This window comes from Nocardiopsis endophytica, from assembly GCF_027706725.1.
GTDB lineage: Bacteria > Actinomycetota > Actinomycetes > Streptosporangiales > Streptosporangiaceae > Nocardiopsis_A > Nocardiopsis_A endophytica.
In genome coordinates, this window is sequence record NZ_JAQFWQ010000017.1 from 1 (window position 1) to 57,671 (window position 57,671).

Annotated in this window: 40 protein-coding genes (1 of these 40 running past the window's edge); 19 read left to right on the forward strand and 21 right to left on the reverse strand. The window is 71.5% G+C overall.

The genetic code is table 11. From position 1 onward, the window contains the following. Positions 1-431: 431 nt before the first annotated feature. From rpsN to O4J56_RS08260, 3 genes are all read right to left on the reverse strand, one after another. The gene (gene rpsN / locus O4J56_RS08250; protein ID WP_270684855.1) at positions 432-737 is read right to left on the reverse strand and encodes a 30S ribosomal protein S14; all 306 of its coding nucleotides are present in this window, start codon (positions 735-737) and stop codon (positions 432-434) included. Positions 738-740: 3 nt separating this feature from the next. Continuing rightward, the gene (gene rpmB / locus O4J56_RS08255) at positions 741-977 is read right to left on the reverse strand and encodes a 50S ribosomal protein L28 (RefSeq protein ID WP_270684856.1); all 237 of its coding nucleotides are present in this window, start codon (positions 975-977) and stop codon (positions 741-743) included. Positions 978-1,055: 78 nt separating this feature from the next. Beyond that, complete coding sequence (locus O4J56_RS08260; RefSeq protein ID WP_270684857.1) at positions 1,056-2,015, reverse strand: threonine ammonia-lyase; 960 nt, start codon at positions 2,013-2,015, stop codon at positions 1,056-1,058. Positions 2,016-2,112: 97 nt separating this feature from the next. Between O4J56_RS08260 and O4J56_RS08265 the strand changes: the two genes are divergently transcribed. Continuing rightward, positions 2,113-2,706 carry a flavin reductase family protein gene (locus tag O4J56_RS08265; protein ID WP_270684858.1) on the forward strand — a complete coding sequence of 198 codons (594 nt, stop codon included), beginning with the start codon at positions 2,113-2,115 and terminating at the stop codon, positions 2,704-2,706. A 123-nt stretch (positions 2,707-2,829) separates the two neighbouring features. Next, positions 2,830-4,785, forward strand: coding sequence for an ABC transporter ATP-binding protein (locus O4J56_RS08270; protein WP_270684860.1), 1,956 nt, complete (start codon positions 2,830-2,832; stop codon positions 4,783-4,785). A 166-nt stretch (positions 4,786-4,951) separates the two neighbouring features. Here the strand turns inward: O4J56_RS08270 and amaB are convergent, their stop codons facing one another. Beyond that, positions 4,952-6,502: an L-piperidine-6-carboxylate dehydrogenase gene (amaB, locus tag O4J56_RS08275; RefSeq protein WP_270684862.1), complete on the reverse strand. Its 1,551-nt coding sequence runs from the start codon at positions 6,500-6,502 to the stop codon at positions 4,952-4,954. 193 nt (positions 6,503-6,695) lie between these two features. Between amaB and O4J56_RS08280 the strand changes: the two genes are divergently transcribed. Then, on the forward strand, positions 6,696-7,847 hold the full coding sequence (locus tag O4J56_RS08280) for a C15 family peptidase (RefSeq protein WP_270684863.1): 1,152 nt from the start codon (positions 6,696-6,698) through the stop codon (positions 7,845-7,847). A gap of 18 nt (positions 7,848-7,865) precedes the next feature. Here the strand turns inward: O4J56_RS08280 and O4J56_RS08285 are convergent, their stop codons facing one another. From O4J56_RS08285 to O4J56_RS08295, 3 genes are all read right to left on the reverse strand, one after another. Continuing rightward, a complete protein-coding gene (locus O4J56_RS08285) occupies positions 7,866-8,552 on the reverse strand; it encodes a response regulator (RefSeq protein ID WP_270684864.1) in 687 nt (228 codons plus the stop codon). Further along, positions 8,549-9,787: a sensor histidine kinase gene (locus O4J56_RS08290; protein ID WP_270684865.1), complete on the reverse strand. Its 1,239-nt coding sequence runs from the start codon at positions 9,785-9,787 to the stop codon at positions 8,549-8,551. Before O4J56_RS08290 ends, O4J56_RS08285 begins: the two co-directional genes overlap by 4 nt. Positions 9,788-9,869: 82 nt before the next feature. After that, positions 9,870-10,223 (reverse strand): hypothetical protein, encoded by a 354-nt coding sequence (locus O4J56_RS08295; protein WP_270684866.1) that lies wholly within the window; start codon positions 10,221-10,223, stop codon positions 9,870-9,872. Between the two features lie 347 nt (positions 10,224-10,570). Here O4J56_RS08295 and O4J56_RS08300 point away from each other — a divergent pair, with 347 nt between their 5' ends. Further along, a complete protein-coding gene (locus tag O4J56_RS08300; RefSeq protein WP_270684868.1) occupies positions 10,571-12,157 on the forward strand; it encodes a polysaccharide deacetylase family protein in 1,587 nt (528 codons plus the stop codon). A 24-nt stretch (positions 12,158-12,181) separates the two neighbouring features. Here the strand turns inward: O4J56_RS08300 and O4J56_RS08305 are convergent, their stop codons facing one another. Beyond that, positions 12,182-13,501: a DUF4041 domain-containing protein gene (locus tag O4J56_RS08305; RefSeq protein ID WP_270684869.1), complete on the reverse strand. Its 1,320-nt coding sequence runs from the start codon at positions 13,499-13,501 to the stop codon at positions 12,182-12,184. A 435-nt stretch (positions 13,502-13,936) separates the two neighbouring features. Then, complete coding sequence (locus O4J56_RS08310) at positions 13,937-14,638, reverse strand: GntR family transcriptional regulator (protein ID WP_270684871.1); 702 nt, start codon at positions 14,636-14,638, stop codon at positions 13,937-13,939. A gap of 232 nt (positions 14,639-14,870) precedes the next feature. Here O4J56_RS08310 and O4J56_RS08315 point away from each other — a divergent pair, with 232 nt between their 5' ends. The 5 genes from O4J56_RS08315 to fdhD all read left to right on the forward strand — a co-directional run bounded on the left by O4J56_RS08315 (position 14,871) and on the right by fdhD (position 22,256). Further along, on the forward strand, positions 14,871-15,884 hold the full coding sequence (locus tag O4J56_RS08315; protein ID WP_270684872.1) for a 2-dehydropantoate 2-reductase: 1,014 nt from the start codon (positions 14,871-14,873) through the stop codon (positions 15,882-15,884). Positions 15,885-16,033: 149 nt separating this feature from the next. Further along, positions 16,034-17,992, forward strand: a complete 1,959-nt coding sequence (locus tag O4J56_RS08320; protein ID WP_270684874.1) for a molybdopterin oxidoreductase family protein — start codon at positions 16,034-16,036, stop codon at positions 17,990-17,992. A gap of 321 nt (positions 17,993-18,313) precedes the next feature. Next, complete coding sequence (locus O4J56_RS08325; RefSeq protein ID WP_270684875.1) at positions 18,314-20,320, forward strand: NAD(P)H-dependent oxidoreductase subunit E; 2,007 nt, start codon at positions 18,314-18,316, stop codon at positions 20,318-20,320. After that, positions 20,317-21,339: a 2Fe-2S iron-sulfur cluster-binding protein gene (locus O4J56_RS08330; protein ID WP_270684877.1), complete on the forward strand. Its 1,023-nt coding sequence runs from the start codon at positions 20,317-20,319 to the stop codon at positions 21,337-21,339. Before O4J56_RS08325 ends, O4J56_RS08330 begins: the two co-directional genes overlap by 4 nt. Before the next feature lie 56 nt (positions 21,340-21,395). Next, complete coding sequence (gene fdhD, locus O4J56_RS08335; protein WP_270684878.1) at positions 21,396-22,256, forward strand: formate dehydrogenase accessory sulfurtransferase FdhD; 861 nt, start codon at positions 21,396-21,398, stop codon at positions 22,254-22,256. Between the two features lie 95 nt (positions 22,257-22,351). Here the strand turns inward: fdhD and O4J56_RS08340 are convergent, their stop codons facing one another. The 9 genes from O4J56_RS08340 to O4J56_RS08380 form a co-directional block, all read right to left on the reverse strand. Continuing rightward, positions 22,352-22,786, reverse strand: coding sequence for an SRPBCC family protein (locus O4J56_RS08340; protein ID WP_270684879.1), 435 nt, complete (start codon positions 22,784-22,786; stop codon positions 22,352-22,354). Between the two features lie 87 nt (positions 22,787-22,873). Beyond that, positions 22,874-23,719: an NAD-dependent protein deacetylase gene (locus O4J56_RS08345; RefSeq protein ID WP_270684882.1), complete on the reverse strand. Its 846-nt coding sequence runs from the start codon at positions 23,717-23,719 to the stop codon at positions 22,874-22,876. A 55-nt stretch (positions 23,720-23,774) separates the two neighbouring features. After that, the gene (locus tag O4J56_RS08350) at positions 23,775-25,313 is read right to left on the reverse strand and encodes an FG-GAP repeat domain-containing protein (RefSeq protein ID WP_270684884.1); all 1,539 of its coding nucleotides are present in this window, start codon (positions 25,311-25,313) and stop codon (positions 23,775-23,777) included. 40 nt (positions 25,314-25,353) lie between these two features. Then, on the reverse strand, positions 25,354-26,766 hold the full coding sequence (locus O4J56_RS08355) for a VCBS repeat-containing protein (RefSeq protein WP_270684886.1): 1,413 nt from the start codon (positions 26,764-26,766) through the stop codon (positions 25,354-25,356). A gap of 84 nt (positions 26,767-26,850) precedes the next feature. Next, positions 26,851-27,267 carry a YchJ family protein gene (locus tag O4J56_RS08360; RefSeq protein WP_270684887.1) on the reverse strand — a complete coding sequence of 139 codons (417 nt, stop codon included), beginning with the start codon at positions 27,265-27,267 and terminating at the stop codon, positions 26,851-26,853. A gap of 57 nt (positions 27,268-27,324) precedes the next feature. Then, positions 27,325-29,454, reverse strand: coding sequence for a choline BCCT transporter BetT (gene betT / locus O4J56_RS08365; RefSeq protein ID WP_270684938.1), 2,130 nt, complete (start codon positions 29,452-29,454; stop codon positions 27,325-27,327). 250 nt (positions 29,455-29,704) lie between these two features. Beyond that, positions 29,705-33,466 (reverse strand): caspase, EACC1-associated type, encoded by a 3,762-nt coding sequence (locus tag O4J56_RS08370; RefSeq protein ID WP_270684889.1) that lies wholly within the window; start codon positions 33,464-33,466, stop codon positions 29,705-29,707. Next, on the reverse strand, positions 33,463-33,954 hold the full coding sequence (locus O4J56_RS08375; protein ID WP_270684890.1) for a hypothetical protein: 492 nt from the start codon (positions 33,952-33,954) through the stop codon (positions 33,463-33,465). The genes O4J56_RS08370 and O4J56_RS08375 overlap by 4 nt, the downstream gene beginning before the upstream one ends. A 175-nt stretch (positions 33,955-34,129) precedes the next feature. Beyond that, positions 34,130-35,725 (reverse strand): 3'-5' exonuclease, encoded by a 1,596-nt coding sequence (locus O4J56_RS08380; protein WP_270684891.1) that lies wholly within the window; start codon positions 35,723-35,725, stop codon positions 34,130-34,132. A 387-nt stretch (positions 35,726-36,112) separates the two neighbouring features. Between O4J56_RS08380 and O4J56_RS08385 the strand changes: the two genes are divergently transcribed. Further along, positions 36,113-39,481, forward strand: a complete 3,369-nt coding sequence (locus tag O4J56_RS08385; protein WP_270684893.1) for a type ISP restriction/modification enzyme — start codon at positions 36,113-36,115, stop codon at positions 39,479-39,481. A 40-nt stretch (positions 39,482-39,521) separates the two neighbouring features. Here O4J56_RS08385 and O4J56_RS08390 read toward each other — a convergent pair whose 3' ends face one another. From O4J56_RS08390 to O4J56_RS08400, 3 genes are all read right to left on the reverse strand, one after another. Continuing rightward, positions 39,522-40,559 carry a ParA family protein gene (locus tag O4J56_RS08390; RefSeq protein WP_270684895.1) on the reverse strand — a complete coding sequence of 346 codons (1,038 nt, stop codon included), beginning with the start codon at positions 40,557-40,559 and terminating at the stop codon, positions 39,522-39,524. Positions 40,560-40,677: 118 nt separating this feature from the next. After that, a complete protein-coding gene (locus tag O4J56_RS08395; RefSeq protein WP_270684897.1) occupies positions 40,678-40,926 on the reverse strand; it encodes a hypothetical protein in 249 nt (82 codons plus the stop codon). Continuing rightward, positions 40,923-41,312 (reverse strand): hypothetical protein, encoded by a 390-nt coding sequence (locus tag O4J56_RS08400; RefSeq protein WP_270684899.1) that lies wholly within the window; start codon positions 41,310-41,312, stop codon positions 40,923-40,925. Before O4J56_RS08400 ends, O4J56_RS08395 begins: the two co-directional genes overlap by 4 nt. 239 nt (positions 41,313-41,551) lie before the next feature. On the opposite strand from O4J56_RS08400, the gene O4J56_RS08405 reads away from it, so the two are divergent. The 9 genes from O4J56_RS08405 to O4J56_RS08445 all read left to right on the forward strand — a co-directional run. After that, the gene (locus tag O4J56_RS08405; protein ID WP_270684901.1) at positions 41,552-42,400 is read left to right on the forward strand and encodes a helix-turn-helix domain-containing protein; all 849 of its coding nucleotides are present in this window, start codon (positions 41,552-41,554) and stop codon (positions 42,398-42,400) included. Positions 42,401-42,408: 8 nt separating this feature from the next. After that, positions 42,409-42,600 carry a DUF397 domain-containing protein gene (locus tag O4J56_RS08410; RefSeq protein ID WP_270684903.1) on the forward strand — a complete coding sequence of 64 codons (192 nt, stop codon included), beginning with the start codon at positions 42,409-42,411 and terminating at the stop codon, positions 42,598-42,600. 59 nt (positions 42,601-42,659) lie between these two features. Further along, positions 42,660-42,845, forward strand: a complete 186-nt coding sequence (locus tag O4J56_RS08415; protein WP_270684905.1) for a DUF397 domain-containing protein — start codon at positions 42,660-42,662, stop codon at positions 42,843-42,845. A gap of 374 nt (positions 42,846-43,219) precedes the next feature. Beyond that, complete coding sequence (gene drmD, locus O4J56_RS08420; RefSeq protein ID WP_270684907.1) at positions 43,220-46,414, forward strand: DISARM system SNF2-like helicase DrmD; 3,195 nt, start codon at positions 43,220-43,222, stop codon at positions 46,412-46,414. Continuing rightward, a complete protein-coding gene (locus tag O4J56_RS08425; RefSeq protein ID WP_270684908.1) occupies positions 46,411-50,595 on the forward strand; it encodes an Eco57I restriction-modification methylase domain-containing protein in 4,185 nt (1,394 codons plus the stop codon). Before drmD ends, O4J56_RS08425 begins: the two co-directional genes overlap by 4 nt. Next, positions 50,595-54,593 (forward strand): DISARM system helicase DrmA, encoded by a 3,999-nt coding sequence (drmA, locus tag O4J56_RS08430; RefSeq protein WP_270684909.1) that lies wholly within the window; start codon positions 50,595-50,597, stop codon positions 54,591-54,593. The genes O4J56_RS08425 and drmA overlap by 1 nt, the downstream gene beginning before the upstream one ends. After that, on the forward strand, positions 54,590-56,506 hold the full coding sequence (drmB, locus tag O4J56_RS08435) for a DUF1998 domain-containing protein (protein ID WP_270684911.1): 1,917 nt from the start codon (positions 54,590-54,592) through the stop codon (positions 56,504-56,506). Before drmA ends, drmB begins: the two co-directional genes overlap by 4 nt. An 11-nt stretch (positions 56,507-56,517) precedes the next feature. Further along, complete coding sequence (gene drmC, locus O4J56_RS08440; protein WP_270684912.1) at positions 56,518-57,306, forward strand: DISARM system phospholipase D-like protein DrmC; 789 nt, start codon at positions 56,518-56,520, stop codon at positions 57,304-57,306. After that, positions 57,303-57,671, forward strand: the start of a protein-coding gene (locus O4J56_RS08445; RefSeq protein WP_270684913.1) for an N-6 DNA methylase. The gene runs 1,440 nt beyond the window's last position; 369 of the gene's 1,809 nt are visible here — the first part of the coding sequence; its start codon is at positions 57,303-57,305; its stop codon lies beyond the right edge, outside the window. The genes drmC and O4J56_RS08445 overlap by 4 nt, the downstream gene beginning before the upstream one ends.

Below are 57,671 nucleotides of genomic sequence, written 5' to 3' on the forward strand. Positions count from 1 at the left end.
CCGAGATCAACACCAGTGCACCCCGCACCGCTGCCCCCTCGTTGATCTCGGGAGAAGCGACGCTACAACCGGCCTGGTAGGGGCGATTTCCCCGAGATCAACGAGGAGCGGCACCAGGGGTGCGGGCGCCATGGGCGCGGGCGAGCACCTGCCCTCCCCGTCGCGTCGCCCACCCGCACCGCGAGGGGCCTCGCGCCCGGCAGGCAGGGCCCGGGAACCGCCCCGCTGTCGCCGTCGCCGCCATCCACGGCGGCCACGCACACGCCCTACGGCCGACAGCGCTGCCGGAAGGGCCACCGGCCTCCGTCGCCGCGCTCCTCCGACCGCGCCCGGGACGGCCCGGTCGGCACCTGCACCCCTGAGGCACCGACCGGGCGCGCCCCTTGCCCGCCGAGGGCAGGGGCGGGGGCGGCTTCACCCGGGGCCGGGGCTCACCAGCTCGACTTGGTGATGCCCGGCAGCTCCCCTCGGTGGGCCATCTCACGGAAGCGGATCCGGGAGAGCCCGGCCTTGCGGATGTAGCCCCGGGGCCGACCGTCCACCGCGTCGCGGTTGCGCACGCGCGTGCGGCTGGCGTCGCGCGGCTGGCGCGCCAGCGCGCGCACGGCCTCGGCGCGCTCCTCGGGCCCGGTGTCCGGGTGGGCGATGATCCTCTTCAGCTCGGCCCGGCGCTCGGCGTACAGCGCCACGATCTCCTTGCGGCGCTCGTTCTTGGCGAGCTTGCTCTTCTTGGCCACGGCTCAGACCCTCTCTCCGCGCGCGCGGATCTCCGCGACCACCCGCTCGATGCCCCGGCGGTCGACGACCTTCATCCCCTTGGTGCTCACCCGAAGGCGCACCCAGCGGCGCTCCGACTCCAGCCAGTACCGCTTGGTCTGCAGGTTGACGTCGAACCGGCGGCGGGTCCGCCGGTGGGAGTGGGAGACGTTGTTGCCGAACGCGGGCCTCTTGCCCGTCACCTGGCACACGCGTGACATGGACAGCACGTCCTCTCGGGTCGTTCCGGACCCGCCCACCCTACATCAGAATGATAACCGTTTTCATTTCCGGCCCCGTCACTCCCCGTCCAGGGCCCGGCGCAGCAGCACGGGATCCACGGTCCCGCCCGAGACGACCGCCACCACCGCCTCCCCGCGCACGTGCCCCGCCAGGTGGGCCGCGACCGCGAGCGCCCCGCTGGGCTCGGCCACCACGCGCGCCTCCCGCGCGATCACCCCCATCGCGTGCACGATCTCCTCCTCGGTGACCGTCACCACGCCGTCAAGGCGCTCCTTCATGTGGGCGAAGGTCAGCTCCGAGGGCCCCACCCGGACCCCGTCGGCCACCGTCCTCCCGGTGCGCTCGGGGCTCCAGGACACCAGGCGCCCCTCCCCCAGCCCCTCGGCGGTCTCGGCGGCCAGCTCGGGCTCCACCCCGACCACCCGCACGTCCGGCCGCAGCCCCTTGACCGCGGTCGCCGTCCCGGAGGCCAGGCCGCCCCCGCCCACCGGCACCACCACCGTGTCGGCGCCGCCCAGGTCTTCCACGACCTCCAGCCCCACCGTCCCCTGCCCGGCGATCACCTCCCGGTCGTCGAAGGGCGGCACCAGCACCATGCCGCGCCGCAGGGCGATGTCGCCCGCGGCCTCGGCCCGCCGCGCCGGCGGGACCGGCACGATCTCGGCCCCCAGGCGCCGCATCCCGTCCAGCTTCACCTTCGGCGCCCCCTCGGGCACTACGACGACACAGGGGACCTCCTCGGACCGCGCGGCGAAGGCCAGCGCCTGCCCATGGTTGCCCGACGAATGGGTGACCACCCCGGCCGCCCTGCGCCGCGCCGGCAGCGCGCGCACGGCGTTCACGGCCCCGCGGATCTTGAAGGCCCCGATGGGCTGGAGGTTCTCCGGCTTGAGCCACAGCCGCCCCTCGGCCCAAGGGCAGGACAGGAGCGGCGTGCGAACCGCCCTGCGCCGGATCCGCCCCGACGCCGCCTGCACGTCCGCCAGTGTGATCAGCTCGATGCCACTGCGTTCCATGCCCGTTCCCATTCCCCCCGCGGGCACCGCGGACCCCCTCCCCCTCCCCGGGATCCCGCCGCACACGCCCCCGCTCGCGCCGCCGATAATGAAGGGGATGCGTACCGAGTTCACCGCCGAGGACCTCCCCGGGCGGGCCTTCTACAAGATGCTCACGGCCGTCGTCGTCCCGCGCCCCATCGCCTGGGTCGCGACGGTCTCCGCCACGGGGAGCGACAACCTCGCCCCGCACTCCTTCTTCACCGTCTCCTGCGCCGAGCCGCCGATCGTGCAGTTCACCTCGGTCGGCCGCAAGGACAGCCTGCGCAACATCGAGGAGACCGGCGAGTTCACCGTCAACCTCGCCGCCGAGCCGCTGATGGAGCAGGTCAACGCCACCTCCGCCCCGCTGGAGCGCGGTGACAGCGAGTTCGACGCGGCCGGGCTGGCGCGCGAGCCCGGGGCCGTCGTGAAGGCCCCCCGGGTGGCCGCGAGCCCGGTGGCCCTGGAGTGCCGCCTGCACTCCACGCTGCTGCTCGGCGACTCCACGGTGGTGTTCGGGCGGGTCGTCCACGTGGCCGTGGACGCCTCCGTCCTCGACGGCTCCCACCCGGAGGTGACACGCCTGCGCCCGCTGTCCCGCCTCGGCCGCAACGAATGGGGGACACTCGGCGGGGTCGTGGCCCTGGACCGGCCCACCGGACGCCCGTAGCCGCGGGCGCGCCCCTGGACGCGGGCCGCCGTCCGCCTTGACCTCGAGTTAACTCAAGGTCTTAATGTGCTCGTGCCAAGCGCGCCCCAGGGCGCCGACCCACGAGAGGCCGGTGAGCCGGACATGAGCATGGAGATGACCGCGTGGCACTCGCTGTACATGGCGATGCACGCGGAACAGGACAAGCGCCCGTTCTCCAAGGAGACGCTGAAGCGCATCGGCCGGTTCGCGGCCCCGCACCGCACACGGCTCGGCGCCTTCCTGGTGCTGAGCGTCGTGCTGGCCGTCCTGGCCGTGGCGACCCCCGTGCTGGCGGGCCGCGTGGTCAACGCCATCATCGACGGCCGGGACCTGGGCCTGGTCGCGGGGCTCGCCGCGCTCATCGCGCTCATCGCCGTGGGCGAGGCGGGCTTCGGCCTGCTGAACCGCTGGCTGTCGGCGGGCCTGGGCGAGAGCCTGATCCTGGACCTGCGCACCGCGGTCTACGACCACGTGCAGCGCATGCCGGTCGCCTTCTTCACCCGCACCCGCACCGGCGCCCTCGTCAGCAGGCTGAACAACGACGTCATCGGCGCCCAGCGCGCGTTCAGCGACATCCTGTCCGGCGTCGTCAGCAACATCGTGACACTGCTGCTGACCCTGGTCGTGATGGTCAACATCTCCTGGCAGATCACCCTGCTGTCACTGGTGCTGCTCCCGCTCTTCCTGATCCCCGCCCGGCGCATGGGCTCCCGTCTGGCCCGCCTGGAGCGCGAGTCGGCCCACCACGACGCCGCCATGGGCACCCAGATGACCGAGCGCTTCTCCGCCCCGGGCGCCACCCTGGTCAAGCTGTTCGGGCGCCCTGAGCAGGAGTCGGCCGAATTCGCCACGCGCGCGCGGCGGGTGCGCGACATCGGTGTGCGCACGGCGATGGTGCAGGAGGTCTTCTTCACCGCACTGACCCTGGTCTCGGCGCTGGCCCTGGCCCTGGTCTACGGCCTGGGCGGCTACTACGTCTTCACCGGCGGCCTGGACTCGGGCTCGGTGGTCTCCATGGCCCTGCTGCTCACCCGCCTGTACGCGCCGCTGACCGCCCTGGCCAGCGCCCGCGTGGAGATCATGAGCGCGCTGGTCAGCTTCAGCCGCGTCTTCGAGGTGCTCGACCTGGAGCCGCTGGTCAAGGAGCGCCCCGACGCGCGGCCGGTCCCCGACGGCCCCGCCGACGTGGAGTTCGACGGGGTCGAGTTCGGCTACCCCAAGGCGTCGGCGTTCTCCCTGGCCTCCCTGGAGGAAGTCGCCGACCTGGACGACCGCGACGAGGGGCAGGTGCTGCACGGGGTCTCCTTCCGCGCGGCGCCCGGCGAGACCGTGGCCCTGGTGGGCTCCTCGGGCGCCGGCAAGTCCACCATCGCCCAGCTCATCCCGCGCCTGTACGACACGGACGCCGGGGCGGTGCGCGTCGGCGGGACCGACGTGCGCGACCTGACCGCCGAGTCGCTGCGCCGCTCGGTCGGCATGGTCACCCAGGACGGGCACCTGTTCCACGACACCGTGCGCGCCAACCTGCGCTTCGCCGCCCCCGAGGCCTCCGACGGGCAGCTGTGGGACGCGCTGCGCCGGGCGCGGCTGGACGGGCTGGTGGCGGGGCTGCCGGACGGCCTGGACACCATCGTCGGCGAGCGCGGCTACCGCTTCTCCGGCGGCGAGCGGCAGCGGCTGACCATCGCCCGGCTGCTGCTGGCCTCCCCGCGCGTGGTGATCCTGGACGAGGCCACCTCCAGCCTGGACGCCACCTCCGAGGCGGCGGTGCAGGAGGCCCTGGCCGAGGCGCTGCACGGGCGCACGGCGGTGGTCATCGCGCACCGGCTGTCCACGATCCAGGCGGCCGACCGGATCCTGGTGGTCGAGGAGGGGCGCATCGCCGAGCAGGGCACCCACGAGGAGCTGCTGGCGGCGGGCGGCCGGTACAGCGAACTGCACCGCACCCAGTTCGCGGCCGCGGAGGGGGCCGCCGAGGGGGCCGCTCCGGGCACCGCGGCCGCCCGGGGGGCGAACGGCGCGGGCACGCCGTCCCGCGGCGCGCTCGACCCGGCCTGACTCGCCTGAAGTGCCCTGCTCCGCCGACGCTGCCGCCCGGGCGGCGGCGCTTCCGCCGAGACCGACGCGGGTACGGCCCCTTCAGGCCGTACCCGCGTCCTCGTCCGCTCCTGCCCGCTCCTCAGGCCCCGCCCCTGTCAGGACGGCGCCGGCGCCGGGGCATCCGTCAGAGGAACTCCACCCCCTGGGCCAGCGGCAGCCCACCGCCGTAGTTCACCGTGTTGGTGGCCCGGCGCATGTACGCCTTCCACGAGTCCGAGCCCGACTCACGGCCGCCGCCGGTCTCCTTCTCCCCGCCGAACGCGCCGCCGATCTCGGCGCCCGAGGTGCCGATGTTGACGTTGACGATGCCGCAGTCCGACCCGGCCGCCGACACGAACCGCTCCGCCTCGGCCTGGTCCCGGGTGAACAGCGCCGACGACAGCCCCTGCGGCACCCCGTTGTGCAGCTCCACCGCCTCCTCGAAGGTGCGGTAGGTCATCACGTACAGGATCGGGGCGAAGGTCTCCTCCTCCACCACCGGCGTCTGACCGGGCATGCGCACCAGCGCGGGCTCGACGTAGTAGGCCCCGGGCGCGGCGTCCTCGCCGACCCGGCCGCCCCCGGTGACCACGGTTCCGCCCTCGGCCCGGGCGCGGTCCAGCGCGTCCTGCATGGCGCCGTGCCCGCGCTCGGAGATCAGCGGCCCGACCAGGGTGCCGTCGTCGAAGGGGTCGCCGATGCGCTCGCGCAGCTGCCGGTAGGCGCCGGCCAGGCGCTCGGTGACCTCCTCGGCCACGTCCTCGTGCACGATCAGGCGGCGCAGCGAGGTGCAGCGCTGCCCGGCGGTGCCCGCCGCGGCGAACACGCTGCCGCGCACCACCAGGTCCAGGTCGGCCGAGGGGGCGACCACCGCGGCGTTGTTGCCGCCCAGCTCCAGCAGGCAGCGGCCCAGGCGGGCGGAGACCCGCGGCCCCACCGCGCGGCCCATGGCCACCGACCCGGTGGCCGAGACCAGCGCCACCCGCGGGTCGTCCACCAGGTGCTCGCCGACCTCGCGGCCGCCCAGCACCACCCGGTGCAGCCCCTCGGGGGCGCCGGTGTCGGCGGCGGCCCGCCGCAGCAGCGCGTCGCAGGCCAGCGCGGTCAGCGGGGTGGTGTCGGAGGGCTTCCACACCACGGTGTTCCCGCACACCAGCGCGATCGCGGTGTTCCAGGACCACACCGCCACCGGGAAGTTGAAGGCGGTGATCACCCCGACCACGCCCAGCGGGTGCCAGGTCTCCATCAGCCGGTGGCCGGGCCGCTCCGAGGGCATGGTGCGGCCGTAGAGCTGCCGGGACAGGCCCACCGCGAAGTCGCAGACGTCGATCATCTCCTGCACCTCCCCGGCGGCCTCGGAGCGGATCTTGCCCGCCTCGATGGTGACCAGGTCGGCGAGGTCCTGCTTGTGCTCGCGCAGCAGCTCGCCCAGGCGGCGCACGAGCTGCCCGCGCACGGGGGCGGGGGTGTCCCGCCACACGCGGCGGAAGGCCTCGTCGGCGGCGGTGACGGCCTGCTCGGTGGTCTTGGCGGTGCCGAAGTCCAGCCGGAACAGCTCCTCGCCGGTGATGGGGGTGCGCGCCCGCCCGGGGGCGCCCCCGTCGTCGGGGAGGCGGGCCGCGCCGCACGCCTCGAGGGCGGCGGTGGCGCGCTCGGCGAGGCCGGCGGTGTCGGGGAGGGTCGTGGTGAACGGCATGCGTGATCTCTCTCCATCGAGAGCCGTGGGGTCCGGTCGTCGGCGGCATGTGGACGCCGCCACACGCCGGGTCTACCCCGGATCGCGCCGGGCCTCACCCGTGCGCCGCGAGCGCCGCCGCGCCGGGGCCGGTGTCGCTGCGGGCATGTAGACTCACGCCCCGTTCGGACCGACGACCCGCGAACATGGAGCCATGGACGCCACCCCCACCACCGCCGAGGAGGACCGCGCCCGAGGCGAGGCGCCGCGGCTGCTGCTGCGCCGCTCCGGGTTCGCCGCGGCGGCCCCGCTGTTCACCGCCGACCTGGCGGGGGCCGCCGGGGCCGAGGACGCCGCGCGGATCGTCACCTCGCACGGGCACCGGCTGTGGTCGGAGGCGGCCCGCAGCGGGCAGGCCGGGGACGACCGGCCGCTGTACTGGGCACGGCTGACGCTCGCCGCGATCCTGCGCTCCTGGGAGCCGCCGTTCGCGCTGGCCGGCGAGGAGCGCGCCGCGCTGCTGCGCCGCCTGGAGTACGCCTCCCGCGGCCACGACGACCTGGTCTTCGCCCCCGACGACCGGCAGCTCAGGGTGATCGTCACCGGGTTCGACCCGTTCGGGCTGGACGAGGACGTGCGCCGGTCCAACCCGTCGGGGGCGGCGGCGCTGGCGCTGCACGGAACCTCGTTCGAGGCCGGGGGGCACACGGCCGTGGTGCGCGCGGCGGTGTTCCCGGTGCGCTGGCGGGACTTCACCGAGGGCATGGCCGAGCAGACGCTGATGCCGCACTACGGGGCCACGGCGGCCCCGGCCGACGCGGTGATCACCGTCAGCCGGGGGCGCGAGGGCCGGTTCGACCTGGAGGCCTACAACGGCGCCTGGCGCGGCGGCCGGGCCGACAACGAGGACCACGGCGCCCAGGGGCCGATCCCGCTGCCCGGCGGCATGGGGCTGCCGGACCCGCCGCCGCAGTGGTGCCGGTCCACGCTGCCCCGCCGCGCGATCATCGAGGGCGCCGCGGGGCGCTTCCCGATCGTGGACAACACCGAGGTCACCGAGATCCCGGCCGGCGCCGAGGAGCCGGTCGTGCGCCCCGGCGGCCCGACCGAGGGCTCCCGGGCGCGCGCGGGCGGCGGCGGGGGCTACCTCTCCAATGAGATCGCCTACCGCAACACCCTGCTGCGCGACACCACGGGCCGCGGCATCCCCGCCGGGCATGTGCACACGCCGAAGCTGGAACTGGCCACCGACGACCCGTCGGCGGTCACCGACCCCGACTTCGAGCGCGACCGGGCCGACATCACCGAGCAGCTGAGGGCCATCGTGATGGCCGCGGTCCGGGCCCACACCGAGGCCGGGGAGTAGCGGCCGCGCCGCCGCGCGCTACCCGGACGCCGAGCCCTCGGTGTCCATCAGGCCGGAGCGGTAGGCCCACGCGGCGATCTCCACCCTGTTGCGGGCGTGCAGCTTCGCCTGGACGCTCGCCAGGTGGGTCTTGACCGTGCTCAGCGACACGAAGAGGCGCTCGGCCGCCTCCGTGTTGGTCAGCCCCTCGGCCACCGCCCGCACCGTGTCCAGCTCCCGCTCGGTGAGCCCCTTGCGGCGCGCCTCCTCCTCCGGGCGCCGTGACGCGCGGAGGGCGGGCCGGGCGAAGTGCTTGAGCAGCCGCACCGTGACGTTCGGCGCCACCAGCGCGTCGCCGCGGGCGGCCGCGCGCACCGCCTCGATCAGCAGCGCCGGACCGGCGTCCTTGAGCAGGAACCCCACGGCTCCGCCCTGCAGCGCCGCGTGCACGTACTCGTCCAGGTCGAAGGTGGTCACCACGACCACCTTGAGGGGGTCGGCCACCCCCGGCCCGGCGAGCCTGCGGGTCGCCTCCAGGCCGTCCACGCCGGGCATGCGGATGTCCATCAGCACCACGTCCGGCCTGAGCTCCCCGGCCAGGCGCAGCGCCTCCAGGCCGTCCCCGGCCTCCCCGGCCACCTCGATGCCCTCCTCGGCCTCCAGCATGTACCGGAAGCCGGTCCGCACCATCGCCTGGTCGTCGGCGAGCAGCACCCGGATCGTCAACGCGTCCCTCCGTCCACGGCCGTCCCGGCGGGCAGCTCGGCCTCGACCCTCCATCCCGGCGCGTCGTCCGCGGGGCCCGCGGTGAACGACCCGCCCAGCAGCTTGGCCCGCTCGGCCATGCCGATCAGACCGTATCCCCCGCCGGCCGCGTGCACCGAACCGCCGCCCCGGCCGTCGTCGGCGACGCGCAGCCGCGCCCCGGCCGTGCCCGCCTCCAGCTCGACCCGTACCAGCGAGGCGTCGCGGGCGTGGCGGCGCGCGTTGGTGACCGCCTCCTGGGCCATGCGCAGCACGGCCGAGGCGGTCTCCTCCGGAAGGGCCCCGGTGTCGCCGTCGACGGCGACCTCCACCCTCGGGCGGCCGATGTCGCCGGGCTCCTCCATGGCGCGCAGGGCGACCGCCAGGTCGTGCGGCTCCAGCGGGGCGTCCCCCTCCTCGCGCAGGGCGCCGACCATGCGGCGCATCGCGGCCAGGGCGGCGGTTCCGGCGTCCTCGATCTGCGGCAGAGCGGCGGCGACCACGGCGGGGTCCCGGTCGGCCACGTGGCGCAGCGCCTGCACCTGTACGACGATGCCGCTGACCTGGTGGGCGACGACGTCGTGCAGGTCCCGGGCCAGGGACAGGCGCTCTTCGCGCCGCGCCTCCTCGACCCGCCAACCGCGCTCGCGTTCGCGCCAGCGCAGCACCAGGCCGGGCAGGAACGTCATGGTGGCCAGCAGGAGCATCCAGCCGACCGAGTCCAGGCCCCACCCCTCGCTGCGCAGCCCCTGGGACAGGATGGCCAGCGTGGTGGCGGCCGCCATCACCGCCACGGCCCGGCGCGGGGCGTGCCAGGCGACCAGGTTGGCCGCGAGGAACATCGCGAAGACCTCGAGGATGCTCATCGTGTAGCCGTACATGCCGTGCTCGGCGGGCCACAGCACGAGGGACGCCGCCAGGACGGCGACGGGGGCGGCGGGGCCGAGCAGGGACAGGCGGCGCGGGGGCGTTCCGGGCCAGGCGGCCGCCAGGGCGGCGGCGCCGCCGATGAGGCCCGAGCACAGCGGGATCCAGTCGCGGAAGGAGGGCGGCGGCCCCAGCCAGTCGGGGCCGGGATCACGGCTCAGCAGCTCCTGCAGGGTGGCGCTCAGGCCCAGCACCAATACCACGGCGATGCCGATGACCAGCAGGTACCCGTTCCGGGCCAGGCTCTCCACGGCCGCCTCGGCGCGGCCTCGGGACGTCCACGATGGCATGGCGCCAGGTTAGAGGGCCGCATGAAAGGACCGCCTCGGCCGTTCGGCCGAGGCGGTCGCACCGGTCACCACCGAGGTGGGCCTAGTAGGTCGTCGCCGTCCCTGCTCCGCTGGCGAGGAACACGATCCAGTAGATGACGCTGCCGACGAGGCCGAGCGCGAAGATGATCCAGCCGATCAGCATGCACGTCCGGGAGGCCTTGGGGTTGCTCTCCGCCGTGGCGATGGCGGCGATGCCCAGGCCCGCTCCCAGGAGGTTGCAGCAGAACAGGAAGCTGAGGACCGTCAGCGCGATCGCCGCGCCCTTGTTCGCCGGCGGCTCCGTCGGGCCCATGTTCGGCGGAGGCGGCGGGGCGCCGTAGCCGCCTCCCGGGGGCGGGGGCGGAGGCGGCCCGTAGCCCCCGGGGCCCTGCGGTGGCGGTGGACCGTAACTCATACTCGGTTTCTCCTGGATTCGGGGATTCACTGCATCGGCCAGCGCCGACTCGCGCGGCGGCTCGCCGATGATCTCACTTCCGACGGGACCCGTCCGCGCGAGGTTCCCGATGGGACCACTTCGTTATCAGGACGTATCCGAAATCGCCGCTGCCGCGGCGAGCGGACGGGCATGACCATTCGGATGGTACGACGCGGCAGTGACCGCGACGCGCCGCGAGGGCGCGATTGCACGCCCGCCCTAGTCCCCGTATGTTCGCGATGCGGTCCGCCGCGGGAGGACGGGGCGCAGCCCACCGCTCCCGCCCCGTGCGCCGCCGACCGGCCCCGAACTCCAGGTGGGAACCCGTGCCCGTGTCCGCCGTCACCCGTCTACGCACCCGGCTGCGCCCGCGCCACGCCCTCGCGGCCGCGGTCGCCCTGTGCCTGCTCGCCGTTCCGGGCGCGGCCGCCGTCGTCGGCGAGGGGGCCGACACCCCGCCGCTGGCAACGGCCGACCCGCAGAGCGTTCCCGGCCTGGAACTGGTCGAGCACGCCGCGAACGACGGCCGGATGAGCACCGCGTGGACCTACCCGGTGGTGCCCGGGGCCCCGGGCTTCGGCTCCGAGGTGCGCACCGCCATGGCCGAGGCGCACACCGCCTTCATGGAGGAACGGGCGGGGCAGGGCCCCGCCGAGCTGAGGCAGCGGCTGGACCTGCTGGCCGCCTCGGGGGACGTGCTCGGGGCGCGGATCGTGCGCGAGGCCGTGCTGGGCGGCGGCGAATCGCGGGTGGACGGCGAGTCGCTGTGGTTCGACGGCGGCTCCGGCGCGGTGCTGCCGTGGACGGGGCTGCTGCGCGGCGAGGACGCGGTGGCGGCGCTCGACGCCGAGGTGGCGCGGGTGCTGCGGGAGCGCGACGGGGCCGAGCCCGGCGAGCTGCCCGAGGGGCTGGAGTCGGACGGGTCGGCCGAGCCCTTGGGCGGCACCGACGCGTCCGGGGGCGACGACGAGGACGGCGGCGCGGACGGCGGCACAGGAAAGGCCCCCGAGTTCCGCCCCGGTGACGCCTGGAGGCTGAGCACCGAGCTCGGGGACTCGCCCCTGAGCGATCTGGCCTTCGACACCGAAGGGGGCCTGGTGGTGACGCTGCCCGGCGCACCGGCCGAAGGCTCGGGCTCCGCCGGGAGCGGCGACGGCGGATCACCGGCCCCCGAGGGCCGCAGGGTGGAGATCCCCGCGGAGGCCGCGACCGGGCTGCTGTCGGAGTTCGGCGAGCGGGCGCGCGCGGCGGCCCTGGCCGACGCGCCGCTGGAGCTGGAGGACGCCGATGCGCCGGGCCGCGCCGACCTGGACTGCGACCGCGTCCCCTGCGTGGCGCTGACCTTCGACGACGGGCCGGGAGAGCACACCGGGCGTCTGCTCGACACGATGGCCGAGTACGACGCGAAGGGGACGTTCTACCTGCTGGGGATGCTGGCCGGGGAGTTCCCGGACCTGGCCTCCCGCATCACCGAGGAGGGGCACGAGGTGGGCGCCCACTCCTGGAAGCACGACGACCTGGCGGGCAAGTCGGCCTCCGGTGTCTCCGACGACTCCGTGCGCACGGCGGAGGCGATCGAGAAGGCGTCCGGGGAGTGGCCGCGGACGATGCGCCCGCCGTACGGGTCGTTCAACGCCACGACGAAGCGGAGCGTGGGGGCGCCGCTCGTGCTGTGGGACGTGGACACCCTGGACTGGCAGGCGCGCGACGCGGGCAAGGTGGCCGACACGGCCCTCGAGCAGACCCGCCCGGGGAGCATCGTGCTGATGCACGACATCCACGGCACGACGGTGGACGCGGTCCCGGAGATCCTCCAGCGCCTCCACGCGAAGGGGTACCACTTCGTGACGGTGTCCCAGCTCTTCTCCGACCTGGAAATGGACGAGGGAACGGTCTACCGCCGCCGCGAGTGAGCGGGGGGCGTCCGGCTCACGGCCTCAGCCGGAACCGGCCTTCGCGGACTCGCCGAGGCTCTGCCGGTACTCGGCCGCCTCAGAGGACTCGGTGTACTCCAGAAGGTCCCCCGCGACGCTCTCCAGCAGGTCCCGCACCTCCCCCGGTGTCGCATAGAAGAACTCCCGCCGCTGATTGACGCGGTTGACACGCCGATCGGCCAGCCGCCGGTGCAGCTCGGCCTCGACACCGACCGCGTCGTCGGAGAAGTGCAGGGCATGGACGTCGAAATTGAAGGGCACCGAGGCGTCGCCGAGCTCCTTCACCCGGTCCATCGGGTCCAGGCGCCGCGTCATACCGACCTTGACCATGCGCTCCCCGAACGAGCCGAGGTTGGAGATGACGTAGACATAGCCGGCACGCACATTCGCGGCCCGCTGTTCCACGTCGCCCATCGCCCGGCCGATCTCTTCGAGCTGCCCCTCCATGCGCCGGACGCCCTCGTCGTCGCCGTTCCTGCGCAATGCGTCGAGCGCGTTCTCATAGTGGGTGCGCTCCTTCTCCAGGCGGGCCATCTCCCGGTCGATGTCGGCCTGGGCCTGGCGCTCCTCCCGCAGGCGTGCCCGCTCCTGGCGCTCGCGCTCCTTCTCCTCCGCCAGCTTGTTGAGGTGGTCCGCGGTCAGTTCCAGCTCCGTGACCCGCAGCCGGTGGTAGGTGTGCGCGATCCTGATGTCCATTGAGCGGCCCAGTTTCTCGACCGTCGCGCGCGTCTTGTCCAGGCGGTCCCTCGCCGAGGAGAGCTTGTGCGGCTTCATGGCGCGGACCAGGGTGTCGACCTCGTTGTTGTAGGCGCGCAGGAGCAGCTTCGAGAACTCGTTCACCATCCTCTTCCCCTGGGTGAGGGAATCGTTCATCGTGAACCGGGTCGTCGCGGTGACGGCCCCGCCGTCCTTGCGGTTCATCACCTTGATGCGGTCCCGCAGCTCCGCCAGCTCCGCCTTATAGGCGACGGAGTCGTCCAGGGGGTGCGCGTACCGGTAGACGCCCACCTCCTGGAGCGCGGCCGTGTCCTCGGCCTCGACGACGGCCTTCCGGAGTTCGGCGATCCGCCCTTCGAGGCGGGCCCTTTCAGCGGCGTTCCTCGACGCCCACTCCTCGGCCTCCGCCTCGGCCCGCCGCCGTTCGGCGTCCCGCGCCGCGGTGAGCGCTTCGATCTCGCCCCTGAGGTCCGCCCTGACCTGCTCGAGTTCGGCGATCTCCATGGCTCCGAGCCGGGTGAGCTCCGAGCGGAGCCGAGCGTTCTCCTCCAGGAGGCGGTTGACCCGTTCGGCGAGTTCACGCGCTTTGGAACGGGCGCCGAACACCCCGATGTCGGCGGTGACGTATCCGGGGTCCGTTCCCGGCGCGGCGGCTCCCGCGGCGGCTTGTGCGCTGCGGGGGTCGACCGGGACCCAGAACTGCCAACCGGGTGGCGGCGGCCCCCATGCGGGGTCCGGGCGCCAATCGGAGGGAGGGAGCCATCCGGGAGGAGGCGGGGGCCAATTCGGCGGAGGGTTGTACCGGTAACCCCCGGTCGTCCCGGGCTGCGCCGTACCGTCGTGACCGCTCACCGCTCGCTCGTTCTCGGACACCGGGCTCTCCGAATGGTGCACGGCGCCTGAGCGGGGGGCGCATTCGACATTGAGGGGGACACCGCATGACGACACGGTGAATACATGACGAAGCATAGCGCACCCACTCGGCCCCGGAGAGGCCTCCTTTTCGAGGAGCGCCCGGGACCTACGGCGTCGGCGCGGAGGTCACACCGCCTCCGAGGAGTCGCCTCCCTCGCCCAGTTCGCGGTAGGCGGTGCGGGTGCGTTCGGTGTGGGCGGCCATCAGGGACGCCGCCTCGTCGGGGCGTCCGGCCTCCACCGCATCGATGATGCGGGCGTGCTCGTCCCATGAGGCCTGTCCGCGCGACCGGGCGATCGGGGCGTAGAACCAGCGCACCCGCCGGTCCACTTGGGCCGCGAGTTCGGCCAGCACGGTGTTGCCCGAGGACGCGATCAGGGCGCGGTGGAAGTCGGCGTTGGCGTTCACCGCCGCCTCGACCGGCTCCTCCCCCGCGGCGCGGGTGCCGCGGCGCCACAGCGCGCGCAGGCGCTCGATGTCGTCGGGCCCCGCGTTGCGCGCGGCCAGCCGGGCCGCCTCGGTCTCCAGGAGGGCGCGCACGGCCAGGAGCTGTTCGGCCTCCCCCTCGTCCGGGGTGTGCACGAACGCCCCGTAGCCGGGCCGCAGGTCGACCCAGCCCTCGTTGCTCAGGCGCTGCAGGGCCTCGCGTACGGGCTGGCGGGAGACCCCCAGGCGGGCCGCCAGCTCGGTCTCGACCAGGTGCCGTCCCGGCGGCAGGGCGCGGGTGGTGATCAGGTCGAGGAGGGCATCGTAGACCGCTTCGCGAAGCGGGGCCGGGCGTCGCACGGGGTCGGCCGCGCCGCCGGCGGTGGTCGTCGGTGAGGGCATGGACGGTCCTCCGGCTCCTCGGCGGTGATTGTCGACAGTGTACGAAACGCGCGGACAGGCGCGGGGGCGATCGCGCCGACCGACCGCCGCAGGAGCGGAAAAGTGCGGAAAGAAGGCGAGAACTTCCCGGTCCGGGACCATCCCCGCCTCCTTCTCCCTTCCGTGGAGGGTCACCCTTCCCGCACACGGCTACTGTATACAGTATTCCTTTCCCCGAGAGAAGGGACCCCCCATGCGCATCGCCGTCCTGGGAGCGGGCGCCATCGGCGCCTACGCCGGCGCCGCCCTGCACCGCGCGGGCGCCGACGTCCACCTCATCGCCCGCGGCCCCCACCTGGAGGCCATGCGGGAGCACGGCGTCCGCGTGCTCAGCCCGCGCGGCGACTTCACCGCCCGCCCGAACGTCACCGGCGACCCGGCCGAGGTCGGCCCGGTCGACTACGTCCTGCTCGGCCTCAAGGCCCAGCACTACGCCTCCTGCGGCCCCATGCTCTCCCCCCTCATGGGCCCCGACACCGCCGTCGTGGCCGCGCAGAACGGCATCCCCTGGTGGTACTTCCACGGCTCCGGGTGCCGGTGGGAGGGCCACCGGGTCGAGGCCGCCGACCCCGGCGGGGCGGTCAGCGCCACCATCCCGCCCGAGCGCGCGATCGGCTGCGTCGTCTACGCCGCCACGGAGATCGAGCGGCCCGGGGTGATCCGCCACATGGAGGGCACCCGCTTCTCCATCGGCGAACCCGACCGCTCCCTGTCCCCCCGCTGCCGCGCGTTCTCCGAGGCGATGACCGCCGGGGGCCTCAAGTGCCCGGTCGAGAACGACCTCAGAGAGGACGTGTGGGTGAAGCTGATGGGCAACGTCACCTTCAACCCGCTCAGCGCGCTGACCCGCTCGACCATGGCGCAGATCTGCTCGTTCCCCGACACCCGGACCTCCGCCGAGCTGATGATGCGCGAGACCCTCGACGTCGCCGAGCGGCTCGGCGTGCGCACCTCCATCTCGATCGAACGGCGCATGGCGGGCGCGGAGCGCGCGGGCGACCACCGCACCTCGACACTGCACGACGTGGAGCGCGGGCGCCCGATGGAGCTCGACGTCATCCTCCGCGCGGTCGTGGAGCTGGCCGACCTGACCGGTGCCGATGCTCCGACCCTGCGCACGGTCAACGCCCTGGCCTCCCTGCTGAACGAGCGCCTGGACGAGGGGTCGGTGCACCCCCGGGCCGCCTCGGGCGCGGCGGCGGGCTGACCCGCGGCCGGGAGGGCGGGCCGCCGCCGCCCGTCCCCCGTTCCCCCCTTGCCGCCGTCGCCGAACGGTTGAATACTGTAGACAGTCACCATCGGTCGACCCTGCCCGCCGCACGCCCGGACGACCCCTCCCACCCCTGCGAGGCAACGATGCGATCGGACCGGCGGAGTCCCGCCTACCAACGACTCACCCAACCGCTCGTCCGCGAGGGCGGCGAACTGCGCCCCGCCACGTGGGACGAGGCCCTGGACCGCGCGGCCGAGGGCTTCCGCGACGCCGTGGCGCGGCACGGCCCCGACTCCTTCGCGATGCTCTCCTGCGCCCGCTCCACCAACGAGATGAACTTCATCGCGCAGAAGTTCACCCGCGCGGTGATCGGCACCAACAACGTCGACTCCTGCAACCGCACCTGCCACGCCCCGAGCGTCGCCGGCCTGGCCGCCGCGTTCGGCTCCGGGGGCGGCACCTCCTCCTACCGCGAGGTGGAGGAGACCGACCTCATCGTCATCTGGGGCGGCAACCCCCGCAACGCCCACCCGATCTTCTTCCAGCACGTGCTCAAGGGCGTGCACAACGGGGCGCGCCTCATCGTCGTCGACCCCCGCCGCACGCCCACCGCCGAGTGGGCCGACCGGTGGCTCGGCCTGAACGTCGGGACCGACATCCCCCTGGCGCACGCCGTGGGCCGGGAGATCATCCACGCGGGCCTGGTCAACGAGACCTTCGTCAAGCGCGCGACCAGCGGCTTCGAGGAGTACCGGGAACTCGTCGAGCCCTGGACCCTGTCCGCCGCCGAGGCCGAGACGGGCGTCCCCGCCGAGGCGATCCGCGAGCTCGCCCACTCCTTCGCCCTGGCGGAGCGCGCACAGCTGTGCTGGACCCTCGGCATCACCGAGCACCACAACGCCACCGACAACGTGCGCTCGCTGATCAACCTCTCCCTGCTGACCGGACACGTGGGGCGCCCCGGATCGGGGCTGCAACCGCTCCGGGGGCAGAACAACGTGCAGGGCGGCGGCGACATGGGCGCCATCCCCGACCGCCTCACGGGGTTCCAGGACATCCTGGACGCGGAGTCGCGTGCGCCGTTCGAGCGCGCGTGGGACACCGTGATCCAGCCGCGCAAGGGCAAGAACCTGACCCAGATGTTCGAGGGCATGGACGAGGGCGAGGTCAAGGCGCTCTACGTCATCGGGGAGAACCCCGTCCAGTCCGAGCCCGAGACGGAGACGACACTGCGCCGCCTGGGGCGCCTGGACCACATGGTCGTCCAGGACATCTTCCTGACGCGGACCGCAGAGCAGGCCGACGTCGTGCTCCCGGCGAGCGCGGCCTGGTGCGAGTCGGACGGGACCTTCACCAACAGCGAGCGGCGCGTGCAGCTCGTGCGCAAGGCCGTCGACCCGCCGGACGGGGCGCGCGACGACATCGAGATCCTGTGCGACCTGGCCGACCGCCTCGGGCACGCATGGAAGACGCCCACCGCCGAGGAGGTGTGGAACGAGGTACGGGCGCTGTCCCCGATCCACCGCGGGATGACCTACGCGCGACTGGAGGACGAGCAGGGGCTCCAGTGGCCCTGCTTCTCCGAGGACCGCACCGAGCCGTCCTACCTCCACGGCCGCCTGTGGTCGGAGACGCCGGAGGAGCGCGGGGAGCCCGCGCCGTTCGGCATCGTGGGCCACTCCCCGCCGGTGGACCTGCTGGACGAGGACTACCCGCTGAGGCTGACGACGGGGCGCCGCCTGGACGACTACAACACGGGCGTCCAGACGAGCGGCTTCTCGTCCCCGCTGCGGCGCGGGGAACTGCTGGAGATGTCCCCTGAGGACGCCTCCTCGCTGGGCCTCCAGGACGGCGAGGAGGTCCGCGTGTCGTCCCGCCGCGGGTCGGTGGTGGCACCGCTGGCGGTGTCGCCGGGGCTGCGGCCCGGGCTGGTGTTCATGACGTTCCACTTCCCGGACCAGGTGGACACCCAGCTCCTGACGATCGACGCGACGGACCCCATCGCGGGGACCGCCGAGTACAAGGCGGCGGCGGTGCGCGTGGAGCGCGCGGATTCCACCGATGGGAAGGCGAAGGACGGGAACCGCGTGTCCGCCGCGTGAGTGTCCTGCGGCCACCGCACTCGGCCGCTGAACGCCGGCGGGCGCGGCACCCGGATCCTCCGAACGCCGCGCCCGCCGTTCCCGTCGCCGTCGGAGCGGCCCGGCATCGCCTCGAACGCCCGGCTCGCGGGCGCTCCGCCACCCTCCGCGAAGAAGCCCGAGCGGGGCTCCCGCGAAAGGGGTTGTCCCCGCCCGAACGAAGGCATACTGTAGCCCGTATACAAAATCCTGTGACGTAGACCACGGACAGCCGCGCGAACAGCCGCCGCGCCACCGCCCGCCCGCTACGGGCGCCGACACACTGAAAGGTGAGCGGGGAACGTGGACCTTCAGCACCTGGACACGCCGCCGAGCGACGCCGAGCGCGCCGCCGTGGACGCCCTCCTCGGCCCGCCCGGGTCGGCCTGGGAGGGCGGCGAGCGCACCGGCGACGACCTGCGCCGGGCCGACGGCGGACAGGCCGCGCGCGGACGGCGCGACCTCCTCCTTCCCGCCCTGCACGCCGTCAACGACCGCATCGGCTGGGTCAGCGAGGGCGCGCTCGGCTACATCTGCCGGCGCCTGACCGTCCCCCCGGCCGAGGCCTACGGCGTCGCCTCCTTCTACTCGATGTTCGCCATGCACGAGCGCCCTAAGCGCGTCCTGCACGTGTGCACCGACATCGCCTGCGCCGCCAAGGGTTCGGACCGGGTCTGCCGGACCCTCCGCGAGCGCCTCGGACCGCCCGGCCACGGCCCGGGCGCCGCGCACGGCGGCGACGATGCCGAAGGCGGCGCCTCGGAGGTCGCGTGGGCCGAGAGCCCCTGCCTCGGCATGTGCGAGCGCGCCCCGGCGGCGCTGGCGATCGAGGCCGGGGACCCACCCGGGTACGCGGTCTCCGCCCCCGCCGACCCGGATGCGCTCTGCACGCCCCCTGCGGCCAGGGCCACCGACGGGCACCGCCCCGCCACCGCCCGCGCCACGACCTTCTCCCCCGACACGCTCGCCCCCCTTCCCGACGAGCCGCCCGCCGAGGCCGCCGTCCCCCAGGCCGGGGACCCCGGCCTCCTGCTCCTCGGCCGCATCGGCGCCGTCGACCCCACCGACCTCGACTCCTACCGCGCCGCGGGCGGCTACACGGCACTGCGGCGGGCGATCTCCCTCGGCCCCTCGGGCGTCATCCGCGAGGTCACCGACTCCGGCCTCGTCGGACGCGGCGGGGCCGCCTTCCCGACCGGGCGCAAGTGGGCCGGGACCGCCCAGCGCCCCGAGGCGCCCCGCTACCTCGTCTGCAACGCCGACGAGAGCGAGCCGGGCACCTTCAAGGACCGGGTGCTCATGGAGGGCGACCCGTTCTCGGTCATCGAGGCCATGACCGTCGCGGGGTTCGCGATCGGGGCGGCCCGCGGCTACCTCTACATCCGCGGCGAGTACCCGCTCGCGCTCTCCCGTCTGGAGAACGCCATCGCCCGCGCCCGCGCGCGCGGGCTGCTCGGGAAGGACATCCTCGGGTCCGGCTTCACCTTCGACATCGAGATCCGCCGCGGGGCCGGGGCCTACATCTGCGGCGAGGAGACCGCGATCTTCAACTCGATCGAGGGCCTGCGCGGTGAGCCCCGCAGCAAGCCCCCGTTCCCCGTCGAGCGCGGGCTGTTCGGCCGCCCGACCGCCGTCAACAACGTCGAGACGCTCGTGAACGTCCTGCCGATCGTGCGGATGGGCGGGCCCGCCTACGCGCGCATCGGCACCGGGTCCTCCACCGGGCCCAAGCTCTTCTGCGTGTCGGGGACCGTCGCGCGCCCCGGCGTCTACGAGGTGCCGTTCGGGGCCACCCTGCGCGACCTGATCGGCCTCGCCAACACCGGCGCCGAGTCGCCCCCTGAGCCGCGCGCGGTCCTCCTCGGCGGGGCGGCCGGAGGATTCCTGCGCGGCGACGAGCTCGACGTGCCCCTGACCTTCGAAGGGGCGCGCGAGGCGGGGACCACCCTCGGGTCGGGCGTCGTCCTGGTCCTCGACGACACCGTGGACCTGCCCGCGGTCCTCGTCCGCATCGCCGCCTTCTTCCGCGACGAGTCGTGCGGGCAGTGCGTGCCCTGCCGGGTCGGCACGGTCCGCCAGGAGGAGGCGCTGGCGCGGTTGTCCGGCGGCACCGGCGACGGGTCCGACATCGCCCTGCTGCGCGACGTGGGGGCGGCCATGCGCGACGCGTCCATCTGCGGCCTCGGGCAGACGGCCTGGAACGCGGTCGAGTCGGCGATCGACCGGCTCGGGGTGTTCTCGGACGCGCCGCCGCGGAGATCCCTTCCCCTGACCACCGCCGCCCCGTCGACCACGAAGGAGGCGCCGTGACCGCCGCACCCGAGACCCCCGCCCCCTCCCCCGCCGGACCGGTCCCGCTGGCGCCGCCGCGCCGCCTGGTCGGGGTCACCGTGGACGGCGAGGAGATCCGCGTCCCCGAGGGGTCGACGCTCCTCGACGCCTGCGAGGCCAAGGGCATCGACGTCCCGACCCTCTGCTACGGCGACACCCTCACGCCGCGCAACGCCTGCCGGGTGTGCGTGGTCGAGGTCGAGGGGGCGCGCACGCTCGCCCCGGCGTGCTCGCGCAAGGCCGAGGAGGGGATGAGCGTCCTGACCGACTCCGAGCGTGTGCGGCACAGCCGCAAGCTCGTCCTGGAGCTGCTGGGGTCGTCGGTCGACCTGTCCACCACGCCGGGCGTCCCGGAGTGGAACGAGCGCTACGACGCCGAGCCGGACCGCTTCGGCCCGCGCGCCGAACCCGCCCCGCTCGGTGAGCGCGACGCGCGCCACGCCGGGGAGCACGGCCCCGTGGACGGGGCGGCCGCCGCCACCGTCGAGCAGCCGGCCAAGGACGACAACGACCTCTACGTGCGCGACTACGGCAAGTGCATCATGTGCTACAAGTGCGTGGACGCGTGCGGGGAGCAGTGGCAGAACACCTTCGCCATCGGCATCGCCGGGCGCGGGTTCGACGCGCGGGTGTCCACCGAGTTCGATGTGGGGCTCCCCGACTCGGCGTGCGTGTACTGCGGGAACTGCATCGAGGTCTGCCCCACCGGGGCGCTGTCGTTCACCACCGAGTTCGACATGCGCCGCGAGGGCACGTGGGACGAGGAGCGGCAGACGCAGACGACGACCGTGTGCACCTACTGCGGGGTGGGGTGCAACGTCACCCTGCACGTCCAGGACGGCCGGATCGTCAAGACGAGCTCGCCGCACGACAACCCCGTGACGCACGGAAACCTCTGTATCAAGGGCCGGTTCGGATACCAGCACGTGCAGAACGCCCCCGGAAGGGACCGGGTACGCGGCGTCGGGGAGTCGGACACACGGGAGACAATGGAGTGAACCGGTCCCGTGCATGAAGGCCGGGACGGGCGCGACGCCAGAAAGGCAGAGGGCTCATGGGACGCGTGACCACCCGAGAGAAGGTGCTGCGGATCCGCGGTGCGGCTTCCGACGACCGCGCCGACACCCTCGTCGTCGAGGAACCGCTGGAGATCCGCTTCGGCGGGTCGCCGCTCACGGTCACGATGCGCACCCCCGGGGACGACTTCGACCTGGCGGCGGGGTTCCTGGCGAGCGAGGGGGTCCTGGCCGGGGCAGAGGACCTGGAGTCGATCCGGTACTGCGCGGGGGCGACGGCGGACGGGTCCAACACCTACAACGTGCTGGACGTGGCCGCGGCGCCGCACGTGCCTCCGCCGGACACGTCGCTGGAGCGCAACTTCTACACATCGTCCTCGTGCGGGCTGTGCGGCAAGGCGTCGATCGACGCGGTGCGCACGGCGGTGCGGTGGGACGTCTCCGGGGACGCCCTGGAGGTGACGCCGGAGCTGCTGGCGAGCCTGCCGGACCGGCTGCGCGAGGCCCAGCGCGTGTTCGACCGCACGGGCGGACTGCACGCGGCGGGGCTGTTCGACACCGAGGGCCGGCTGCTGTGCCTCAGGGAGGACGTGGGGCGGCACAACGCGGTCGACAAGCTGGTGGGCTGGGCGCTGCGCCAGGGGATGCTGCCGCTGCGCAACACCGTCCTGATGGTGTCGGGACGGGCGTCGTTCGAGCTGGTGCAGAAGGCCCTGATGGCCGGGGTGCCCGCGCTCGCCGCCGTGTCGGCCCCCTCGTCCCTGGCGGTCGAACTGGCCCGGGAGCACGGCCTGACGCTGGTCGGCTTCCTGAGAGGGGATTCCATGAACGTCTACGCCGGCCGGAACCGGATCACCCTGGAGACGGCGTCCCAGACGCCTATGGCGGCCCCGAGGTGATTCCCCGGCCGGGCCGGTAGACGCGGAACCGGTCGGCGCTTTCACAGCCCCCTGCGCCGACCGGTTCCGACAACCGGTCCACGCCCGCAATCCCGTCAGCGAGTGAGGAGGGCACGGACCAGGCGGCCGAACACCAGACGGGCGCCCCAGGCCACGGGGGCGTCGAGGACGCGGGGGAGCCCCGCCACACGGATCTCCTCACGCCACAGCACCCGGGAGCCGCCCGCGCCTCCGCCCACGACGATCACCGCCCAGCCGGTGACCACGGAGCCGCGCTTCTCCAGTCGGCACACGCCCGGCCTCCCCTCCGAGGGCGGGGCCCACCGGACCACCTCCATCGGGTCGTCGAACCCGACCGGTCCGATGCCCGTACGCGCCGAGAGCAGAGTCCCGACACCGGTAGGGCCGGAGGGCTCGACGGTGACACGCGTCAGAGGAATGTGCACCCCGTGCCGGGGCCAGTCCGTCAGCCGCCGCCAAGCCTCCTCAGGCCCGAGCGCGACGTGCCACAAGATCCGAAAGAACGCCACGGCCCGATCCTAGGCGAGGGGCGGAGGTCCGCCGGGGCCCGGACCGCGGCCCGCCCCGGGTTTCACCGTCGCCGGGCCACCACCCCGTCAGGCCCCGTAAGCCTCCGAGAGGGCCTCCAGGACCTCGGTGCAACCGGTGTCGAGCTTCAATGCCGCCAGCTCGTCCGCGCGTGTTGGGCCCCGGTTCACGATGGCCACCGGCTTGTCCTGCTTCGCCGCGTGCTTGACGAACCTCCGGCCCGACAGCACCGTCAGCGACGATCCGGCGACCAGCACCGACGCCGCCGCGTCCACCAGGCCGTAGGCGTCGAGCACGCGCTCCTTCGGCACGTTCTCCCCGAAGTAGACGATGTCCGGCTTGAGCATTCCCCCGCAGTACTCGCAGTCCGCGACGCGGAACCCCTCGGTGGAGGCCAGTACCGCGTCCGCGTCCGGGGCGACCTCCACGTCCGCCACGCTCTCCGCGAAGCGCGGGTTCAGGGCGGTCAGGCGCTCGGCCAGGTGGGCGCGGCTGATGGTCCGGCCGCAGGACAGGCACACCACGCGGTCGAAGCGCCCGTGCAGGTCGATCACCCGGCGGCTGCCCGCCGCCTCGTGCAGGGTGTCCACGTTCTGCGTCACGACGCCCGACACCACCCCCGCCGCCTCCAGGCGCGCCAGCGCGCGGTGCCCGCCGTTGGGGTGGGTCTCCCGCATGTAGTGCCATCCCACGTGGTTGCGGGCCCAGTAGTGCCGGCGGAACGCCGCATCCCCGACGAACTGCTGGTAGGTCATCGGCGTGCGGGGCGGCGAGTCGGGTCCGCGGTAGTCCGGGATGCCGGAGTCGGTGGAGATCCCCGCCCCGGTGACCACGGCCACCGGCCCGTCTCCGAGGGTCTTCCGCAAACGCTCCGCCGCCGCGATCGGGCTCTGGGCCTCCGTCGTCTGAACCACGCAGACGAGCCTATGCGCCCGGGGCAACCCGCCGACCGGCCCGCCCCGGGCCCGCTCAGCCCGCGAGCGCCTGGCGTCCGTCGCCCTCGGGGAGGCCGTCGATCCCCTGCACATCGCCGGGAGTGAGGGAGCCGTCCTGCATCCTCAGCCCCCTGTACACCCGAAGCGGTCCCGCAGGGCCGTCGACCGCTCCCATTCCCTTGACCGAGGACGACCGGCCCGCGACCACGTCGTCCGCACCGTCGCCGTCGGTGTCCACCAGGCGCAGCAGCGTGTGCGGAAACTCCTCATAGGGGTCCTGGTATTCGTCCTCGGGAGGCGGGGACGCCTGCGGGTACTGGTCGGCCTCCTCGGGGCGCAGCAGGCACGCCCCCTCACCGGTCAGCCCGTCGGGGCCTCCCGGCAGGACGACGACGTCCCCCTCGTCCGCGGGCGGGACGTCGCCGTCCGCCGGGCGGTTCACGGCCGCGGCGATGTCGGCGTACCCGTCGCCGTTGACGTCCCCGGCCTCCAGCGCGGTTCCGAGCTCATCGCCGTTCACCCCCTTCTGGGGCAGGCCGGTCTCGTCCATGCCCACCCGTGAGGCCGGCTCCTCGGCCGGGCCGTCCGGTCCGCCGGGGTAGACGGTGACCGCCCCCGGGCCCGATGCCCCGTCCTCCACCGTCTCGCCGACCTCGCGGATGACGAGGTCGCCGTAGCCGTCCCCGTCCACGTCGGCCACCACGCCCTCGTCGGCGTTGGCGCGGGTACCGGCCGCCTCGAACCCGTCCTCGCCGCCCGTCCACAGGGCGGTCTCATAGGCCATCTCCTCGAAGGCGCGGAAGGCGACGAGGTCGTCGCACCCGTCGCCGTCCATGTCCCCGACGGTGAACGAGTGCTCCAGACCTTCCAGGTCGACCCCGGAGGAGGCCGTCCGGGCGGGTGCACCGTCGCGGTCGAACGGGCCGTACAGGACCTCGCTCTCGTCGCCGAACCACTCGACGCCGACGAGCATGTCGGAGGCGCCGTCGCCGTCGAAGTCCCCGACCGCGGTCAACCATGGCTGCACGTCGCCGCTCTCCTGGACCAGCGCTCCTCCGTCGGCGCCGCCTTCTCCGCCCCAGACCAGGGCGATGGACCCCTGGTCGTCGTCCTTCTCTGTCTCTGGGCCCGCGGACACGGCGAGGTCGGTCGTGCCGTCGGCGTCGAAGTCCCCGGACATGGCGGTCCCACCGAACCGCACATCGTCCTGCGGCGACGCCGGAATGCCGTCCTCGCCGGGGACGACGCTCTGAGCGGCTCCGCCGTCCGGCCCGTCCCCGCTCCCGGGAACGACGAGGACGCTCCCGTCGTGCGCGACGGGGTTCTCCGGGTCCTCCTCTCCGTCGTAGTGCCCCGGGCGGGTCACCACGAGGTCGTCGAACTCGTCCCCGTCGACACTCCCGTCTCCGCCTCCAGCGCGCGGGGAAGGCGCTCCGTCCGCGACGGGGGACGAGGGCGCCGGGGTGCCGCAGCCCTCCTGGGGCTGCTCCGGCTCCGCCGTTCCGCACCCCGTGGCGAGGAGAGCGAGGACGGTGAGGGGGATCGCCGCCGCTCGAACGTGGGTGAAGGCCATGTATCTCTCTGCTTTCCGCTGTTGTGCCCAGGGCGCCGTTCTAATCGCCGAGGCCCCTGTACACCCGGACCGGACTCGCCGGGAGGTCGTCGGTGTCCTCCACCCGCGGAGCCCCCACGACCACGTCGTCGGCGCCGTCCCCGTCGGTGTCGAGCAGGCGCAGCAGGGCGCGCGGCGTGTCGGCGTACTCGTCCCAGTACTCGTCCTCAGGAGGCGGCGACGACGTGGGGTATTGGTCGGCGTCCTCGGGGCGCAGCAAGCACGCTCCCTCACCGGTCAGCCCGTCGGGGCCTCCCGGCAGGAGGACGACGTCCCCCTTGTCGACGGGGGTTCCGGCCGTGACGGAGCGGTACACACCGGCGGCCACGTCGGCGTACCCGTCGCCGTTGACGTCCCCGGCGGCCAGGACGCGGCCGAAGTAGTCCCCGTCTTCGGCCTCGCGGGGCAGGCCCGCCGAGTCCAGGGTGAATCCGGCCGCTTCCTCTCCCAAGGAGTCGGGGCCGCCGGGGAACACGCTGATCCTGCCCGGTGTCCAGGGCCCCTCCTCGGCCGTGCCCCCGGTCTCGTGGACCACCAGGTCGCCGTAGCCGTCGCCGTCCACGTCGGCCACGACCCCCGCGTCGGCCGCGGCCGCGTTGCCGGCGCTCTCGAAGCCGTCCCCGGTCGATGCCCGTACGACGGTCGCATAGGCCATCTCCTCGAAGGCGCCCATGGCGAACACGTCGTCACGGCCGTCCCCGTTCACATCGCCGGTGAAGAACTCGTTCTCCCCGGCGCCGAGGCCGATCCCGTCCTCCCCCTCCCCCGCGTCGGCGGAGCGGTCGTAGGAACCGTCCCGCTCGAACGGCCCGTAGAGGATGTGCGGGGCGCCGCCTTCCCCGCCGACGAGCAGGTCGGAGGTACCGTCGCCGTCGAAGTCCCCGACCGCCTCCAGGGACGGCCGGCCGTCGCGCTGCCAATCGGCGACCGTGCCGCCGTCCGTCCCGCCCCAGAGGATCAGGATCGTCTTGGAGGTCCGATCCGCGTCCTCGTTCTCGGGCCCGGCGTTGAGGACGACGTCGGTGTGGCCGTCGCCATCGAAGTCGCCCAGACGGAGGCCGTCCCCGAACCCGGCTCCGGCCACCGGGGAGCCGGGCACCCCGCCCTCCCCCGGGACGACGGCCTGTGCGCGCGTGCCGTCGGGACCGTCCGCACCGCCGGGGACGACGAGGAGGCTCCCCTCACGCTCTGCTTCCCCTCCCGACTCGTAGGGGCCGAGGTGCGGGACCACCAGGTCCTCGAAAGCGTCCCCGTCGACGTTCTGGACGGTCCGGCCCGGGGCCCCCTCCCCCGCGGGCCCACCCGACGCGGACACGGATCCGCCGCACAGCTCCCCGGGATCGTCCGGCCGGTCGATGCCACAGCCGGTGGCCAGGAGGACGAGCGGGAGGACCATAAGGGAGCGGGCCGTCATCGTGAGGGGACGGTGGGGCAGGGCGATCATGCTGGGGAAGACGTCAGGACCGGCGGCCCAGTTGTCCGATGCCCTGAGGAGTCGTCAATCCGTGACATCTCCGTCGACGTAGGTCCACCGCCCCTCATGGCGGGTGAACCGGCTGTTCTCATGCAGGGCGCCGGTCGAGCCGCCAAGGCGGTAGGAGGCCCTGAACTCGACCGTGCCGTCGGTGTGGAAGGCCGTCCCGCCGGTGGTCGACAGGATCTCCAGCCCTTCCCACTCCATGGCGGGATCGAGGTCCAGCCTCCGGGGGCGGGTCGTCGGGTGCCAGCTCCGCTTCAGGTAGGCGGTGTCCTCGAAGACGAATGCGGTGTACCTGGACCGCATGAGCTGCTCGGCGGTGGAGGCGGAGCGCCGTCCCCGGTGCAGCGGGGCGCAGCAGTCGGCATAGGGCGCCCCCGTCCCGCACGGGCAGGGCTGGTCGGGGTCGGCGGAGCCACCGGAGCGACGTTCAGGCATGCCCCCATTGTTCCGCGAGCCGCATGGTGAGCGCGCCGCGGCCGGCCGACCCCGGGATCAGTGTTCGTCGTCGCCCTCCACGTACACCTCGGCGGTGCCCGGGCCGTGGTCGGGCAGGGCCGAGCCCGCCGCCGCCTCGCGGTGCAGGCGCAGGAACTCCAGGTGCCGCTCGTACTCGTCGAGGATGTTGCCGATGAGCTGCTGCTTGCTGTAGCCCATCACGTCGTATCCCTGGCTGCCCTCGGTGAGGCGCACCTCGAACCGCACGTAGGTGTCCTGCGTGGTCAGCGAGCGCATGGCGAAGGCCGGGGTGGGCATCTCGATCGGCCACACCTGGTAGCCGAACTCCTCCTCGGCGCCCATGGGCGCGCGCAGCTCCAGGTGCGGGATGCCGGTCGCCTCGTCGACCCCTTCGGTGATCGAGGCCTCCGCCCCCTGCTCGCGCAGCTCCTCGGCGACGTCCTGGAAGGCGGGGCGGCACACCTCCTCGACGAAGCGGGCCGCCGCCCGCCGACCGGGGAAGCTCGTCACCCGCGCCAGGCGCTGGCGCCAGTTGCGGTCGGCGCCCCGGCGGTCGATCTCGGTGCGGGTGGACAGCGAGGAGGTCAGCGTGGTGCGGAAGGCGTCCACCCGGAACTGCTCGACCCGCAGCGCCCGGTACAGGCCCCAAATGACCAGCAGCATCACGAACGAGAACGGCAGGCCCATGATGATGGTCGCGCTGGTCAGCGCGTCCACACCGCCGACGATGAGCATGGCCAGGGTGAGCAGGCCGGTCACCGCCGCCCAGAAGATGCGCAGCCAGGCCGGTGCGTCGGTGATCGGCGTGGGCAGGTGGGAGCTGAGGTTGGCGGTGACCAGCGCGCCGGAGTCGGCGGAGGTCACGTACAGCAGCAGCCCGACGATGGTGGCGAGCCCGGCGCTGAAGGTGAAGCCCGGGTACTGCTCCAGCAGGGTGTAGAAGCCCTGCTCCGGCGTGTTCATGGCGACCTCGCCGAACTCGGCGTCGCCGCCCATCACGATGCTCAGGGCGCTGTTGCCGAAGATCGACAGGAAGGTCAGCGTGTACAGCAGCGGGATGACCAGCGTCGCGGCGACGAACTGCCGGATGGTGCGCCCGCGCGAGATGCGCGCCAGGAACATGCCGACGAACGGCGCCCAGGCGATCCACCAGGCCCAGAAGAACAGGGTCCAGGTGTTGAGCCAGTCGACGGGCGGGTCGTAGGCGAAGGTGTTGAGCGTGATGCCGGGCAGGCGGCTGACGTAGTCGCCGATGTTCAGGATGAGGGTGTTGAGCAGCCAGATCGGCCTGCCGGCGAACATCACGTACAGCATCAGCACGATGGCGAGCAGGACGTTGAGCTCGGACAGGCGCCGGATGCCCTTGTCCACGCCGGCCACGGCCGAGACGGTGGCCACGGCCACGGCCACGACGATCAGCGCGGTCTGGCCCGCCACGCCCTCGGGCACCCCGAACAGGGCGCTGAGGCCGTAGTTGAGCTGCACCACGCCGATCCCCAGCGACACCGAGATGCCGAAGACCGTGCCGATGATGGCGGCCAGGTCCACGGCGTCGCCGACGCGCCCGTGGACGCGCTTGCCGATCAGGGGGTACAGGGCCGAGCGGATGGCCAGCGGGAGGCGGTAGCGGAAGGCGAAGTAGCCCAGCGCCATGCCCATCAGGGCGTACATCGCCCAGCCGGTCACACCGTAGTGGAACAGGGACCACACGAGGGCCTGCCGGGCGGCCTCGACCGTCTCGGGGTCGCCCTCGGGCGGCGCCAGGTAGTGGGTGACGGGGCCCGAGACCGAGAAGAACAGCAGGTCGATGCCGATCCCGGCGGCGAACAGCATGGCGGCCCAGGCGAACACCCCGTAGTCGGGGGTGGAGTGCTGCGGGCCGAGCTTGACCCCGCCGTACCGGGAGACCGCCACGAACACCACGAACAGCAGGTAGACGGTGGCGACGAGGAAGTAGTACCAGCCGAACCCCGAGGAGATCCAGCCGACGACCGCCCCGATGACGGCCTCGGCGTTCTTCGGCGCGATGATCGCCCAAACCGAGATCACCAGGATCAGCACGGACGACCCGACGAACACCGTCTTCTTGAGGCGCACCGGCCCGTGCCCGTCCCCGTCCTCGGGGGACGGCGCCCCCGCTTCCGCCTCTCCTCCGATGGATGACAGCGCTCTCACCTCTCCTGCCCACGGTGCCGACACCGGACGACTGCGGAGGACCCCGCAAGGACGGCCCCGTACCCTCCTGAGATTCCGGAGAACACCTGCACAGGGCCGGTCCGGGCACTATCCTTCCCCGATCCGCCCCCGCCTCCCCTGTAAACCCCGCCCCTCGGCGCGCCGCGGGCCGGAGAACGGCCGCCGGAGGGCGGCGTACCGCGATCCGCACTCTGTCCCGACGGCCGCGCAGAGGCCGCGTTCAGCCTGCGTCCGAGAGGATCTCCATCGCGACCGCGTCCGGCTCGGCCCAGCACCGCCATGCGGGGACTCGCACCGTGCGGACCCCCGACACCTCCTGGAAGAGGGCCGCCCGGCCGAGGATCCGCTCGAGCGCCGCCTCCGAACCGGGCTGCGCGGGATCTCCGATCCCCGCCCCGTCGACGATCACGGCGACCTCGCCCCGGCTCCCCGAGACGAGGAGGTCACAGGAGTAGCCATTGACGACCGGCCCCGCCTCCGGGCTGCCTCCGCCGTCCGTCAGCGCCTCGAAGAGCCGGTTGCGCGCCTCGTCGGGGGCATCCTCCTCCGCCGGTGAGAGCGCGTGGGCCGCCAGGTCGGCGAGCAGCCCTCCCTGCTCCGACCAGTACGCCCGGTCTCCGACCACGTAGAGGCGCGAGCGCGCTCGGGTGACCGCCACGTTCCACAGGTTCTGCTGCCTGACGGCCCACCGGCCCGCACCGCGTTCGACCCCGGTCGCGGCCGTCGGGGACACCACCATGACGTCCCGTTCTCCGCCCTGGAAGGTGTGCACGGTCCCGACCCGGATGCGTTCCCCCGCCTTGCCTCCGAGGAGCCGCTCGAGCTCCCTCTTCTGCGCCGCGAAGGGGGTGACCACACCGATGTCCGCATCGGCCGGAAGGTCCGTCCACAATTCGCGCAGCAGACCGAGGACCTCCTGCGCCTCGTCGGGGTTGCGGCAGGACCCTCCCTCCGGCCTTTCCGGTAGCCCCTTGACGTCGACCCAGGTGACGGCCCGGTCGGCGGGCGCGGCGAGCCCTGTGGTGCGGGTGCGCACCGCGAGCCTGTTCCCGTAGAAGCGCCTGTTCACCGGAACGACGATGTCGGGGTGGCAGCGGTAGTGCTCGTCCAGCCAGAGCACGTCGCGCCCGGCGCGCGCCAGGGCCGAGGCCGCCGCGTGGTAGGCGGAAGAGCGCGTGTAGACGAGCGACCGCTCATCGAGCCAGTCCTCGTCCAGCCCGGACGCCGCCTGGATACGCCGGTCCTCGGACGCGTCCAGCGAGTTCACCGGCTGGAGCTGGTGCGGGTCGCCGATGATGAGCGCCCTCTTGGCCCGGAAGAGCAGCGGGATCAGGTCGGCGATGGTGCACTGGCTCGCCTCGTCGATGACGACGAGGTCGAACAGGCCCTCCTTCGGCTTGAACACGCGGGCGGAGCGGGACGTGGTCGCCCAGGCGCGGACCACGCGTACGAGGCGGTCCATGCCGACCCATGTGGACCTGCGGGCCGCCAGGTTGTCCAGCCGCTCATCGAGGATGGAGACGCCCTCGTCCCGTGCCCGGGCCACCTGCGCCACGACGTACTTCTTACCGTCGCCGCGCCGCTCCTCCCTCAATTGACGGATCCGGGCGTAGGCGTCCTCAGGCGAGGCAATGCGGTCGAGGCGGGCATGCGTGCGGCGCCATTCAGACTCGGTGTCCAGGAATGCGGCGAGCGCCTCCAATTCGGCCTCATCGCGCCCGTAGTGCAGGGAACGCCGGACGAGCCATCGGTAGAACCACCCGGTCCACCTGCGTTCCCTGGCCGCGCCGACCCGGTGGGCCCACCGGCGGACACTATCCAAATCAGGAAAGGCGTCGTCGAGCGCGACGTCCTCCGCCACCCGCGCCCTGTCGCCCTCCCGTGTCGGCGCCAGGGCGGCCAGCCGGTGTTCCAGCGCACCGATCTCCTCGAGCGCCTCATGTCCGGCGCCGAGGCTGCGCTGGTGGAGGTCGAGCCGTTCCGCCGCGGTGCGCGCGCCGGAGGAGTCCAGACGCGCCGCCCGCAGCCTCCCGAGGATGTCGGCTTCTTTGCTCTTCTTGTCCGCATTGCCCGTACGGACGATCAGATCGGCCCCGGGGAGCAGGCGATTGGCGCGATCGACGACCTCGTCCACCGCCGTGTTGTTGGTCGAGGCCACCAGGACGGACTCGCCGCCGGCGACCGCGGTGGTGACCACCGCCGTGATGAGCTCGCTCTTCCCTGTGCCCGGAGCGCCCGTGGCGACCGTCAGGGTCTCGCGCATCGACGATTCCTGGATCCGCTCCTGCGCGGAGTTGCTGAGGCCGGTGATGACGGGGCGCTGGCCTCCGGCGCGTCGGGCGTCCCCGCAGACCGCCGGATCGGCGAGCGCTGCCAGGGCCGTAGACGCGATGCGCTCGGTCTTCAGCCCGCTGCCTGAACGGTGGTCGAGATCGGCCGACAATTGTCCGACCGCGGAGGCGGCAGGGTCGGCCGCATAGAGCATCGCCGCGTTCCGGGCCCCGCTGGTAAGTGGGCGACCGGTTTCCAATCGCTCCTCGAGTCTCCCGGGGACCAAATTCTGGACCTGCCGCAGCCCAAGGCGCCCACACAGTGCGCGCACCTTGTCCGCCAGGCCGGCCACGCCCTGCCCCGCCCAGTCCGCCTCGAACCAGGCCAATAGCTCTTCGATCTCCTCCTCGCCGAGATCCGCGGCGCTGAGCAGGACTTCCTGGTTGAGCTCGGGATCGCCGACAGGGACGAGCGCGCCGACGCCGCCTCGCCCGCCGTCCTCGCGCACCTCGACGTCCATCACGAGCAGCGGTGCGACTTTGGAACCGGTCCTCCCCTTCTTCTTCCCATGGACCGGGGTGAAGAGCACGGCCGGGTAGCCGTAGCGCAGGGATTGCCCCTCCCGGCGGGCACCGTCGGCGATGCGCGCGGGATCACCGGTCAGTTCGACCTGCTCGCTTTCTCCGCTCAGGAGGAGTTCGCGCCCCGTCCCCACGACCGCGTACAGGGCCGACCCGAGATCGGGGAGCTGCTGGAGGACACTCTGCCTGTCGAGGCAGGAGCGGTAGTAGTCGAAGAGGGCCGCCCATTGGCGGGTGTCCCAGGGGCGCTCGGCGCCACCGCGATCGGGTTCGTGCACCGCCCCTCCGCCCGCATGGCCGTTGGCGGCTCCGACCCCGTCCCGGCCCGCTCCCGCCTCCTCTGCCTCCGGCGGCGCCGGATCACCCAACGCCACCCCGGTCGCCGCTCCTGCGTGCCGGGACAGCTTCAGGCGTCCGCTCGCACCGAGGTTGAAGTGGGTGACCCGTTGGCGCCCCTGTCCGTCCACCTGCCGGTGGACGTACTGGTAGAGGTCGAGCGCGTCGATCCAGCCGTCGCCGTCGGAGTCGTCGGCCGCGCCAGATAGCCCGCGGACCACGGCCGCGGTGAACGGAGAGGGGTCCGTCCCCCCGGTATTCGCTCCTTCGTAGGCGTACTCGAGGGCCCCCGATGAAGCGAGGACGTAGGTCCCGGCCGATTCCCCCGCGCCCATCTGCCGTTCGAAGTCGGGGTGCTCCTCCGCACCGGCGCCGCTCCGGGTGGCGAACCTGTCGGCGAAGGCACCGCTGTAGCAGCAGTCGAGCAGAACGACCTTGCTCGCCGCACGGGACTCCTTCAGCATGCGCTGCAACGACTCGGCGGGCAGTCCGGTGGACTCCAAGCGCTCGGAACGGGTGTCGCCGAAGGCGAAATGGAGCCGTCCCCGGGAATTGCGCAGTCCGTGCCCGGAGAAGGAGAGCACCACCAGGTCCCCGGGGCCCGCCTCCGCCAGGACGTCCTCGATGGCTTCGACCGCCTCGGCCCTGTGCGGGTCGTGGAGGGGGCGCACGCGGTCGAAGTGCCCTTGGGCCTTGAGCACCTTCTCCAACGCATCGACGTCGGCCCGGGGCGATTTCAGGTCGGAGAGCTCGCGGTAGGAGGTCGCGCCGATCAGCAGGGCCGTGCGCTTCACCGCTCCTCCCCGGCGGCCTCCGGTCCGTCGGCACCGGAAGCGTCTTCGGCTTCCGCGCCGTCCCGGCCCTCCACGGGACCGTCGCCTTCCCGAGGCCGCTCCGTCCGGGACCCGGTGTCCAAGCGGGCCAACGAGGACACCATGCGCTCGATCTCCTCGGGCCGCGTATGCCCCTGCACGGTCAGCCTGGTCGCACCGTTCTCGATGGTCACCGACTTCTGGGCCCGGGTTCGGAGCCATTCCTGGACGACCGCGGCGATGTGCGGAGCGGCCTGCCGAACCGCGACTCCGGCCATGATGATCGCGCCGCCGACCACCGCCAGGTCTCCGGCACGGGCCCTCTCGGAGACGGCACGGGGCGCCGTATCGAGACCGACCCGCTCGGCGTCGACCCCCTCCAGGAGTTCGAGCAGGTCACGGGTGTGCTCATCGGCCTCTTCGGGGGTGGTGTCCTCTCGGAACCCGATCCTGATCCGCAGGTCGGTCACGCGCGCTCCCTACCATCGGTGCGTTTCGAGCCCGTCCGGTAACCGGACGACCACGGTGCGAACCCGCCACATATAGCACCGGAACGATCACCGCTTTCCCGAAATCGGCACGGATGACCGGTCCCGGCCAGGGCCGACGGTCGGGCCGCCGACGCGCGTGCGTCGCCGCGCCCGCTCAGACGGGGAAAGCGGGAACCCGGCTCGCGAGAGCCAGGACGGCGGCGACCGCGAGGACGAGGAACACGGCACCTGCACAGCCGCCTCCGCTCTTGCGAGCATGGTGGCGGGGATCCTGGGACGCCGCGCCGCGAGCGGATACGTGCACGGCCGTCCCGTCCTCTTCGTCGTCCTCGAAGGGGGCGACGAACCGCCGGTAGTACTCGTCGTCGGAGAGTTCGCGCGGGCGCCATGTCCGGTGCCAGCCCGTTCGGCGTTCCATCTCCTCGCGGCGCTCGTCGCGCTCGCGCACATCGGCCGCTCTGGCCGACTCGCGTGCGTCATCGAAGAGCGACGTGCGCGCCTCGGCGGCTGCGGCGTCGAGGATCCGCGCGGCCTCGGGCGGGGCCGCCACCGGGATCCCGGCCTCACGGGCCCTGGCGACCGTACGGTGCTCTTCAGAGGGGTCGGCCACGACCAGCCGCACCGTCTTGGTGATGTTGACCCCGATCGTCGCGCCACGCTCAGCGGCGGAGTCGACGACCTCCCGGACGGCCGCCGACTCCCCGGCCGGAACGATCCTCCACCCCTTGAGCGGGCCGTTGCGGCGGGACTTCTCCTTCTCTGCGACCTCCAGCAGGTCCCCGACCAGGTGCCGCGTGCCCAGCTCCTCGGCGGCCTTTGTGAGTTCGCGCAGTTCGGCGGAGGTCACCACGCCGTCGGCCTCGGCACGCGCACGCGCCTCGGCCAGGACCTGTTCGTGGACCCCCTTCACCGTGGAGCGCGTGAACCCCGCACGCGTCGCCAACCGCGCCAACCGCTGGGCCTCCTCGCCGACGATCCTTCCGTCGGCAAGGGCGTCCACCAGCACGGCGCGGTACTCCGCTGCGGCCTGCGGCTCAGGCGGAGGCGACGGCCGCATGTCGGGGAGCCCGGCCGCCAGGTTGGCAAGCCAGCCTTCCTCGCCCCTGCGCAGGCTCCCGGGGCGCGGCGCGATCCGCCCCGTGCGGGGCAGCATCGGTTGGGGCGCCGGGGTCGGGCCCACCCAGGCGAGGGGCTGCGGCGCCTCGGTGACCAGGATCCGGAACAGGTGGCCGAGGTTGCGCGCCCCCACCAGGGAGCTCTGCTGCCATGCGGGCCAGGAGCCGGTGACCTCTTGGAAGACCGTGTCCTGGCGGTACCTGTAGAGGTCGATGTGCCTGCGGAACTCGAACAGGGTGCACAGCGCCGGGAACGGGCCCACAGGGATCCCCGCGTGCCGGAACTCGGCCTGGAGGAAGCCGTCGACGTACGGGAGGTTGTGCGAGACGACGACAGCATCCGACAGCCGGGGTACGAGTTCGCCGGCGATCTCGGGGAACATGGGCGCGGCGGCCGCCATCGCGTCGTCGATCCCGTGGTGATCGCTATTGCCGATGCGGCGTTGGGGGTTGACGACGGTCGCGAACTCGTCCTCGACCCGCCCGTCGCCCCACATGCGAAGGACGGCCACCTCACAGACCCGGTCGCCGCGGAGGGGCGCGAAACCCGTGGTGTCGAGCTTGACCACGGCGAACAGAACGCGGCGGGGATCCTGCCCCTGCTGTCCTCGTACCAGTCGGCCTTGGTTGAACATGGAACCTCCCGGTAGGGCGGGCAGTGCCGCCGACGGCGCGTGTACGCGCCAGAAGCCGGTTCGACCAAGCGAACCTACAGCTCGCCGATGCCCGGCAGTGGCCTAACGCCCGAACCGGCGACCGGTGGCCGGATCCGGTCGACGCGCGGGGGCATACCGCAGGTTCAGGTTCGGGATTCACTGCCGTTTCCTCCCTCCCCGAGCACCCGGCTCTCTCTGAATCAGGACACGCAAGCGCCACCCGAGAAATCAGCGGCACATGAGGATTCAGGAAGCCCCACATTTATCACGGCATTCCATTTCCGGCCACATTGGGCCATTGACGCCGCGTTCCTCCCGGGGTGTTCTAGTAGGAACAGAGAAATTCCCCCTCCCCTCGGAGATGCGATGACGGCGCTGCCGAGCGACCCCTCCCCCGACCACGGCCCCCACCTCCCCGTCGGCGGGTACGCCGCACGAAGACTCGAGGCCTTCATCGACGAGGTCAAACGATCCTCGAATCGGGGAGGTTGGAAAGAGGAGCAGCTGCGCTCTCCCCTCAAAATCCTGATTCAGGATCTCTCCAAAGACATGGGCATACCCGTGACCGTATTCGGCGAGATACCAGTGAAAGGACTAGGCGCTCGCCCGGACTTCGGCGTCGATACAGCAGATACCGGACGATCCCCGATCAACAGGATCGGCTATGTCGAGCTCAAGAAACCCAATCACCCGATACCTCCGAGCGAGTATGTGCAGGGCCACGATCTTCAGCAGTGGGAGAACCTGAGGAGTCTTCCAAACCTCCTCTACAGCAACGGAACAGAATGGTCCTTGTTCCGCTACGGCATCCAGCGCGGACGGACCACGGAGACCCCGCCCCTATTCTCGACGAAACAAAAGAGGATCCCACCACAGCGCGAATTCGAGACGCTGCTGTGGGACTTCCTCACCTGGGCTCCCGAACAGAGCTACACACTCGACCAGCTCATCACACGAGTCGCGCACATGTGCCGCCAACTCCGGGGAGAGATCATCGATCTCATCGAGGAGGAGCGCTACAGCGACGGCCTCAAACCGTTCACCGGCCTCGCCCGAGACTGGAAGACCATCCTCTTCCCCACCATGAAACCCGGCCCCGACTTCGCAGACGCTTATGCCCAGACTGTAACCTTCTCCCTGCTGGTGGCCCGAGAATCAGGGGTGGATTTCACCGACAAGACCGCACGCGAGATCGGCGAACAGCTCGGAAAGCACCACCGCTTCCTGGGGGAAGCGTTCTCCACGCTCGTGTCCAGCGAAGAGGTCGAGAAGAAGACGATCCTTCCCACGGTCATCCGCATTCTCCAGCCGCTCGACTGGAACACGGTAATGCAGGGAGAGGAACACCTTTACACCGACCTATACGAGGTATTCCTGTCCCGCTACGACCTCGAATTGCGAAAGAAGAGCGGATCATACTATACCCCCGACCCTGTGGCCTCCTATATGGCGGAGTTCGTCGACTCAGTCCTCAAGAAGAAGATGGGCGTGAGGACCGGATTTGCACACAGGAGCGTCACAACAATCGACCCGGCAATGGGTACGGGGACATTCCTTGCGGCCGTCACGAGGCGGGCAGCGACCACCCTCCTCGACGAGGTCGGGCCCGTCCAGACACGGCACCGGCTGAGGGAGATGTACGAGTCCAGGCTGATCGGCTTCGAGTCCAGCGCTGCGCCGTTCGCGGTCGCCGAGCTTCGACTGCACCAGCAGCTCCAGGACGTGTACGGAGTTGAGGTGCCCAAGGAGCATCGGCGCTTCCTGGTCAACACCCTCGACGACCCCGGCCTCGCGGTTCCGGCGTACGGCCTCCGCTACGAGGAGATCCTGGATTTCCGCAGGAGGGCGAACGAGACGAAGTGCACGACACGCATTCAGGTCGCGCTCGGGAATCCCCCCTATCTCGCCCAGGCTCACCAAAGGGCACCAGCACCGTGGATCTCGAAAAGAAGGACCGACCCTGTTACGGACCCCATTGACAGTCGCCCATCTCTGGACGAGTTCAGGGAGCCAGGCATGGGAAGGATCGACAATAAGCTCCACCACACCGCAATATACTTCTGGCGTTGGGCAACATGGAAACTGTTCGACGCCCATCCTGACGACCCCGCCGGCATCATCGCCCTCGTCAGCACGTCGGCATTCCTCACCGGGAATGTGTTCGCCGGTATGCGGAGGTACCTGCGCGCGACCGCCGACGAAGGATGGATCGTCGACCTTTCTCCGGAAGGGCACCAGGCTCCGGGCCCGACCCGGGTCTTCCCAGGCGTCCAGCACCCGATCTGCATCGCCGTGTTCGTCCGCTACGGAGAGCCCCGCCCCGATCGCCCCGCAAAGGTCTGGTACACGGCTCTGGAAGGACTCAAAGAACAGAAGTTCACTGCTCTGTCCTCCGACGCATCCCTGTCCGTCGACGGCGATGCCTTCGCCCTCACCCAGAATGGTGCAACGGCCCCTTTCCTACCAACCTCCAGTTCGGCCGTCGCCTGGAGCTCCTTCCCCGCATTCGCCAATCTGTTCCCCTGGCACGCCCCCGGCGTCAAGGCGAACCGTACCTGGGTCATCGCCCCTGAACGCTCAACGCTGCTTCAGCGTTGGAGGAAACTCAAAAGCGCCCGTCCGGACACGATGGACCACCTGTTCAAGGCCACCGACGACCGAACCACATTGAAGGGCGTCGAGAATCTGCCTGCCATAGCCGACGACCACCTTGAACCCGTGATCACGAAATTCGCCCACCGAGCGTTCGACCGGCAGTTCATCGTCAACGACCCTCGGTTCGTAGACCGCATCCGCCCTGCACTCTGGAAGTGTGTTGGCCTGCAGCAGGTCTATGCCGTGGAGCAGCACTCCCTTCAGGTCTCCTCCGGCCCCGGACTTCTCTTCACGTTCTGTCCCCCGGACCAGCACTACTTCAACAACCGTGGCGGAAGAGTGCTCCCCCTTCACCGCGACCGGGCGGGGAGGGTGCCTAATACGCCGCCCCGGCTGCTTTCGGCCTTGGAGTCGCGGCTCGGAATCACCGTCACGGTCGAGGATCTGATGGCCTACTGTGCCGGAGTGGTGGCTCACCCCGGGTTCGTGGCCCGCTTCCAGGAGGAGCTGAAGGTTCCCGGGATCCGCATCCCCCTGTCAGCCGACCCCGACCTCTGGCAGGCCGCGGTCGAGTCCGGGCGCCAGATCATCTGGCTGCACACTTACGGGGAGCGCTTCTGCGACCCGGACGCGGACAGGCCGCGAGGTGCCCCGCGCCTCCCCCGCGGGCGGCGCCCGCAGCTCGTCGCCGAGATCTCCGATGGCAAAGGAGGGCTGCCCGACCGCATCTGGCACGACTCCGACACCGGTGACGCGGGAGACCGTCTGCACGTCGGGGAAGGCGCCATCGCTCCCGTGTCGCCGCGTGCCTGGCACTACGACGTGAACGGCATGCAGGTGGTGAAGAAGTGGTTCTCCTCCCGGCAGCGCAATCCACGAGGGAAGCGAAAGGGCACTCCCCTGGACGACATCCGTCCCGACCGGTGGTCAGCCGACTACACCGACGAGCTCGTCGACCTCCTGTCGGTCCTGACACTTCTCGTCGATCTCGAGCCCCAGCAGGAACGACTCCTCGATGACATCATGGACGGACAACTGATCACCGTGGGCGAACTCACCGCCGCTCACGCGCTGCTCCCCGATGAATGGAACAGGAAGAGACCGCCTTCGGACGAACAGTTGAGCTTCCCCGCCGAGTGACCTGGCTGCAACACCAGTGGCCCACCTCTCGCGCTTTCGGCTATCTACCCTGCTCACGCAAGGTGGCCAGCCGGCCGTCGATCGCATACGTCAGATCCCGGAACTCCGACCTGCACTTCTCGACCAAGCCCTGCATGCTCCCCATCGCGCCATCGGCCGTTCTCAGGTCGAACATCGGCTTCCGAGCGTCGTGCGCGAGCGGCATGAGGCTCCGGTACTGGCGGATCGTGGCGATCTCGTGGTCTCCGTCGCCCTCGATGCCGCTCTCCTCCAGGACGAAGCGCTCGTACACCATGGGAATGCGGTCCAGCCACCGCTTGTAGGCCCCGACAGGACGATCCAGGCGGAATCCCGGCTGCATGATCACATACCCAAGAGGGCTCATGTCACCGCTCGGAAGCACCATGTCCTCCGGAGCCTGGTGCACGACGACGCCCTGCCACTTCCTCCTCCACTCGGCGAGCGTCGGCCCCAGATTCCGCAGCCCGCGCAGGGAGAAGAGGTCTGCGGCGAGCGGCATCAGCACCGTGTCGGAGGAGAGGAGGGCCGCACGGTTGATCGCACCCAGGTTCGGGCCGACATCGATGAGCACGACGTCAGGGTCGACCACTCGACGCGCGTTCTGGATGACACGGTAGAAGGCGGTCGTCGCGCGCACGGCTTTGGCGTTTCCGGCAAGGGTGTTGCCCCATGCTTGGGACAGTTCATCTTCGAACCGACTGAGTTCGAGGTCGCCGGGAAGGAGCCACAGCCCTTCGACCACCTGCGCCGGCTCGATGAGCTCCACATCACCGGTCCCCTCGACGATGGGCTGTACGGCCTGCGCGATCGTCTTAGGGGTGCCCGGGGACAGCAGCGTGAACATCACCTCCTGCCGGGGCCCAAAGGAGGGGTCCGTCTCATCCCATAGGAAGGCCAGATCGTCCTCGTCCAGGAACGCCGAGGTGAGGTTGGACTGCGGGTCCAGGTCTACCGCCAGTACGCGCTTCCCCCTGCGCTGGTACATGTGGGCGAGGTGGTAGGCCAGCGTCGTCTTCCCGACACCGCCCTTGTTGTTGAACAGCGCGATGGATGTCACTGGGCCCTCCTCATCACCACGACCCACGAATTCTCGTCCAGCCTCTCGCCCCGCGGGCGACCGGGGGCACCGGCCCCGTCCGGAAGGCAGCGGGGCCGGTGTGCTGTGGCCTTCGGGCTCAGCCCTTGACGGTTCCGCTGGAAAAGCGGCGGGGGAGGTCGGGCCTGTGGACGAGTCGGCGGGCGGCGCCGACCTGGCGCATGAGGCGTTCGAGGTAGGCGTACTGGAGGTCGGCCCTGTCGTGGCGGCCCAGGCGCAGCACGAGGTGGACGCCGGGAGCCAGGGTTAAGAGCAGCTCGCCGTCCTCGGTTTCGTCGAGGCGCACCATGCCGGGGGCCGGGTCGGTGATGCGGACGGGGCGGTTCACCGGGGCCTCCCGCAGCCGGGCATGGCGCGCCGAAACGGCGCGTCCCGGACCTCATCGCGGCCCAAGCGCCGGGCCAGGGCGGTCAGGGCGCGCAGGTCCTTGGCCTCGCGGCAGGCGGCTCGGCGCTCGTGGGCGTCGAGGTAGGGGCGCACGCGCGGGCGGGGCAGGTGGGCCAGGTAGTGGTCGGTGGCGGCGAGCAGGGCGGCGAAGTCCTCCAGGTCGCGGCAGGAGAAACCGACGTCGTGGCCGCCGTGCGCGGCGGTGAACAGGAGCGCGACTCCGTCGGACGTGTAGCCCAGGCCCCAGCGGGTGTAGTGCAGGGCGAGCTCGACGAAGCGGGAGTAGGAGTCGCCGTCGAGGCGAGGGGCGGCGTAGGTGACGCTCATCGGGGTGCCCCTTCGGGTCGGGGCGCGGTGGCCGGAGTGGACATGGGCTCCCCCAGGGGAGAGGTCGGGCCGATTAGGAGACCCGGTGGAAGGTTGACGCCCTCCATCATCGAACGTAAATTTTCGATCCTCAATAGGGAGTCCGAAAGTCGCCATCACGAGATCTATGCGGTGAATGCGTACATCGACCCCGCAGCCGGGGGCGGCGCTAAGATCGCCACGACCGTCAAGGAGGGGACGTGCCCGGACCCACCATCAGTCGCCGCCAGCTGTCAGGAGTCCTCCGGCGCCTGCGCCGCGACGGCTCGCTAACCCTGGAAGAAGTGGCCGACCGATTGGAGTGGTCGTCGGCCAAGGTCTCGAACATCGAGACGGGCCGCACCGCCAAGCCCTCTGTCACCGATGTCAGCGCCCTGCTACGGGTCTACGAGGTGGCGGAGGGAACCGCCGAGCACGACGAGGTCCTCGCGCTCGTCCGCCAGTCCCGCAAGCCGGGGTGGTGGCACCGGTACGGCGATGTGCTGACAGGCGCATACGTCAGTCTCGAGGCTGAGGCCACACGGATCTCGACCTACGAACCGATCGTCGTCCCCGGCCTCCTGCAAACCGAGAATTACGCGCGCCTACACCAAAGGGCCGCGTCGGCGCCGCTGGCGGCCGAGGAGGTCGAAAGGGCTGTCGAGGCCCGCAAGCAGCGCCAGGCTCTCCTGGCCAGACCGGACGCGCCCCGGCTTTGGGCGATCATCGATGAGAACGCTCTCCGACGGATGGAATCCGAGCCCGAGATGATGCAGGAGCAGCTAGAGCACCTCGTCAGAGTGGGAGAGGACACGGCTAACGGCGTGACCCTTCAGGTCTTGCCAACTACCAAGAGCTTCCGCAGCGGCCTCGTGGGCCCGTTCGTGATACTTGAATACAGCGGGCCGGACATCGCGCCGTTCGTGTTCTTGGAGACGGACACCGACGGGCTGTACCTGGAGCGGCCTGAAGAGATCGAACGGTACCGGACTCTCCTCGAACAAGCCCAGTCCATTGCGCTTGACCCACATGAGTCTGTGGAGCTGATGCGTTCCCTGATGCGACGCTAGAGAGGCTGATGACTGTGAGTCCCCTCCGAGACCTCCGTTTCCGAAAGAGCAGCTATAGCACTCCCCAGAACTGTGTCGAGGTCGCCGACGTCCCTGGGATGAGCGCCGTGCGCGACACGATGAACCGGCAGCGGGGCCACCTGGAGTTCCCGAGCGCCGAGTGGGCGGCGTTTCTGAGATCGCTCGACGGTGAGCGTTAGGCAGACGAGCGTGGGGCTCGGCCATCTGGCCGAGCCCCACGTGTAGCAGAGCGAGAACCGTGTCGAAGCAGCCGGAGTGGAGGACCGGCAGCTACAGCGGCGTCAACGGCAACTGCGTCGAGGTCGCCCGCCTCCCGGCCGGAGCCGCCCTACGCGACTCCAAGCACCCCGACGACGCCGTACTGGGCTTCCCCTCCTCCGAGTGGCGCGCCTTCCTCTCCTCGTTGGTCGAGCACACGCCCTGACCCCCTATCAGCCCGGCTCACCGGAGGCCGCCGCCTGGCCGCCTCCGGCCATGCCCCCCACACCGCCCCGCGGCCCGAGCACGCCTGTGAAACCATTCACGTCTCCGCTCCTCCGAAAACGTCAACCTCGGAAGCGGTCACCGCGTCCTCCTTCCTAGAGGATCGCCCGAAAGGGACCTTCGTCCCTTCTTCCTCCGCGGCATTCCGCTTTCCCATTCCTTGGTTGTGAACCCGGTTCACACTCGCTACGGTGGGCTCATCCGACGCTGCCCGCAGCCACGGTCCGGTGCTCCGCTCACACCTCCCTTGGCCACGCGTCGCCCGCGCCGCCCCGCAAGGGGTGCGCCCCACCAGCGCGATCAGGAAGTCCGGCGATGCCCAGCACAACCGAAGAGCGCCCCGCCCCGGGATCGCTCGTCGCCGTCCGCGGACAGAAGTGGGTCGTCAGCGATGTCGACCACGCCGACGGCGGAACCCTGGTGACCCTGCAGAACACCGACAGCGGCCGCTACGGCGAGACCCTGAGCGTCCTGTGGGAGATCGAGCCAGGCCGACGGGTCCTCCCCCGCGGCTCACTTCCCCCGGTCTCCCCCGACCGGTTCGACCCGCCCGAGCGCCTGGCCGCCTTCCTCGACGCGGTCCGCTGGTCGGCGGTCACCTCGGCCGACACCCGCACCCTCCAGGCCCCCTTCCGCTCCGGCGTGGCCATCGAGGACTACCAGCTCGAACCGGTCACCCGCGCCGTGGGCGCCCCGCGCGTGAACCAGCTCCTCGCCGACGACGTCGGCCTCGGCAAGACGGTCGAGGCCGGGCTGGTCGCCCAAGAACTGCTGCTGCGCCACCGTGCCCAGCGCATCATGGTCGTCTGCCCCGCCGGGCTGACGGTCAAGTGGAAGGACGAGATGGCCGAGAAGTTCGGCCTGGACTTCACCGTCATCGACTCCGACCGCTGCGCCCAGGTCCGCCGGGACTACGGCAGCGCGGCCAACCCGTTCAAGGTCTACCCGCTCACCATCGTCAGCCTGTCCTGGCTGCGCGGCCCCAAGGCCCAGCGCCTCCTCGACGAGGTCCTGCCCGCCGGCGGCGCCATGGGCCCCGAGGACCGCGTGTTCGACCTGCTCATCCTGGACGAGGCCCACCACGTGGCGCCGGCGGCGCCCAAGCAGGTCTACGCCGTGGACTCCCAGCAGACCAAGCTCATCCGCCGCCTGGCCCCGCACTTCACGCACCGGCTGTTCCTGTCGGCCACCCCGCACAACGGCTACCAGGCCTCGTTCACCGCGCTGCTGGAGATCCTGGACGACCAGCGCTTCGCGCGCGGCGTCGAGCCCGACCCGGCCGCCGTCAAGGACACGGTGGTGCGCCGCCTCAAGCGCGACATCACCGACGCCGACGGCAACCCCCGCTTCGTCGAGCGCGACGCGCGCTCCCTGCCGGTCGACTACCCCGAGAGCGAGCGGGAGATCCACGGCCTGCTCACCCGTTTCGCCGAGCTGCGCCGCAGGAAGCTCACCACCCGCCGCGGCCGCAAGGCCACCGACCTGGTCACCCTGCTGCTGAAGAAGCGCCTGTTCTCCAGCCCCGCCGCCTTCGCGCACACGGTGGAGGTCTACCTGGAGACGCTGCGCGCCAAGGGGCGTCCGCTCGACCCGCTCGCCGACCAGGACGGCGAGGACGAGGTCCCCGAGTGGATGGAGGACTTCTACGACGAGGCCGCGGCCTACAGCGACGAGGAGCTGGCGGAGGCCGAGGACGACGCCCTCGACCGCACCCGGCCGATGCAGCCCGACCCCGACGACGATGAGACCGCGCTCCTGGAGCGCATGCTCGAGTGGGCCCAGGACCACGAGGCGCTCCCCGACGCCAAGGCCACCAAGCTCATCGAGTACCTGACGGCGGTCTGCAAGCCCGATGAGCACTGGACCAACGAGCGCGTCGTCGTGTTCACCGAGTACCGCGACACCCTCGACTGGCTCCGTGAGCTCCTCCGCCAGCAGGGGTTGGGCGGCGACCGCGTCGCCGAACTCCACGGCGGCCTGGGCACCGACGAGCGGGAGCGGCTGCGGGTGGCCTTCCAGAAGGAGCCGTCCGAGCACCCGGTGCGCATCCTGCTGGCCACCGACGCCGCAAGCGAGGGCATCGACCTGCAGCGCCACTGCCACCGGCTGGTCAACTACGACATCCCGTTCAATCCGAACAAGCTGGAGCAGCGGATCGGCCGCATCGACCGCTACGGGCAGACCCAGACCCCCGAGATCCGCCACTTCGTGGGCACCGGCTGGGACACGGCCGTCGACTCCTATGAGGCCGACCTGGAGTTCCTGTCCCGCGTGGCCACCAAGGTCGCGCGCATGGAGGAGGACCTGGGGTCGGTCAACGCGGTGCTGTCGGACGCCGTGCAGCGCCGGATGCTCGGCCAGGGCGCGCCGGTGGACGTGGACGCGGCCGGCGCCAAGGGCGACCGGGTGCCGTCCGAGGCCAACGTCCGCGAACAGGTCCGGCGGGTCCGCACCGAGCTGGAGCGGACCGTCGAAGAGCTGGGCATCACCCCGGTGCGCGTGAAGCGGGTGGTGGACACGGCGCTGGGCCTAGCCCGCCAGCAGTCCCTCCGCCCGCACGTGGACGAGAAGCACTTCGCCGAGGGCATGTTCGAGGTGCCGCCGCTGACCGGTTCGTGGGTGCGGGCCAGCGAGGGCCTGACCGAGAAGCCCGCCGCGGGCTCCGGGGACGGCGGCGGGAAGGGCCGTGGGCGCGGGCGGGAGGAGCCGCTGCGCCAGCTCCCCGTCACTTTCGACCCGGAGGTGGCCAAGGGCCGCGACGACGTGGTGCTGGCCCACCTCAACCACCCCTTGGTCGCCATGTCCACGCGGCTGCTCCAGACGGCGGTCTCCAACGACCAGGTGGGCCTTGACCGCGTCACCGCCGTCGTCAGCGATGACCCGGATCTGGAGGACGTGCTGGTCGGCGCCTTCTCCCGGTTCGTGCTGGTGGGGGCCGACGGCATGCGCCTGCACGAGGAGGTGCTGCACGCGGGCGGCTGGCTGCCCGAGGGCGGGCGCTTCCGGCGCCTGGAGAACCTGGGGGCGCTGCGCGGGATGCTCGACCGGGGCCTGACGGACGGAACGCCGCTGGCCGGGCCGGTCTGGCACCGGATCCACCAGCGGTGGACCGACCGTGCCTCGGACGGCCTGATGAAGGCGATCGAGTGGCGCAAGGAGACGCGGCTGGAGTCGCTGCGCCGCAGGCTGGAGCAGCGTGAGGCCGAGGAGCGCGAGCGCGCGACCGAGGTCATCGACCGGTTCAGCGCCACGCTGCGGGCGGCGCTGGCCGAGGACGACGCGGACGCCGAGAACGCGCTGTTCAGTACGGCGGAGGTCACCCGCACCACCAAGGAAGAGCGCGAGCAGTACCGGAAGGACCGGATGAACTGGGAGAAACGGTTGGAGATGCTGGCCGCCGAGCGCGACCGCGAACTGGAGGCGATCGCGGCCCGCTACAGCCGCCAGGAGCCGCACTCCTTCCCCGTCGCCGTCGTCTTCGTCGTTCCGAAGCGGGAGGCCGTCCGATGAGCGCACCCACCACAGTCGCACGCCGGCGCCGCACCACCGGCGAGGACAGCGCCGAGCAGCACCGCAACTGGCTGAGCCTGATCGAGGTCGACGGGCCGTTCCTGACACTGCCGGTGCTGCGCGCCACCTGGCCCGCGCGGCTCGACCCGCTCGACAGGGAGAAGCGCGCCCGACTGCGCCGCGAGCACGCGCGCTGGCAGGCCGCCTCGGCCACGACGGTCGGGCAGGAGGCGTGGATCCGCTACCTGCTCTCGGACATGCTGGCGTGGGGCGATGACCTGCACCTGGTGACGCGGAGCGCTGGGCGGGCGGACGAGGCGCCGAAGGCGGGCGAGGCGGCCGACGATCCCTCCCCCGGAGGCGAGGAGGGGGACGGCAACGGCGACGATGCCGCCGCGCTCGACGCGCTCGCACTGGAGGTCCCCGAGCACGAGACGCGCGTCATCCCGTCGTTCGTACTGACCGACCCGGGCGAGGCCGTCAAGCCGGACACCGCCCGGGTGCTGGGGCTGGTGTGCCCGCCCGGCCAGCAGCCCACCGCCCGGATCCAGGGCGAGGCGTGGGCCGCCAGCCCGGCGGACCGGATGGCGCAGCTCTGCCGCCACCATGGGGTGGAACTGGGGCTGGCCACGGACGGCCGCTGGTGGGCGCTGGTGTGGGCGCCACGCGGAGGCGTGACGACCACCGCCGTCTTCGACACGGCGGTGTGGAACGAGCGCGCCGAGCGGGATGTGGTGGAGGCGTTCCACTCCCTCCTGTGCCGGCGCCGGTTCTTCGCCGTACCGGATGAGGAGACGCTGGTCCGGCTGCTGGCCAAGAGCCAGGACTCGCAGGAGGAGATCACCGAAGCTCTGGGCGTGCAGGTGCGCCAGGCGGTGGAGCTGCTGGTGGCGGCCTTCGGCCGCGCCGACACCAAGCTGCGCGAGCGCGGCGAGCCCGACCTGTCCGGGGTCGATGCGCACGAGGTGTACCGGGGCGCGGTCTCGGTGATGATGCGTGTCGTCTTCCTGCTGTTCGCTGAGGAGAAGGGGCTGCTGCCCTCGGACAACGACCTGTACCTGAAGTCGTATTCGGCGGGTCGGCTCTGCGCGGAGCTGGAACAGCGCGCGCTGGAGGGCAGCGAGGACGAGCTGGAGGAGACCTACACGGCCTGGCACCGGCTGCTGGCCCTGTTCGAGGCGGTGTACCGGGGCGTGGACCACCCGCGCCTGCGTATGCACCCGCACGACGGGTCGCTGTTCAACCCGGACGAGTTCCCGTGGATGCCGCTGCTCATCGACGACCGCACGGTGCTGCACATGCTGCGGTCGGTGCAGTACGTGGTGGTCGGCAAGGGCAAGAGCAAGGAGCGGCGGGCGCTGTCGTTCCGGTCGCTGGACGTCGAGCAGATCGGGTACGTGTACGAGGGCCTGCTCTCCTTCGACGGGTACCGGGCCGAGAGCGAGACGGTCGGGCTGACCGGCAAGGTCGGTGCCGAGGAAGAGGTGGAGCTGCGGCGGCTGGAGGAGATGGCCGCGCAGTGCGCCGAGGTTTCCGCGCTGGCGGCCAAGCTGGCGACGGAGTTCAAGGACTCGGGGATCGGGTCGGCCCGCGCGCTGGAGAAGAAGCTCGCGCCGATGTCCGGGGTGGAGAAGGAAGAGGCCCGAAAGAAGGTTCAGGCGGCGATCGGTAACGACCAAGGTCTGGTGGAACGGCTGATGCCGTTCTATGGGGTGCTGCGTGAGGACCTGCGGGGCCTGCCGTTCGTGGTGCTGCCGGGTGAGCTGTACGTGACGGAATCGTCGCTGCGGAAGAACACGGGGACGCACTACACGCCGAGGTTCCTGGCGGAAGAGGTCGTTGAGGGGGCGCTTGAGCCGCTGGTGTACGAGCCGGGGCCGCTCCAGACCGCGAACAAGGACGAGTGGAAGCTCAAGTCCAGCCGGGAGATTCTGGACCTGAAGGTCGCCGACATCGCGATGGGGTCGGCCGCTTTCTTGGTGGCGGCGGCGCGGTATCTGGGCGACAAGCTCCTTGAGGCGTGGACGAACGAGGACGACGAGCGGGTCTGCGACTACACACCGGGCAGCGACGGCGCGAGCGCCGATGAGGACCCGGTGGTGATCGAAGCACGGCGCCAGATCATCGAGCACTGCCTGTACGGGGTGGACATCAACCCGATGGCGGTGGAGATGGCGAAGCTGTCGCTGTGGCTGGTGTCGATGGACCCGGAGCGACCGTTCACGTTCCTGGACGACCGGTTGGCGGCTGGGGACTCGCTGCTGGGGATCACGTCGCTGGAGCAGCTTGAGTACATGCACATGGACCCGAAAAAGGGGAGGGAGATCCATTCTGAGGGCACGCTGATCGACTTCACAGCAGGTGTTCGTGAACTGGTGGGACGGGTGGCGTCACGGCGCCGCGAGATCACTGAGATCGATGGGACCACCCTGGAGGGCCTCAACCGAAAGCGCTCTCTTCTTGCCGACGCATATCTGGAAATGGGCCAGACACACCTACTAGCGAACCTCACGGCGGGAGCGGCGTTGGCCCACGCAGGGCGAAGTGAGCGTGAGAAACAAGAAGGATCCTTGACCGCGGCCAACCTGGCACGCAGGATCAATTCGACAGAGTCAACAGTAAAGACTCAGGCGGACAATTGGCTACAGAATGATCGACCAGAGGACACTTTCACGCGAACCCCCCTTCATTGGCCACTCACATTTCCTGAAGTTTTCCAAAAAACTGGATTTGATGCCATTATCGGGAATCCACCTTTCCTGGGAGGAAAGAAGCTAACTCGCACTCTTGGCATTAACTATCGAGAATATCTCGTAAATTCCATCTCCGCCAAAGCCCGAGGAAATTCGGACCTTGTCGCGTATTTCGCCATTCGAGCACACTCCCTCCTGTCCCCCAAAGGGCAAGTAGGGATTATTGCAACTAACACGCTAGCCCAAGGAGATACCCGAGAAGTTGGGCTCGATCAGATCCTCAAAGCTGGCGCTACTATCAGAAAATCCATCAAGAGCGAATCTTGGCCATCCAGGAGCGCAGCCCTAGAATACTGTTGCGTTTGGACATCATTGCCTCAACCGAGCGTGCATTCTGACTGCACAGCTGATGGCGTAGCTGTCGAAGGCATAACTTCCTCTCTCGACCCAACATCCCGAACAACTGGACTTCCATACAGGCTCGCCCAGAATCACAAGAAATGTTTCCAGGGAAGCATCCCCCTCGGTCCCGGGTTTCTCATTAATCCAGATGCAGCCAAAGCCATCCTAGAAGGCGACAACAAATACAATGACGTACTTTCCCCTTTTCTGAATGGAGATGACGTTACAAGCCACCCAACGCACTCCCCAAGTCGCTGGGCAATAAATTTTCATGATTGGACCGAGGGGCAAGCAAGAGAATACCCGCGCGTATATTCCATAGCCCGCAAGCTAGTCCTACCCAAAAGAGAGAACTCCTCTCCTCAAGTCCGAAAACACCCCTGGTGGCAGTACTGGAGAAGCAGGCGAGAGCTTTACTCTGAAATATCAACAGAAACTAGTGTCATCGCGATTGCTTTGACGAGCAAAACCGCAATGCCTGTACTGGTGCCGACTGGACAGATCTACTCTAATACGCTGGCTATATTTACAATGAGCGACGCAGCTATGCTCACCCTGCTCAGCAGCTCCTCCCACTACTGGTGGGCAGTTACACGCGGCTCAACTTTGGAGACCCGGGTTCGCTACACCCCCTCCGACGTCTTCGAGACCTTCCCTCTCCCCGACCTAACCCAGGAAATGCGTGACCTCGGTGAGCGGCTCGACTCCTACCGCCGGGACGTCATGCTCTCCCGGGACTCCGGGCTGACCAAGACCTACAACCTCGTCTTCGACCCCGACTGCAACGACGAGGACATCGTCGAACTCCGCCGCATCCACCGCGAGATCGACGAGGCCACCATCCGTGCCTACGGCTGGGAGGAGCGCATCGAGGCCGTCGGCGGGCTCGACCACGGCTTCCACAAGGTCGGCGGGCGTGAGACGCGCTACACCATCGGCCCGGCCGCCCAGCGCGAAGTCCTCGACAGCCTCCTCGAGCTCAACCACGAGCGCTACGCCGAAGAAGTCGCCCAGGGCCTCCACGACAAGAAGAAGTCCGGCAAGTCCAAGAAGCAGGCCGCCGACGACGAAGGGACGCTGTTCTGATGTCCTCCGACGGGCTCTTCCCCAACCCCAACGGGGAGCAGACCTCCCTCGACGCGAACGGCGCCTCGCCCTCCGTGTCCTCCGCTCAGGAGGCGCATGAGAAGGACACCCCTGCCGACCAGCAGCCGCCCCGCACCGGCCCCACCCTCACCGACCCCCAAGAGCTCATCGACCGCCTCGACACCCCCCAGACCTTCAGCGGCGCCTCCTCCTACCAGGTGCGCGACGAGTTCCAGGAACTCGTCGCCCGCGACCTCCTCGGCCCCTGGGGCGGCGACTACGAGGAGTTCGCCCCGAACGCCCGCGGCCCCCGCGAGCGCTACCTCGTCGGCATGCTCGGCCCACGCGACAAGCCCGCCGCCTCGCACACCGCCGACGCCGGGGACCTCGCCGACACCGAGGCCGGCATCGACGGCACCGCCAAGGGCGAGGAGGCCGGTGAACTCCCCGACGTCGTCACCACACAGAACCTCGGGCACATCTGGGCCTCCTCCATGGGCCTGGCGTTCAGCGTCGCCGACGACACCGACGCCCTGTCCGTCACCGCCTCCTGGGGCCAGTACTCCCGCCGCTCCCTCACCGACGACGACGGCAAGTCCCGCACCACCTGGGTCCGCGAGCCGTGCTCCTACATGCGCGAGGTCCGCCTGGACGGCGACCGGAACCAGCGCATCGGCCTCACCGCCGCCGACACCGATACCCCCGGCGTCTACCTCGACGTCGCCGTGCGCCCCCGCGACGGCCGCCGCACCGTCGAGCTGACCCTCATCAACGGCCGCCGACAGCCCTCCACCACCCCCGACACGGCCTGGCTGTTCCAGGCCCGCCTGGCCGTCACCGCCCTCGACGGCGGCTCCCCCGTCTTCCTCCCGATCGACGACCCCCTGGACCCGGCCCGGCCCGCCCCGCCCCAGGCCGACAGCGAAGAGCTCCACCTGCGGCTGCTCTACCGCAACCAGCTCTCCTACGCCCGGGGCCGCAACGTCGCCGTCCTCGAAGACGCCGACCCCGGCCTGCGCCGCGCCCGCTCGCTGGAGACCACCTGGCTGCCGACCTACGACGTCGCACCGACCAGCGCCCCCTCCGGCCCGGGCACGCCCCTCGCGGGCACCGAGCTGTCCATGGACGCCCTGGCCTCGGCCTCACCCGAGGAGCTGGCGACCGGCCTGGCGCCGCTCGCCGACGGCTACTCCGCCTGGCTGGACGAGCGCGAGGCCGAGATCGGCGACCTCCCCGAGTCCCTGCGCAGCTCCGCCGAAGCCGCCGTCTTCAAGGCCCGCCGGACCGCCGGCCGCATCCGCGCCGGGATCGGCCTGCTCTCCGACCCGGCCACGCCCGGCCACGGCGACGCCCTGCGCGCCTTCCGCTTCGCCAACCGGGTCATGGCCGACCAGCGCCGCCACACCGAGATCGGGCGGCTCCGCGAGGACCCCGACCTCGCCTACGCCGCCGCCGAGCGCGCCGTCCGCGAGCGCGGCCCCTCCGCCGCCTCCTGGCGCCCCTTCCAGCTCGCGTTCGTGCTGCTGAACCTGCCGTCCCTGGCCTCCCCCTCGCACCCCGAGCGGGCCGCCTCACCCGACGCGCTCGTCGACCTGCTCTTCTTCCCCACCGGCGGCGGCAAGACCGAGGCCTACCTGGGGCTGACCGCGTTCACCTTCGCCATCCGCCGACTCCAGGGCATCGTCGGCTCCGGCCAGGACGCCCGGTCCGGGATGGCCGGGGTGGCCGTCCTCATGCGCTACACCCTCCGCCTGCTCACCGCCCAGCAGTTCCAGCGCGCCGCCGCCCTGGTGTGCGCCGCCGAGGTGGAGCGCCGCGCCGACCCCGGCACCTGGGGCGAGGAGCCGTTCCGCATCGGCCTGTGGGTCGGCGCCGGGGTCTCGCCCAACTGGTACACCGACGCCGAGGAGCAGATCCGGAACGCCCGCGAGGCCGGGCACGGCGAGCGCACCAACGTGCTCCAGACGCTCGCCTGCCCCTGGTGCGGGGCGGAGCTGACCGCCCAGCGGGACCTGGTCCCCGACCCGGTCGCCCGGCGGGTGCGCCTGTTCTGTCCCAACGGCGAGGGCGCGGACGCCTGCCCGTTCTCCCAGCGCGCGTCCTCCGAGGGCCTGCCGATCCTCACCGTGGACGAGGAGATCTACCGCTACACCCCCAGCCTGGTCATCGCCACCGTGGACAAGCTGGCGCGGCTCCCCTGGAGCGGGTACGCCGGCATGCTCTTCGGCCGCGTCCGGGAGCAGTGCCCCCGGCACGGGTTCCGCCACGACGACCTGGACCGCAGGACCGACTGCCGGAGCCGCCACATCGCGCGCGCGGGATACCCCGCGGCGGCCAGCCGCCCCGTGCCCCGGCTGCGCCCGCCGGACCTGATCATCCAGGACGAGCTGCATCTGATCTCCGGTGCGCTGGGCACCACCGTGGGGCTGTTCGAGTCCGCCGTGGACCGGCTGTGCACGTGGACCGCCCCCGACGGCGCCCGGACCGCGCCCAAGATCGTGGCCTCCACCGCCACCACCAAGCGCGCGAACGACCAGGTGCGCGGCGTCTTCGCACGCGATCTGCAGATCTTCCCGCCACAGGCCACCGACGTCGCCGACACCTTCTTCTCCCAGCAGGTGGCGATCACCGAGAAGGACCCGGGCCGCCGCTACATGGGTGTGTGCGCGCACGGGGTGCGGCTGAAGTCGGCCGAGATCAGGCTGGCCGAGATCCTGCTCATCGCCGGGCAGACCATGTTCGACAAACACGGCGAGGCGGCCGACCCCTACATGACGACGGTCGGCTACTTCAACGCCACGCGGGAGCTGGCGGGGATGCGCCGCTACGTGGACGACGACGTGGTCACCCGGGTGCGCCGCAACGGCCGCGCGAAGGGGCTGTCCAACCGGCTCCAGGGCACCACCCAGCTCTTGGAGGTCCAGGAGCTGACATCGCGCGTGTCCTCAGGGGACATCAGCCGGGTCCTCAAGGGCCTGGAGATCCCGTTCGACCCGGAGCTGGACACCTCCGACCGCAAGCGGACCATCATCCAGCACGGTGCGGCGGTCCTCCAGAGCCTCCGCAAGGGCGGCTCGCGGCCCAATCAGCCCGAGTACCACCAGCTGGCGGACCGGCGCATGCTGCGCGCCCGGGAGGACCGCGCCCCGGTGGACATGGTGCTCGCGACGTCCATGCTGCAGGTGGGCGTCGACGTGTCCCGGTTCGGGCTGATGATGGTGACCGGCCAGCCCAAGAACACCGCCGAGTACATCCAGGCCTCCTCCCGCGTGGGCCGCGACGCCCGCCGCCCCGGCCTGGTGGTGACGCTGTACAACTGGACGCGCCCCCGCGACCTGGCGCACTTCGAGGACTTCCGGAACTACCACGCCTCCTTCTACCGCGAGGTGGAGGCGCTGTCGGTGACCCCGTTCACCCGCCGCTCGCTGGACCGGGGCACCGCGGCGGCGTTCGTGGCGGCCGTGCGCAACCTGGCCGAGGAGTACTCGCACAACGCCGACGCCCACGACGTGGACCTCGACGGCGACGTGGTCGAGGACGTCACCCGGCACATGCTGGAGCGCGCCGAGACCGTGGGAGGCGACCGCGGGCGCGCCTACCTGGGCGAGCGCCTCAAGGTGCTGACGGACGTGTGGAAGCGCAAGCGGGACGGTTCGGCGCGGCTCGGCTATGAACGCGACTCCTTCGGATCCACCCGGCTGGTGGAACTGCTCAACCGCCCCGGCGAGGGCCCTTGGCTGGCGACCACCGTCGGCATGTCCATGCGTGAGACCGAGAACGAGGTCAATCTCCTCCTTCCCGGGGACGCCCGCTTCCTGAATCCGCCGATCGGCGCACCGGAGTGGTCCTTCGCGGGCGCCACCGGCGACAGGGGCACGGATGGCGGCGGCACCGGCGGAGGCACGGACGAGGACGGCGCGGCGGACCCCGAGGACGACACCGACGAGCTCGGCCAGTCGGCCTTCGACAAGAAGCAGGACCGGGAGGGGAGCCGATGAGCGCCCAGAGCGGCAAGTACCGGCGCCGGGTCGGCGCCGTCCGCCCCAGCCACCTCATGTTCACCACCGGAGTGGGCGCGCTGGTGGACCTGCCGAACGTCTCGGTGCTGGTGCGCGGCGTGGACGACTGGGACTACGACGACGTCCCCGACTGGGAGCCGATCGCCGAACCCCGGCTGCTGCGCGAGCTCAACAAGTTCCACGACGGCCGCCACGTCGAACAGCTCCGCCCGGCGCCGTGGCTGGACGGCCTGGACGCCGACCCCAACGGGCCGGCCGCGCGCGTCGGGGTGCCGGTGGTGCCGTTCCCGACGTGGCTGCGGTGCACGGCCTGCAACGAGCTCGCCGGTCTGGACTCCAAGGCCTTCGACTTCGAGAACGACAAGGCGCGCAAGCCGCAGGACGCGCGCTTCTTCCACCAGGGATGCCGGAAGAAGCGGAAGCCCCCGCTGGCGGTCGCTGCCCGCTTCGTGCTGGCCTGCTCGCGCGGGCACCTGGACGACTTCCCCTACACGCACTTCGTGCACAAGGGCGGTGCGTGCCCCAAGGCGCCCCAGCCCAAGCTCCAGATGGACGACCGCGGCGGCAACATCGGCGCCAACGTCTCGATCCGCTGTATGGCGTGCGGTGTACGGCGCAACATCCGCGACGCCCTGGGCGAGCGCGGGCGCGACGAGCTGCCCGCCTGCCGGGGGCGCCACCCCCACCTGGGCACGTTCAAGCAGACGGGCTGTAAGGAGCGGCCGGTCGTGCTGGTGGTGGGGGCGTCCAACCAGTGGTTCGCCCAGACCATGTCGGTGCTGTCGGTGCCCGAGGGCGGGGCGAGCGAGCTCCGGCTGAAGGTTGAGGAGCAGTGGGACCAGCTGTCCACGCTGCCGCCCATGATGTACGAGTGGGCCCGGGAGAACTCCCCGGTGATGCGCGCATTCGCCAAGTGGGGCGACGACGAGATCGCCGCCATGGTGGAGGAGGTCCGCGCCGCCAAGGAGGCCGAAGCCTCCGGCGGCTCCGGTGCCGAAGAGGACCAGGGCCCGCCCGACCTGCTCACCCCCGAATGGGAGATCTTCTCCGCCCCCGAGGCGCCGGAGCCCACGGAGGACTTCGCGCTCTACCGCTTCCCCGAAGGGGTCCCCGAGGCGCTGACGCCGTACTTCTCGGACGTGGTCCAGGCCGAGCGGCTGCGCGAGGTGCGCGCCCTGACCGCCTTCACCCGCCTGGACGCTCCCGACCCCGAGGACCCGAACCTGGTCTCGCGCGCGCCGCTCGGCCGCGGCGAGCTGACCTGGGTCCCGGCGAGCGAGGTGCGCGGCGAGGGCATCTTCCTCCGCGTGCCTGAAGACGCGCTTCGCGGGTGGGAGGAGCGCATCGCGGGCACCGAGGCTCTGCGCCTGCACCAGGAGGCCTACAGGCAGTTCCGCGTCAACCGCTACTCCGGGCGCATCCCCGGCGGGTTCGACCCGATGCGGCTGTGGCCGGGGGCGCGCTATATCGCGCTGCATACGCTGTCCCATCTGCTGATCCGCACGATCGCCATCGAGTGCGGCTACAACGCGGCCAGCCTGTCCGAGCGCATCTACGCCGGGAACGAGGAGGACCCGCGCGGCGGGATCCTCGTCTACACCGCGGTCCCCGACGCCGAAGGCACCCTGGGCGGCCTGGTGTCCCAGGCCGAGCCCGAGCGCCTGGTCCCGCTGGTGGACAAGGCGCTCACGGGCGCGATGCGGTGCTCGTCGGACCCGCTGTGCCGCGAGCGCCTGCCCCAGGCGCACGCCGACTTCCTGCACGGGGCCGCGTGCCACGTGTGCCTGTTCGTGTCCGAGACCACCTGCGAGAAGGGCAACCGCTTCCTGGACCGCCGCTTCGTCGTCCCGGTGGACGACCCGAAGCTGGCGCTGTACCCGGACCTGCCGTAACGGGGGCGGGGATGAGCGATCCGCTGGACAGACCGGGCCCACCCGCGTTCGAGGCGGCGGCGGCCCAGGCCGCCCCCCGCCTCGGCGGCGCGCTGCTGCGCGAGGTGGCCGACCGCATCGCGGGCGGCTGGCCCGACCAAGCGATCCTGGGCTCCTCACGGGACGCCGGCGCCGTCGCGCCGCTGCTGGAGGCCCGCAGGTCCGGCGCCGTGCCCCAGGCGGAGGCCGCGGCCTACCTGCGGGGCCTGGCCGCCGGGTACGTCCGGGGCAGCGGCGCGGTCTCCGTGGAGACGGTGTGGAGCGGACCGGCCAGCCACGCCGTTCCCATCCGGGCGACCGCGCAGGCCTTGTTGGAGGTCGTCGAGGAGGCCCACTCCGAACTGGTGCTGATGACCTACTCGGCCCGGCGCAACGACGCCATCCGCGGCGCCCTCGCCTCCGCGGCGGGGCGGGGCGTGCGCATCGACGTGGTGGTGGAGACGCTCGAAGGGGCCGGCAGCGCCTTGGGCGGCGACGAGCCCGGGGCCGCCTTCGCCGGGCTGGACGGGGTCGACCTGTGGCACTGGCCGACCGCGCTGCGCGAGGAGAAGGGCGCCAAGTCGCACGCCAAGCTGGCGGTGGCCGACCGGCGGGTCCTGCTGGTCTCGAGCGCCAACCTGACCCAGTCGGGCGTGGCCCGGAACATCGAGGCCGGCCTGCTCGTGCGCGGGGGCGATGCCCCTCGGCGGGTGGCCGAGCACATCGCCGAGCTGCGGGCGCGCAAGGTGCTCGCGCCGCTGGCGACGGGCGGTGCGGCGTGAGCGGGCCCGCGGTCGTCAGTGCCGCCGACATCGCCCGGCTCACGGGCGTCGGGCGGTCGGCGGTCAGCAACTGGCGCCGCCGTTTCGCCGACTTCCCCCGGCCCGTCGCCGGGGCGCCGACCAACCCGCTGTTCGCCATGGACCAGGTCGAGCGGTGGTGCCTGGAACGAGGCAAGCCGTTCGAGGCCGACGACGTGGACCGCCTCTGGCAGCGGGTCCAGGCGGAGGTGGAAGGGGTCCGGCTCGCCGAGTTCATCGCGCACGCGGGTGCGTCCCTCATCAGTCCGCGCGGCACCGCCCTGCCCGAGCCGCCGCAGGAGTGGAGCCCGCTCTTCGACGAGCTCGCCAGGGCGGCCGAGCGCGCC

What these genes read in the sequence shown, in the direction of transcription:
- rpmB (WP_270684856.1), bottom strand. Translation starts at nt 977, where the DNA reads ATGTCACGCGTGTGCCAGGTGACGGGCAAGAGGCCCGCGTTCGGCAAC.
- O4J56_RS08260 (WP_270684857.1), bottom strand. Translation starts at nt 2,015, where the DNA reads ATGGAACGCAGTGGCATCGAGCTGATCACACTGGCGGACGTGCAGGCG.
- O4J56_RS08265 (WP_270684858.1), top strand. Translation starts at nt 2,113, where the DNA reads ATGCGTACCGAGTTCACCGCCGAGGACCTCCCCGGGCGGGCCTTCTAC.
- O4J56_RS08270 (WP_270684860.1), top strand. Translation starts at nt 2,830, where the DNA reads ATGAGCATGGAGATGACCGCGTGGCACTCGCTGTACATGGCGATGCAC.
- amaB (WP_270684862.1), bottom strand. Translation starts at nt 6,502, where the DNA reads ATGCCGTTCACCACGACCCTCCCCGACACCGCCGGCCTCGCCGAGCGC.
- O4J56_RS08280 (WP_270684863.1), top strand. Translation starts at nt 6,696, where the DNA reads ATGGACGCCACCCCCACCACCGCCGAGGAGGACCGCGCCCGAGGCGAG.
- O4J56_RS08290 (WP_270684865.1), bottom strand. Translation starts at nt 9,787, where the DNA reads ATGCCATCGTGGACGTCCCGAGGCCGCGCCGAGGCGGCCGTGGAGAGC.
- O4J56_RS08295 (WP_270684866.1), bottom strand. Translation starts at nt 10,223, where the DNA reads ATGAGTTACGGTCCACCGCCACCGCAGGGCCCCGGGGGCTACGGGCCG.
- O4J56_RS08310 (WP_270684871.1), bottom strand. Translation starts at nt 14,638, where the DNA reads ATGCCCTCACCGACGACCACCGCCGGCGGCGCGGCCGACCCCGTGCGA.
- O4J56_RS08315 (WP_270684872.1), top strand. Translation starts at nt 14,871, where the DNA reads ATGCGCATCGCCGTCCTGGGAGCGGGCGCCATCGGCGCCTACGCCGGC.
- O4J56_RS08320 (WP_270684874.1), top strand. Translation starts at nt 16,034, where the DNA reads ATGCGATCGGACCGGCGGAGTCCCGCCTACCAACGACTCACCCAACCG.
- fdhD (WP_270684878.1), top strand. Translation starts at nt 21,396, where the DNA reads ATGGGACGCGTGACCACCCGAGAGAAGGTGCTGCGGATCCGCGGTGCG.
- O4J56_RS08350 (WP_270684884.1), bottom strand. Translation starts at nt 25,313, where the DNA reads ATGGCCTTCACCCACGTTCGAGCGGCGGCGATCCCCCTCACCGTCCTC.
- O4J56_RS08355 (WP_270684886.1), bottom strand. Translation starts at nt 26,766, where the DNA reads ATGACGGCCCGCTCCCTTATGGTCCTCCCGCTCGTCCTCCTGGCCACC.
- O4J56_RS08360 (WP_270684887.1), bottom strand. Translation starts at nt 27,267, where the DNA reads ATGCCTGAACGTCGCTCCGGTGGCTCCGCCGACCCCGACCAGCCCTGC.
- O4J56_RS08380 (WP_270684891.1), bottom strand. Translation starts at nt 35,725, where the DNA reads ATGTTCAACCAAGGCCGACTGGTACGAGGACAGCAGGGGCAGGATCCC.
- O4J56_RS08385 (WP_270684893.1), top strand. Translation starts at nt 36,113, where the DNA reads ATGACGGCGCTGCCGAGCGACCCCTCCCCCGACCACGGCCCCCACCTC.
- O4J56_RS08400 (WP_270684899.1), bottom strand. Translation starts at nt 41,312, where the DNA reads ATGAGCGTCACCTACGCCGCCCCTCGCCTCGACGGCGACTCCTACTCC.
- O4J56_RS08410 (WP_270684903.1), top strand. Translation starts at nt 42,409, where the DNA reads ATGACTGTGAGTCCCCTCCGAGACCTCCGTTTCCGAAAGAGCAGCTAT.
- drmD (WP_270684907.1), top strand. Translation starts at nt 43,220, where the DNA reads ATGCCCAGCACAACCGAAGAGCGCCCCGCCCCGGGATCGCTCGTCGCC.
- O4J56_RS08425 (WP_270684908.1), top strand. Translation starts at nt 46,411, where the DNA reads ATGAGCGCACCCACCACAGTCGCACGCCGGCGCCGCACCACCGGCGAG.
- drmA (WP_270684909.1), top strand. Translation starts at nt 50,595, where the DNA reads ATGTCCTCCGACGGGCTCTTCCCCAACCCCAACGGGGAGCAGACCTCC.
- drmB (WP_270684911.1), top strand. Translation starts at nt 54,590, where the DNA reads ATGAGCGCCCAGAGCGGCAAGTACCGGCGCCGGGTCGGCGCCGTCCGC.
- drmC (WP_270684912.1), top strand. Translation starts at nt 56,518, where the DNA reads ATGAGCGATCCGCTGGACAGACCGGGCCCACCCGCGTTCGAGGCGGCG.